This window comes from Microbacterium sp. NPDC019599 (genome assembly GCF_040632175.1).
In the GTDB taxonomy this organism is placed as follows: domain Bacteria; phylum Actinomycetota; class Actinomycetes; order Actinomycetales; family Microbacteriaceae; genus Microbacterium.
This window is the reverse complement of the sequence record NZ_JBEYBL010000001.1, coordinates 397473-454027: the sequence shown is the minus strand read 5'-3', so window position 1 is coordinate 454027 and position 56555 is coordinate 397473. Positions and strand designations below refer to the sequence as shown.

Below are 56555 nucleotides of genomic sequence, written 5' to 3'. Positions count from 1 at the left end.
ATCTTCGTCGTAGCCGGGCTCGAGGGCGTCGAACAGCGCCACGGGACTCACCGCGCGCGACGGAGCGAGCTCCTCGGCTCCGGGAAGCGGCTCACGCTGGCCGCGACGGCGCCGCAGCGCCTCGAGGAGGTCGGCCGTCTCGGGCGTCGTCACGACGGGCTCGTCGGCCCGCTTGATCGCGGCCTGCTGGACCGCGGGGGCGACGGGCGCCGGCACCTCGGGCGATTCGAGGTCGGCTCCGGGATCGGGCAGGCGTCGCGGCCCGAACGCGCCGCTGTCGAAGCGGGAGTCGTCCTTGACCGGGGTCGTCTCCAGCGCGCGCAGGCGCGGGATGAGTCCCTCGGGCAGCGATCCCTGACGGGACAGCTGGATCGCGTCCGGATTCAGAGGCGAAAGGGTCGCGCGGCGCGGCTCGAAGCCCCACCTCGCGTCATGGTCGATCTCGCTCGCGGTGAACTCGAGCTTGACGATCCAGCCCGTCGGCTCCTTCCAGCTCGTCCAGCGCTCGCCTGTCGCACCCGCCTCGGCGAGCTTCACGCGGACCGCGGCGCCGAAGGTGGGGTGGCGATCGCCGTCGAGATCCGATCCCAGGAGGACCGGCACGGCGAGGGCCTGGCCGACGATGTGCTCGCGCTCGGCGAGGACGGGACCCTCGTACTTCGCGACGTCCTCGACACGGGCGCCGAGCAGCACCGCGACCTCTTCGGTCGACAGGCCGGCGCGGATGTGCGACTGGACTTCACGCGGGCTCGGCCGTGTGGCGGTGCGCTCGTCCCCCTCGCGTTCGCGGCGGGCCCGCCGCGCCTCCGCGCGCAGCACGTCGTCGATCGCCAGCGAGAAGCGCTCGCCCGATTCGGTCGCCAGAACGAGCCTGTCGTCCTCGGTTCCGATCACCTTGAGCTGTTCCATGCGAACCGCCCTCTCCGATCCAGCCGTGTCCGGCCATGGTCGCACAGCCGCCTGGCCGAGCCTGGGAATAACGCGGGCGCGCCGCGAGTTTCACGGATGCACACGATGAGAAGTCGCTCATCCGCATTTGCGATTCCTCCCGACGTCGTGCAAACTATGGCCGCCCATTAGGGCCCCGACATCGAGATTTCCGGAAGTAGAGACGTTCAGGCATGGCAACGGATTACGACGCCCCCCGCAAGACCGAGGACGACAGCGAGTCGATCGAGGCCCTCAAGGAGCGGGTGCCCGACAAGATGTCGGGATCGGTTGATGTCGAGGATGCCGACAACCCGTCGGGCTTCGAGCTGCCCGGCGCCGACCTGTCCGACCTCGAGCTCGACGTCGTCGTGCTCCCCGCTCAGGAGGACGAGTTCACGTGCGTGAACTGCTTCCTCGTGAAGCACCGCTCGCAGCTCGACCACGAGCGCGCCGACGGCCCGATCTGCACGGAGTGCGCCGCGTAAGTCCTATTCGGATGCTGCGCGCGCCGCAGCCTGAGAACGCCGGATCGCCGCAGCAAGGCGGTCCGGCGTTCTCGATGAGACGACCCACGCCGGCGCCGGGTCGTCGGAATCCGTGACCGGCACCACGAGCAGCCCGTCGATCCCGCCGCGGATGACGTGCCATGCACGCGGATCCAGTTCGGGTCCGCGTGCCGTGCGGGCCTGGTCGCCCGTGAGAGCCACAGGCTCGCCGAGCAGGCCGACGGGGATGCGGGCGCGACCGGCGTGCAGCATCCCGTCTCGCACCGCGACGACGGGTGAGCCCGCGATGAGCAGCGCCACGAAGAGGACGCCCAGGAGCGCCCCTGCCACGAGCGCGACCGTCGTGTCGATGGGGGCGAACACGAGTGCCGCCATTGGTGCGACCACGGCGGCGCTCACGAGCACCCACAGGGACGGACTGAGTCGTTCGCGGTACGCCGTCGTGGCCTGTGCACGCGCGCTCTCGCCTGCTGTCTTCTGCATTACCCTCGATGAGTGACCGAAACCGTGGACGTCCTCATTATCGCGCCCGAGGTTCCGACTTACGCTCACCCCGGTGACGCCGGGGCCGACCTGACCTCCGCCGAGGCCCTCCGCCTCGAGCCGGGTCAGCGCGCGCTGGTCGGGACGGGCGTGCGCATCGCCCTGCCCGACGGCCACGCGGCGTTCGTCGTCCCGCGCAGCGGCCTGGCGACCAAGCACGGCATCACGATCGTGAACTCGCCCGGAACGGTCGATGCCGGCTACCGCGGCGAGATCAAGGTCACTCTCCTCAACACCGACACCCAGCACGCGTACGACATCGCCGTCGGCGACCGGATCGCGCAGCTCATCGTGATGCCCGTCCAGCAGGCGCGCTTCATCCCCGTCGACCAGCTTCCCGAGAGCGTCCGCGGCGAGGGCGGCTTCGGGTCGACAGGGTTCGGGGGTGTGGCGTAGCCGCCGACGCGCGCGAGCGAGTCCTCGCGGGGATCTGCCCGCGATCGAGAACAACACAGACAGATGGAGTCCTGGCATGACAGACGCCACTTCCGCAGACGGCCCCGAGGTCGAGGCCGACGTCCCCGCCAAGACGGCACCCGCCGACCGCGCCGTGACCGGGCCGTTCGACGAGTCGGAGGCGAACCCCGTCCGTCCCTACATCGACCTCGGCGGCATCAAGATCCTCCCGCGTGAGGGTCTGAACCTGCGGCTCGAGGTCGAGGAGCAGACCAAGCGCATCGTCGCCGTCGGCCTCGACTACGCCGGCTCGACGCTCCAGGTCCAGCCCTTCGCCGCGCCGCGGTCGACGGGCCTGTGGGAGGAGACGCGCGAGCAGATCCGCCAGCAGATCCGCCAGCAGGGTGGACGCGTCGAGGAGCGCGAAGGGCCGCTCGGTCCCGAGCTCCTCGCCGAGGTGCCCGTCATCGCGGGCGCCGACGGCACGGCCGGCAAGCGCCTCGCGCGCTTCGTCGGCGTCGACGGTCCGCGCTGGTTCCTCCGCGGAGTCATCGGGGGAGCGGCCACGACGGACGTCGACGCCGCGGCGAAGGTCGAGGACCTCTTCCGCTCGATCGTGGTCGTCCGCGGCGGCTCCCCGATGCCCCCGCGCGACCTGATCCCGCTCAAGATGCCCGCGACGCCGGGCACGGCATGACCGACGACCGGCTTCAGCCGCCTCCTGCCGACGAGAACGCCGAGCCTGTCGATCCCGCAGAGCCGACTGCATCCGAGCTCTTCGGCGCCGCCCTCGGCAGTGCGGCGCGACGCGCGGGGCTCGACCCCGCCGCCGAAGCGAGCACGGGCCACGTCGTATGGCGCGCGATGGGCGGCTGGCGCGGAGTCCTGGAGTCGGTGCTGCCCGGACTCGTCTTCATCCTCACGTGGACGCTCACGGTCGACCCCGTGACGGGGCAGGCCAACCTGCCGCTGAGCCTCGGGCTCTCGGTCGGGCTCGCCGCGATCTTCACGATCGTCCGGCTCGTCCAGCGGGGTCCCGCGGGCGCTGCGATCGGCGGGCTCATCGCCACCGGGGCCGCCGCCGCTCTCGCGCTGTTCACGGGACGCGGCCAGGACAACTTCCTGTGGGGGTTCCTCACCAACGCCGTCTACGGCAGCGCGTTCCTCATCTCCGCCCTCGTCGGCTGGTCGCTCATCGGCCTCGCGGTGGGCTTCCTCATGAGCGAGGGCACCGCGTGGCGGCAGGACAAGCGCAAGCGGAGGGCGTTCTTCTGGCTCGCCATCGCCTGGGCGTCGCTGTTCGCCCTGCGCCTGATCGTCCAGCTCCCGCTGTACTTCTCGGGGGATGTCGCGGCCCTCGGCACTGTCAAGCTCATCATGGGGCTGCCGCTGTTCGCGCCGATGATCGCCGTCACGTGGCTCGCCGTGCGAGCGCTCTATCCTGCAAAGGCCAAGTGATACATTTATCTTGATATCAAGATAAATTGGCCCCGCTGCGGCTTAGGCGATCCTCACTAGCCGAGGCTCCGCGCGAGGGGAAAGATGGGGAGGGCCGGGTTCCCGGCCCGCTCCCGCCGCCGACGAAGGAGACAGACGTGTCCACGGTTGACAGCTTCGGTGCCAAAGGCACCCTGACGGTCGGCAGCACCGACTACGAGATCTTCCGCATCGACACGGTGCCCGGCTACGACAAGCTGCCGTTCAGCCTCAAGGTGCTGCTGGAGAACCTGCTTCGCACCGAGGACGGCGCGAACGTCACCAAGGAGCAGATCCAGGCCCTCGGATCGTGGGATGCCGCAGCCGAGCCCGACACCGAGATCCAGTTCACGCCCGCCCGCGTCGTGATGCAGGACTTCACCGGCGTCCCCTGCATCGTCGACCTCGCCACGATGCGCGAGGCCGTCACGGCGCTCGGCGGCGACCCGAACCGCATCAACCCGCTCTCGCCCGCCGAGATGGTGATCGACCACTCCGTCATCGCGGACCTCTTCGGCACCGAGAACGCCCTCGAGCGCAACGTCGAGATCGAGTACGAGCGCAACGGCGAGCGCTACCAGTTCCTGCGCTGGGGTCAGACGGCGTTCAACGACTTCAAGGTGGTCCCGCCCGGGACGGGCATCGTCCACCAGGTCAACATCGAGCACCTCGCGAAGGTCATCTACGACCGCGAGGTCGGCGGCGTCCTGCGCGCCTACCCCGACACCTGCGTCGGCACCGACTCGCACACGACCATGGTCAACGGCCTCGGCGTGCTCGGCTGGGGCGTCGGCGGCATCGAGGCGGAGGCCGCGATGCTCGGCCAGCCGGTCTCGATGCTCATCCCGCGCGTCGTGGGCTTCAAGCTCACGGGGGAGATCCCCGCGGGTGTGACCGCGACCGATGTCGTGCTGACGATCACCGACATGCTCCGCAAGCACGGCGTCGTCGGCAAGTTCGTCGAGTTCTACGGCGCGGGCGTCGCGTCCGTCCCGCTCGCCAACCGCGCCACGATCGGCAACATGAGCCCCGAGTTCGGCTCGACGGCCGCGATGTTCCCGATCGACGACGTGACGCTCGAGTACCTCCGCCTGACGGGCCGCGACGAGCAGGCAGTCGCCCTCGTCGAGGCGTACGCCAAGGAGCAGTCGCTCTGGCACGACGCCGACAACGAGCCCAACTTCAGCGAGTACATGGAGCTCGACCTCTCGACGGTCGTCCCCTCGATCGCCGGCCCGAAGCGCCCGCAGGACCGCATCCTGCTCTCGCAGGCCAAGCAGCAGTTCAACGCCGACCTGACCAACTACGCCGACGCCGACCACGACCTCGTCGATCTCACGGTCGCGGAGTCGTTCCCGGCTTCGGACCCGCCCGGATTCACGCCCGAGGACGAGCACAGCCACCACGAGCACCACCACCACTCGCACGCGCCGCAGACGGTCTCCAAGCCGACCGCGGTCACGACGTCGGCCGGCGACTCCTTCACACTCAACCACGGCTCGGTGGCGCTGGCGGCGATCACGTCGTGCACCAACACGTCCAACCCGTCGGTCATGATCGCGGCGGGCCTGCTCGCCCGCAAGGCGCTCGACAAGGGCCTCAAGAGCAAGCCCTGGGTCAAGACGACGCTCGGCCCCGGCTCGAAGGTCGTCACCGACTACTACGAGAAGTCGGGTCTCGACAAGGCGCTCGAGGGCCTCGGGTTCTACACAGTCGGCTACGGCTGCACGATCTGCATCGGCAACTCGGGTCCCCTCATCGAGGAGGTCTCGGCGGCGATCAACGAGAACGACCTCGCCGTCACGGCGGTCCTCTCCGGCAACCGCAACTTCGAGGGTCGGATCAGCCCGGACGTGAAGATGAACTACCTCGCGTCCCCGCCGCTCGTCGTCGCCTACGCCCTCGCCGGCTCGATGAACTTCGACTTCGAGACCGATCCGCTCGGCAAGGACTCGTCGGGCGCTGACGTCTTCCTCAAGGACATCTGGCCCGCGCCCGAGGAGGTTCAGGAGATCATCGACTCCTCGATCTCGCGCGAGCAGTTCATCAAGCAGTACGCCACCGTGTTCGACGGCGACGAGCGCTGGACGAGTCTGCCCACGCCGACCGGCCCCGTCTTCGAGTGGGACGCCGCCTCGACGTACGTCCGCAAGGCCCCGTACTTCGACGGCATGACGATGGAGCTCACCCCCGTGGGTGACATCGCGGGCGCCCGCGTGCTCGCGACGCTCGGCGACTCGGTCACGACCGACCACATCAGCCCCGCCGGCAACATCAAGGCCCGCACGCCCGCCGCACAGTACCTGACGGAGCACGGTGTCGCACAGAAGGACTTCAACTCCTACGGCTCGCGCCGCGGCAACCACGAGGTCATGATCCGCGGCACGTTCGCGAACATCCGCCTCAAGAACCTGCTCGTCAGCGCCGTCAACGACGGTGCCGTGGTCGAGGGCGGCTACACGCGCGACTTCACCCTCGAGGGCGGACCGCAGTCGTACATCTACGACGCGAGCCAGAACTACCAGGCCGAGGGCACGCCGCTGGTCATCTTCGGCGGCAAGGAGTACGGCTCGGGCTCCTCGCGCGACTGGGCGGCCAAGGGCACGAGCCTCCTGGGCGTCAAGGCGGTCATCACCGAGAGCTTCGAGCGCATCCACCGCTCGAACCTGATCGGCATGGGCGTCGTCCCGCTGCAGTTCCCGGCCGGTGAGAGCTGGGAGTCCCTGGGCCTGGACGGCACCGAGATCGTCTCGATCTCGGGTCTCGAGCAGCTCAACGAGGGCGTCACCCCCAAGACCGTCCACGTGAGCGCGGCACCGAGCGAATTCTCGCCCGCGGGCAAGCAGACGGTCGAGTTCGACGCGGTCGTGCGGATCGACACGCCCGGAGAGGCCGACTACTACCGCAACGGCGGCATCCTCCAGTACGTCCTCCGCTCCCTCGTCTGAGCCCGCCCAAGGCCGTATTCGGGCCCTCGCACCTCCGGGTGCGGGGGCCCGACGGGTGTCGGGAGGATGCTGTGAGGGGGCCGCCCTCGCCGGGCGTCCAGGCGCCCCGGGCTAGACTTGATCGAGGCATCCGCACCGGGCGGGAGCCCTGCCACGGATGTTTCGAGGGAGGCGGATGGTGATTCTTCCGTCCATCGGCGGACCCCGAGACCTCGACGCACTGAGCGTCGCGCAGCTCGAGCAGCTCGCCGCGGAGGTCCGCGAATTCCTCATCGAGAACGTCTCGCGCACCGGCGGTCACCTCGGCCCGAACCTCGGCGTCGTCGAGCTCACGATCGCGATCCACCGCATCTTCGACTCGCCCGACGACCCGATCATCTTCGACACGGGGCACCAGTCCTATGTCCACAAGCTCCTCACGGGCCGCAAGGACTTCACCGGACTGCGCGCCCGCGGAGGCATGGCGGGCTACCCGCAGCGCTCCGAGAGCCCTCACGACGTCGTCGAGTCGTCCCACGCCTCCAGCTCGCTCAGCTGGGCCGACGGCGTCTCGCGCGCTCTGACCCGCACGGGCCGTCGCGACCGCCACGTCGTGGCCGTCGTCGGCGACGGCGCCCTGACCGGCGGCATGACGTGGGAGGCGCTCAACAACATCTCCGACGACAACGACCGCAACCTCGTCATCGTCGTCAACGACAACGGCCGCTCCTACGCCCCCACGATCGGCGGCATGGCGCGCTACCTCAACCGGGTCCGCACGGCCGAGACGTACGAGACCCTGCGCGGTGGCTCCGAGTCGCTCTTCGGCAAGTTCGGCGCCGCGGGACGCGCGATGTACCGCGGCCTGCGCGGCGGGACGCACGGCTTCCTCAGCCGCTTCACGAACAACGCGGCGCTGTACTCGAACCTCGACATCAAGTACCTCGGCCCGGTGGACGGCCACGACCTGCAGTCGCTCCTGGAGACGCTCACGCTCGCCAAGGAGTACGGCGCCCCGGTCATCGTCCACGCCATCACAGAGAAGGGCCGCGGCTACGAGCCCGCGCTCCTGGATGAGGCCGACCAGTTCCACGCCGTCGGGCGCATCGACCCCGTGACGGGCGAAGCCGTCGGCGGCGGGGGAGGGACGGCCTGGACGGACGTCTTCGCCGAGGAGCTGCCCCGCATCGGCGAGGAGCGCGAGGACATCATCGCGATGACGGCGGCGATGCTGCGCCCGACGGGGCTCCTGCCGTTCTCGCAGCGCTTCCCCGATCGCGTCTACGACGTCGGCATCGCGGAGCAGCACGCCGTCGCTTCGGCGGCCGGGCTCGCCTTCGGCGGCTTGCATCCGGTCGTCGCGATCTACGCGACCTTCATGAACCGCGCATTCGACCAGGTGCTGATGGATGTCGCGCTCCACCGCGCGGGCGTCACGTTCGTCCTCGATCGCGCCGGCATCACGGGTCCCGACGGTCCGAGCCACCACGGCATCTGGGACCTCGCGATGCTCCAGCTCGTCCCGCACATCCGCATAGCGGTGCCGCGCGACGCCGAGCGCCTGCGCGAGGAGCTGCGTGAGGCCGTCGCCGTCGACGACGCGCCGACCGTCGTGCGCTTCCCCAAGGGCGCCGTGAGCCCCGAACTCCCCGCCGTGCAGCGCCTCCAAGACGGCGTCGACGTCCTCGTCGAGAGCGACGCGCAGGACGTCCTGCTGGTCGGCATCGGCCCCATGGCGCACATCGCCGTCGACGTCGCCGAGCGCCTGCGCGCCCAGGGGATCGGCGCGACGGTCGTCGACCCGCGCTGGGCGATCCCGGTGCAGCCGTCGATCGTGAAGCTGGCGGCATCCCATCGCCTCGTCATCACGATCGAGGACGGCATCCGCGTCGGCGGCATCGGCACGCGCGTGCGTCAGGTGCTGCGCGAGGCCGGGATCGACACCGCCGTGGACGAGCTGGGCGTGCCCGACGAGTTCATCGACCACGCGAGCCGCGAGCAGATCCTCGAGGATGCCGGCCTCACGGCGGCCAAGATCGCCCAGGACGTCGTGGCCCAGGTGCTCGGCACGCGCATCCCCGTCGCGCGGCCCGCGACGACCGAGATCCCCGTCGTCGGCGAATGGGTGCGCACGCGCGACTCCTGAGACGGCGTTTCGTGTCCGTCCCGAGATCAGGACGATGCGCCTGGATCAGGACCGTCTCCGGTGGAGCATCCTGATCTCGTGCCTTTGGCCTGATCCCGTGAGAGCGCGAAGGCGGCCCCTCCGCAGAAGGGCCGCCCTCGGGGATGGATGCCTCAGCCTCCGATGCCCTTGATCACGGGGTGGTGGAACGTGTCGCCGAAGACGCGCTCCGAGGCTCCCTCGCGGTCGAGGTAGGGCGAGGCCCCGCCGTCGATGAAGGGCCAGCCCGCGCCCAGGATGAGGCACAGGTCGATGTCCTCGACCTCGGGCACGACCCCCTCGTCGAGCATGAGCTTGATCTCCTGCGCGAGTCCGTCCTGCACACGGCGCAGGATCTCGGCCTCGGTCGCCGGCGAGGAGCCGACGGCGCCCTTCAGGGCGCCCGCGGCGGCCTTGGACCAGCCCGTCACGCGACCCGACTTGTCCTTCTCGACGACCTCCGGCAGCTCCGCGAGCCTGTGGAAGTTCTCGTTCGCGTAGAACCGGTCGGGGAAGGCGTGGGCCATCGTGTCCTGCACGTGGGCAGCGACCTTCCAGCCGACGAGGTCGATGAGCTGGAAGGGCGTCATCGGCAGCCCGAGCGGCGCGAACGCCTTCTCGACCGTGAGGAGCGGCGTGCCTTCGTAGACGGCGCGCGCCGCCTCGCCCATGACCTTGGCGAGGAGACGGTTGACGACGAAGCCCGGCGCGTCGGCGGTCAGGACCGCGTTCTTGCCGAGTCCCTTCGCGACGACGAACGCCGTCGAGAGCGCGGCATCCGCCGTCTTGGGGGTCTTCACGATCTCGATGAGCGGCATGACGGCGACAGGGTTGAAGAAGTGGAAGCCGACGAGACGCTCGGGATGCTGGAGCTTCGCGCCGATCTCCTCGACCGACAGCGACGAGGTGTTGGTCGCGAGGATCGCGTCCTCGGCGATGATCTGCTCGATCTCGCCGAACACCTGCTGCTTGACGCCGACCTCCTCGAAGACCGCCTCGATGACGAAGTCGCAGTCGGCGTAGAGGCTCTTGTCGGTCGTGCCGGTCACGAGCGCACGCAGCTTGTTGGCGGTGTCGCCGTCGAGCCGGCCCTTCTGCTCGAGCTTGCCGATCTCGTCGTGGATGTAGGCGATGCCCTTGTCCACGCGCGTCTGGTCGAGGTCCGTGATGAGCACGGGCACCTGCAGCTTGCGCACGAACAGCAGCGCGAACTGGCTGGCCATGAGTCCCGCGCCGATGATCCCCACCTTGGTGACCTTCTTCGCGAGCTCCTTGTCGGGAGCGCCGACCGGGCGCTTGGCGCGCTTCTGCACGAGATCGAAGGCGTACATGGATGCTGCGAACTGGTCGCCTGTGACGAGCTCGGCGAGTGCCTCGTCCTCGCGGGCGAAGCCCTCGGCCTTCGTGCCGCCCTTCGCCTTGTCGAGGAGCTCGAGCGCCGCGTAGGGGGACTTCGGGACGGTGCCGATCCTGGATTCGAGCATGCCCCGGGCGACCTTGATCGCGATGGGCCACTTCGTGAGGCGCTCGATCTTGCCCGGCTCGTTCTTGCGGACGACCTTCGTCGATCCGGTCAGCACGGCGTCGGCCCACGTCAGCGAGTCCTCGAGGTAGTTCGCCGCGGGGAAGATCGCATCGAAGATGCCGTAGTCGAACGCCTGCTGGGGCTTGAGCATGCGGTTCTGCTTGAGCGGATTGGAGACGACGACCTCGAGCGCGTTCTCGATCCCGATGAGGTTCGGCAGCAGGTACGCTCCGCCCCAGCCCGGGATGATGCCGAGGAACACCTCGGGGAGCGCGACGGCCGCGGCCGAGGCATCCACCGTCCGGTACGTCGAGTTGAGCGCGATCTCGAGTCCTCCGCCGAGCGCGAGCCCGTTGACGAAGGCGAACGACGGCACGCCGAGCTCGGACAGCTTGCCGAACACGTGGTGGCCGAGCTGCGCGATGAGCCGGGCGTTGTCCTTCGACCCGACGCGCGAGATGTCGCTGAGGTCCGCGCCGGCGGCGAGGATGTACTGCTTGCCCGTGATGCCGACGGCCTGGATCTCGCCGGAGGCGGCCCGCGCCCTGAGGGTCTCGAGCGTCGCGCCGAGCTCCTTCAGGGTCGTGGGCCCGAGGGTGTTCGGGCGGTTGTGGTCGCGCCCGTTGTCGAGCGTCACGAGGGCCAGCAGCTTGCCGGAGGGGAGGCGGATGTCGCGCACGCGCGAGCGCGTGACGATCTCGCCGTCGGCAAGGGCGTTCAGGGGCGAGAAGTCGATGTCTTCGTAGTTCGTCATTCGTGCTTACTTCCGCTTCTTGCCGTCGAAGTGGGGGTTCTCCCAGATGACCGATCCGCCCTGCCCGAGGCCGACGCACATCGCGGTGAGGCCGTAGCGGACGTCGGGACGCTCGGCGAACTGAGCGGCGAGCTGGATCATGAGCCGGACGCCGGAGGCGGCGAGCGGGTGGCCGAGCGCGATCGCGCCGCCCCACTGGTTGACGCGCGGGTCGTCGTCGGCGATGCCGAAGTGGTCCAGGAGCGAGATGACCTGGATCGCGAACGCCTCGTTGAGCTCGAACAGCCCGATGTCGTCGATGGTCAGCCCGGCCTTCTTGAGGGCCTTCTCGGTCGAGGGGATGGGGCCGATGCCCATGATCTCGGGCTGCACGCCGGCGAAGGCGAACGAGACGAGCTTCATCTTCGGGGCGAGGCCGAGCTCCTTGACCGCGCCGCCGCCGGCCAGGAGCGACATCGTCGCGCCGTCGGTGAGCGGGGACGAGGTGCCGGCCGTGACGCGGCCGTGCGGGCGGAAAGGCGTCTTGAGGCTCGCGAGGTCCTCCATCGTCGTCTGCGGGCGGCGACCCTCGTCCTCGGTCGCAAGGCCCCACGAGCCGTCGGCGTCCTTGATCGCGACGGGCACGAGGTCGGGCTGCAGCTTGCCGTCGTCGTAGGCGGCCTGCGCCTTGTGCTGGCTCAGCATGCCGAAGCGGTCGGAGCGCTCCTTCGTGAGGTGCGGGAAGCGGTCGAAGATCCGCTCGGCCGTCACGCCCATGTTGAGGGCACCCGGGTCGACCATGCGCTCCGCGACGAACCGCGGGTTGGGGTCGGCGTTGCCGCCGATGGGGTGGTGGCCCATGTGCTCGACGCCGCCGGCGAGGGCGACGTCGTACATGCCGACGCCGATCGAGCCGGCCATCGTCGTGACGCTCGTCATCGCGCCCGCGCACATGCGGTCGATCGCGAAGCCGGGGACCGTCTGCGGCAGCCCCGCGAGGATCGCGACGGAGCGGCCGAGGGTCAGCCCCTGGTCGCCCGTCTGCGACGTCGCGGCGATCGCGACGTCGTCCACGCGGTCCTTCGGAACGCTCGGGTTGCGCTCCATCAGCCCGATGGTCGCCTTGACGGCGAGGTCATCGGCACGGGTGTTCCAGTACATGCCCTTTTCGCCGGCGCGCCCGAACGGGGTGCGCATGCCATCGACGAAGAAGACGTCCGAAATCTCGGCCACTCTGCCTCCAGAAAGTTGGGATTGCGGCCAGCCTAGGAGGGGCCTCTGAGGCCCCGGAATCGGGTGGCGGAAACCTACGAATCGCTCTCGGGGGGCTCGGAAGGGCCTTGCACGGAAGCGACAAAGGCATCGGCGATCACCTGTGCGGTTTGCGCAATCTGCCAGGGTCGGGCGCCGAGCTCCTCGAGGGCGTGACCGATGGATGCCGCATCCGCCGGCTCCGGCGCATTCCAGGCGACGCGCCGCAGCAACTCGGGGGTGAGCAGGTTCTCGACCGGCATCTGCAGCTCGGTCGCGCGCGCCTCGACCGCGGGGCGGGCAGCCTTCAGTCGTGCGTCGGCGGCGGGGTTGCGGTCCGCCCATGCGCGCGGCGGGGGCAGGGAGTCGCCGCCGGTGGCGCGATCGTTCGGCAGGTTCGTCGTGGCGCGGCCCTCCTCGATCGCCGCCCACCAGCGGTCGAGCTGCGAGCGGCTCGCGCGGCCGGTGAAGTCCTTGACGCGCGCGAGGTCCTGCTTGGACTGCGGATCCGCGACGACGGCGGCCACGAGCGAGCGGTCGGGGACGAGGCGGCCGGGCGCGACATCCTCTTCGCGTGCATAGTCCTCGCGCGCCGACCACAGCGCGCGCGCCACGGCGAGCGAGCGTCGCCCGCGCACCGTGTGCAGTCCGCTGAGGCGTCGCCACGGCTCTTCGCGGGCCGGCTTCGGCGGCCGGTCCAGGACGGCCTGGAACTCCTGCGAGGCGAACTCGGCCTTGCCCTGCGCCACGAGGTCGGCTGCCAGGGCGTCGCGGACGTCGACGAGGTGCTCGACATCCAGTGCCGCGTACTCGAGCCACGCTTGCGGCAGCGGACGGATCGACCAGTCCGAGGCCGAGTGCGCCTTCGCGAGGGCGATGCCGAGCGTCTCCTCGACAACAGCCCCGAGACCCACCCGATCGCGACCCAGGAGTCGCGAGGCGAGCTCCGTGTCGAAGATCGTGGCGGGCACGAGGTCCAGCTCGCGCAGCGACGGGAGGTCCTGGCTCGCGGCGTGGAGCACCCATTCCGCATCGCCGATCGCCGCCTGCAGCGCCGTGAAGTCGCCGACCGCGGGAGGGTCGAAGAGGAAGAGGCCGGCATCGCGGCGGAAGACCTGCACGAGATAGGCGCGCTGCGAGTACCGGAAGCCGGAGGCGCGCTCGACGTCGACGGCGACGGGCCCCGACCCTGCGGCGAGGCGGGACGCGGCATCCGTCAGTCCGTCGATGTCGGAGATGACGGTGTATTCAGCCACGCGGTGTCCTTCGAGTGCCGATGACGGTGATGCCCTCGGACCCGGGCGGGAGCCCGGCGAGCATGCACACCAGCTCGGCCCATGCTTCCACATGCGGAGCGAGAGGGCCCGTCGGGGACCATGAGGCGCGGAGTTCGATCTGTGCTCCGTCGCCCTCCGCGGCGAGCGAGCCGAACCCCTTCGAGAGCGTCTTGGTCGCGGTCCCGGAGGCCGCACGGTGATCCGCGCCGTGCGCAGCGAGCGCGTCGACGAGCCACGACCATGCGACGTCCGCCAGCAGCGGATCGACGCCGATGTCGGGCTCGAGCGGCGCCTGGGCGAAGCAGACGATGCGCCACGGCCCCTCCCATGCGGCGGGCTCGTCGGGGTCATGCAGCAGGATCAGGCGGCCCGTGCCGAGCGCGGAGTCCTGCCCCTCCTCCTCGGGGCGGACATCGCCGGCGAGGGCGAGCGCCTCCGGCGCGAGGCCCTGCGGGGCCGGGATCTCGCGCACCGAGAAGTCCCCTCGAAAGGCCGTCCCGCGCACGTCCTCGACCGCGCGCGCGAAGGCGGGCGAGGGCGCCGGGGGACGATGCTCTGCCACGCGGACAGACTAGAGTGAGGGCTCGATGCTCACTCCCAGGCGCGCCGCGTCGCGCGGCGCAACCCCCGCTCTCCTCGCCGGCATCCGCGCGGCGCTCGTGACGCTCAGCGTCGCGCTGACCGGCGTGCTCGCGGTCATGGGGTTCGTGTCGGTGCGCTTCGCGCGACGCATCGTGACACCGGCATCCCGCGTCGCCGACACGAGGATCCTCGGCCTGGACACGGCGGCCCAGACGATCACGCTGGCCAACACGCCCGACACGCGTCTGCCCGGCCGGTATGGCCTCTTCACGACGGGGACCGCCTCCTACGTGAAGCTCGGCTCCGTCCTCGCGGAGGACGGCGACAGCGTCAAGCGCAAGCTGCTGACCCACATCGGCCCGTCCTCGAGCATCTCGTCCGACGCCGCGTTCAGCGGGTGGTACTACTCAGGGCCCGAGGAGCTGCACCTGCCGTACTCGCCCGAGCTGATCGGCTCGGCCGTCGGCCCGTGCCCCGCGTGGCTGTTCCCGGCGGGGGAGTCCACCGACACGTGGGTCATCCAGATCCACGGGCGAGGCACGAACCGGCGCGAGTGCCTCCGCGCCGTGCCGCTCTTCCACGCGGCGGGGATCACGTCGCTCGTCGTCTCGTACCGCAACGACGGCGAGGCGCCCCGCAGCCGCACCGGCACATACGCCCTCGGGGCCACGGAGTGGCGCGACGTCGACGCCGCCGTGGGCTTCGCGCGGCGCCGCGGAGCGAAGCGCGTCGTGCTCATGGGCTGGTCGATGGGCGGTGCGATCGCACTGCAGGTCGCCCTCAACTCAGCCCACCGCGACCTCATCGCGGGCCTGGTCCTCGAGTCGCCCGTCATCGACTGGCGCACGGTCCTGGACTACCAGACGAAGCTCCTCAAGCTGCCCCACGCCGTGACGGACCTCGCGATCGGGGCGCTGTCCTCCGACTGGGCGACGCCGGTGACCCGGACGGGGGGAGCGATCCCGTTCGACCGCCTCGACGTCGTGTCGCGCGCGGGGGAGCTGCGGCATCCCATCCTCATCCTGCACAGCGACGACGACGGCTTCGTGCCGTCCGACGCGTCGCACGACCTCGTCGTGCGACGCCCCGACCTCGTGGAGATGCAGGTCTTCGAGGTCGCGCGGCACACCAAGCTCTGGAACTACGACCAGGAGCGCTGGAACGACAGCATCCGGTCATGGCTCGAGCGCCACGACCTCATCCCCGCAGCCGCAGCCGCAGATAACTGAACCCGGCGTCATCGACGATCATCCCGGCGACGCGGGCATCGGCGCGCTCGGAGAGGCGGACGAACGGGTGCAACGAGGGCTCCAGCACCGGAGAGACCGTGACGCACGCCTCGTCGACCAGGCCGGACTCGACGAACTGCGTCGCGAGCGCGGGCCCGCCTTCGCACACGATGCGGGGCAGCCCGAGCTCGCGCAGCGTCGACACGATCGCGAGGGGCTCGAGCCGGTCGCCGTCCGAGGCGATCGGCACGATCTCAGCGGGAGCGTCGCCGACCCGGTCGCGCACGGCGTCCGCCGCACTGCTCGGGCACAGGATCAAGGCCGGCGGCCGCTCGGCGCGGCCGGCCGCGCTGAGCTTGCCGTCGCCGAGGTCACCTGAGGACGTGACGATCGCCAGGCGTGCCGTCTTCGGCAGGAGGTAGCCCTCGGCACGGACGGTCTCGGCGCCCACGACGACGACGTCCGCCTGCCGCCGGATCGCGCCGAGCACGTAGCGATCGGTCCGCGACGTGATGGTGTCGCTCGTCCCGTCGGCTCCCGCCGTCGCGCCCGTGATCGTCGTGATCATGTTGAGCCGAACGAAGGAGTCGGCCTCCACGGCATAGCGGGCCGACATCCACTCGTCGGTTTCGGCTGCTCCGATCGCCGCCGAGGAGAGCGTGCGGGGGATGACCTCGGTCACTACCGCGGCGTCGGCCGCGGCATCCGGGGTCCCCGTCATCAGGCTGCCTGCGCTGCGCGCACCTGGCGCTTCGCGCGCAGGAGCATGCCCGTCATGCCCGCGATCCGCAGCGGCGAGACGGCGCGGGTGAGGCCGATCGACTGCGGGAAGTCGTCCGGGATGCCGAGCACCTCGTCGACCGTGAGCCCCGTGACGCCCTGCACGAGGATGCTCGCGAACCCGCGGGTCGTCGGCGCCTCCGGGGGAGCCGTCGCGTGCATCGCGACGCGGCCGGCATCGTCCACGTCGAGGATGATGTAGACCGGCGACTGGCACTCCACGACGCGCTCGCACAGCTCGGGATGCCCGTCGTACTTCGCCGGCACGGCGGGCAGCTCGTTGGAGTATTCGAGCAGCAGCTGGAGCCGGTCCGGCTCGGGCAGCTCGAGGAACTCGTCGCGGATCTCGGCGAGAGCGGCGGGAAGGACGGATGCTGTCATCCCTTCCATCCTCCCATGGGCGAGTCAGGGAGATCTGCGGAGCGCGAGATCCTGCGTGATGGGCGGCGCTGGGCCGTGCACGAGCCTCGACTAGCGGCCGGCGGGCACAGCTCCCGGCTCGGCGCCCGTCACGATCGGCACCCGCACGGCGCTTCCCCACTCCGTCCACGAGCCGTCGTAGTTGCGGACGTCCTGGAACCCCAGCAGGTGCTGCAGGACGAACCACGTGTGGCTGGAGCGCTCGCCGATCCGGCAGTACGCGATGATGGCATCGCCGTCCTGCAGTCCGACCTCGCCGCGGTAGATCGCCTCCAGGTCGGCACGCGGCTTGAAGCCGCCGTCCTCCGCGACGGCGCGCGCCCACGGGACGCTCTTGGCCGAAGGGATGTGCCCTGCGCGCAGCGCGCCCTCTTCGGGGTAGGCGGGAGCCGATGTGCGCGAGCCGTTGTACTCCTCAGGGGAGCGGACGTCGATGAGCGGGTTGCCCAGGTGCGTCAGCACGTCCTCCTTGTACGCGCGCAGCGTCGAGTCGTCGCGCTCCACGACGGGGTACCGGGTCGGTGCGGGGGAGGGGACGTCTGTGGTGATGGGGCGGCCGTCCGCGATCCAGCCGTCGCGGCCGCGGTCGAGGAGTCGGACGTCCTCGTGTCCGAAGAGCGAGAAGACCCACAGCGCGTACGCGGCCCACCAGTTGTTCTTGTCGCCGTAGATGACGACCGTGTCGTCGCGCGAGATGCCCTTGCGGCTCAGCAGGTCGGCGAAGCCTGCCCCGTCGACGTAGTCGCGCACGACGGGGTCGTTGAGCTCCGTGTGCCAGTCGACCTTGACGGCGCCCGGGATGTGGCCCGTCTCGTAGAGGAGGACGTCCTCGTCGGACTCGACGACGACGAGGCCGGGCCTGCCGAGCCGCTCCTGAAGCCAGTCGGCCGTCACAAGGCGACCGGGCTGGGCGTACTCGGCGAACTTGGGGGACGAGGTGTCGATTTCGACGGTCATGGCCTGCTCCTCGGGTCGGGCGCTGGGTGGGCGACGGCGTAGGGTTGAACCCGCGTCTTCGACCCTAGATTCCCCCGGTTGCGGGCGCATCGCCCCTGTAAGACATCGACATAGGACGACATGACCTCGACGGCAGCCGGAATCGTCCATCTGACTGAGCGACAGCCTCAGGTCTCGGGTGCCGACATGGTCGCGGCGCTCGTCCCGCCGCCGCAGTTCGACGACGCGACCTTCGAGTCGTATCGCGCCGACCCCGCGTATCCGTCGCAGCAGGAGGCGAAGGACACGCTCATGGCGTTCGCGGGCGTCGGTCAGCCGGCCGCTCGGGGCGGCCTCTTCCGACGTGCGAAGAAGGGGCCCGAGCTCAAGCCCGGCGTGTATCTGGACGGCGGGTTCGGCGTGGGCAAGACGCACCTGCTCGCCTCGATCTATCACGCTGTGCCGGCGCGGAGGAAGTACTTCGGCTCGTTCATCGAGTACACGGCGCTCGTCGGCGCACTCGGCTACCAGAACACCGTCGAGCTCTTCCGCGGCGCGGACCTGCTCTGCATCGACGAGTTCGAGCTCGACGATCCGGGCGACACGATGGTCATGACGCGACTGCTGGGCGAGCTCGTCTCCGGCGGCACGCGGATGGCCGCGACATCCAACACCCCTCCCAACGCATTGGGCGAGGGCCGCTTCGCAGCCCAGGACTTCCTCCGCGAGATCCACGCCATGTCGGCGAACTTCCAGACGCTGCGCATCGACGGCACCGACTACCGCCATCGCGCCGTCGACGGCCACGCGGCGGTGCTCCCCGACTCGGAGTACGAGCGCGCCCTCGCTGCCGACGCGGCCAAGTCCGTGGTGTCGGATGACGCGTTCCCCGCGCTCATCGAGCATCTCGCGCGCGTCCACCCGAGCCGCTACATCCGCCTCATCGAGGGCCTGTCCGCCATCGGCTTGCGCGACGTCGGCGAGCTCGACGACCAGTCCGCTGCGCTCCGATTCGTCGCGTTCATCGACCGCGCCTACGACGCGCAGATCCCGATCCGGGCGACCGGCGTGTCGCTCGATCTCGTCTTCGGCGACGAGATGCTCGCCGGCGGCTACCGGAAGAAGTACCTGCGAGCGATCTCCCGCCTCGTGGCGCTCACGCACGACTGATCCAGGGTCGACTCGCGGTGCGGTGAAACGTGATGTTCACACAGCATCCGGATCCGTAACAGCTCGGAAACACGCTCCCGAAATCGCGGAAACGGTGTCTCGTCAGAATGGGCGAACCCGACGCGATACCTGCGTCCCTGCAGAGAGGTTTCCCCTGAGATGGATCAAGGCAACACCGCATTCATCCTCCTAGCAGCCGCGCTCGTCCTCCTCATGACGCCGGGTCTGGCGTTCTTCTACGGCGGACTGGTGAAGGCCAAGAGCGTGATCAGCATGATGATGCTGAGCTTCGGCGCCATGGGTCTGATCGGCGTGCTGTGGGTGCTCTATGGCTACGCCATCGCGTTCCCGGCCACTTCCGAAGGTCAGATCCAGTCGCCGTGGACGATCGACCTCGGCGAACTCGGTCTGAGCAACCTGCTCGAGGCCCCTGAGGGCGCCGCCTACCCGCCGCTCGCCTTCGTCGCGTTCCAGGCGACGTTCGCGATCATCACCGTCGCGCTCGTCTCGGGCGCCATCGCCGACCGCGCGAAGTTCGGCTCATGGATGATCTTCGCCACCGTGTGGGCGACGATCGTGTACTTCCCGGTCGCCAGCTGGGTGTTCAACTTCGGCCTCGCCGAGGACGGCTCCTTCGCCTACGGCGGCTGGATCACCTACGGCCTCCAGGAGTGGCTGGGCGCCGGCGCGATCGACTTCGCCGGTGGCACCGCGGTCCACATCAACGCCGGTGCTGCGGCGCTCGCCCTCGCGCTCGTCCTCGGCAAGCGCGTCGGCTTCCAGAAGGGCATCGCCGTCCCGCACAACCCGCCGTTCGTCCTCCTGGGCGCGGGCCTGCTGTGGTTCGGCTGGTTCGGCTTCAACGCCGGCTCGGAGCTCGCCGCCGACAACACGGCCGCGCTCGCCTTCGTCAACACGATCGCCGCGCCGGCTGCCGCGCTCCTCGCCTGGCTCGTCGTCGAGAAGTTCAAGGACGGCAAGCCCACGTCCGTCGGCGCGGCGTCCGGTGCCGTCGCGGGCCTCGTCGCGATCACGCCCGCGTGCGCCTCGCTGACCCCCGGCTGGGCCATCCTCCTCGGCTTCATCGCGGGCGCGGTCTGCGCCCTCGCGATCGAGCTGAAGTTCAAGTGGGGCTTCGACGACTCGCTGGACGTCGTGGGCATCCACCTCGTCGGCGGTCTCATCGGGACGCTCTACATCGGCTTCTTCGCAACCGACGTGGGCCTGTTCACGGGCGGCGACGGGACGCAGCTGCTCGTCCAGGCGATCGCGGCCTTCACGGTCCTGATCTACTCGTTCGTGCTCGCCTATGCGATCGGCTGGATCATCCAGAAGACGCTCGGCTTCCGCGTCAAGAACGAGGACGAGATCGCCGGAATCGACACCGTGGTGCACGGCGAAGAGGGCTACGTCCTCACCGACGCCCGCGGCTGACGAACAAGACAGGAGAGGGGCGTCGCGCATTGCGCGGCGCCCCTCTCGCGTGTCCGGTTAGGGTTTCCGTCATGACACCTCGTCGTGGCATCCTCAGCGCGCTCAAGAGTCTCCTGACGCCGTCGCGCCGCCGTCCGCCGGCCGCCGAGTCGAGCGAGGCCGGGAGGGCGGGGTTCACGGCCACGGCGGCTGTCGAGCCGCCGCGCGCGAGCGGGCTGCGCATCGGCTACGCGCCCGACCCCGACGGCGACCCGGACGCGGGGGAGATCGTCTGGACCTGGGTGCCGTACGCCGAGAACGACGGACGGGGCAAGGACCGGCCGGTGCTCGTGATCGGCCGCCTGGACGACTCGCGCGTATACGCCGTGCGGCTCACGAGCAAGGCGCACGACGGGGATCGTGACTTCCTGTCGATCGGATCAGGCCCGTGGGACTCGCAGGGGCGCCCGTCGTGGGTCGACATCGAGCAGCTCTACAGCGTGCACGCCGACGGCATGCGGCGCGAGGCTGCGGCCCTGGATCTGGAGCGCTTCGTGCTCGTCGCCGACGCGCTGCACAAGCGCTACGGCTGGGCCGTCGGGAACAGGTGAGACTCACGTCTCGTGGTGGGCGATACCAGACTCGAACTGATGACCTCTTCCGTGTGAAGGAAGCGCGCTACCAACTGCGCCAATCGCCCGTGGCCCGTTGGGGCCGAGTCACGATCCTACCGGATGCCGCGGGCACGCACGAATCGCGACGCGGGACACGCGCGGGCGTCGCTCGGTTTTGCACCAGCGCAGGGATCGGATAGAGTCTTTCAAGTGCCCGGGATGCGAATCCCGGAAACGAAATGCGGATGTAGCGCAGTTGGTAGCGCATCACCTTGCCAAGGTGAGGGTCGCGAGTTCGAGTCTCGTCATCCGCTCGAGTGCAGGGACTGCCCCTCGGGGAGTCACGGCACGTGGGGTCAAACCACACGCGGTGGCGTGGCCGAGCGGCTAGGCACCGGCCTGCAAAGCCGTTTACACGGGTTCGAATCCCGTCGCCACCTCCACTCTCCTAACTGAAGAGCCTTCACAGGCGCGATTGGCGCAGCGGTAGCGCGCTTCCCTGACACGGAAGAGGTCACTGGTTCGATCCCAGTATCGCGCACCACCTGAAACCCCCGGCCTGCCCGGGGGTTTTCGCTTTCCCGACCGCGCTGTGCAGGTCAGCGGATCTGCTCGGTGGGGTAGACCGGCCGGATGCGCTCGGCGAAGAACCGGCCGGCGCTCTCCGCGTCCAGCAGCCCGCGGTGCGCAGAGCGGGGGACGGCGAAGTAGCGGTAGACGTCACCCGAGGCGAACTCGATCTCCAGCACCGCGGTCGCGTCGTCGTAGCCCACCGACGCGATGACCGTCGAATCGATCCGAGTCCGCTTCACCATCCCGACGCTACGGCAGGCGGATGCCGTCGCCGCCGTGCACCGCCGATAGCCTTGCCTTCGTGCTCGCCGACGACATCCGCGCCGCCCTCGTCGCCGCCGCCGATCCGGCCCGCGCCCCGGGCCAGCAGGCGTACATGAAGTCGGCGATGCCGTTCCGCGGAGTCGCCGTGCCGGAGGTGCGGCGGATCACACGTGCCGCGGCGAAGGGGACGACGGATGCCGCGACTCTGCGTGCGGCGGCGGCACAGCTGTGGGACGAGGCATCCCATCGGGAAGAGCGCTACGCAGCGATGCAGCTGCTGGGCCTGCGCCCGCTGCGGGGCGACCCCGCCGTCGTGCCGCTCGTGGAGCACATGGTGCGGACGGGTCGCTGGTGGGACATCACGGACGAACTCGCGCATCGCATCGCGGAGGCTCTCGATGCGCGTCCGGACGAGACGGCGGCACTCGTGCGGTTCTGGAGCGGCGACGCGGACTTCTGGATGCGCCGGCTGGCGATCCTGGCACAGCTCGGCCGCCGCGACCGCGTGGATCGCATGCTGCTGACCGACGTCATCGAGCCGAACGCGGGCGACCGGGAGTTCTTCATCCGGAAGGCGATCGGCTGGGCGCTGCGCGAGTACGCCCGCGTCGAACCGGACTGGGTGCGCGCGTTCGTCGCGAGCCACGAGCTCAGTCCGCTCACGGTGCGCGAGGCGCTCAAGCATCTCTGAGACCGCGCTGATCCCGATCGACCCCGGTCAGGCCGAGAGCTCCTCCAGGATGCCGGGGAAGACGTCGACATGCGCCTTGCGCCCGACGAAGACATCCGCATGCGAGTAGCCCGGGATGATCTTCAGCGCGTGACGCCCGGGCTGATGCCGCTCGAGAAACTCGTAGGTCGCACGCTGGCTCGCCGGCAGGAACGCCTTGTTGAGCTCGCCCGTCATGAGGACGAATCGTGCGTCCGACGCCGGGGCCTGGCCGCCCCACCTGCGCGGCAGGTCGGTGCGCGGCTTCACACTGACGTACTGCCTGGCCCGATCGCTCGCCGCCATCTGCGCGTACCAGCTGAGGGGGATGCGCCCGAACTCGCCGCCGAGCCAGCGGTGGGTCGCGGCATCCAGGTTCTCGTGCCGCCACAGCGCCGGGTGCCCCGCTCCGAGGGCGAAGCTGGCCATGTTGCAGCTGGGGTTGTGGCACTCCGCGTGCGTGACCCGCACGGCAGTGCGAGTGACCCAGTGGATGCCGCGCTCCGGTCCGTCTCCCCACGCGATGTCGACGTAGGGCTCGCCGCGCCCGAGCATGGGGCGCAGAACGTGCAGCTTGAGCTTGGCGAAGCCGGGGACGACGGGGTGCAGCGCGACGCCGTTCGCCACGACGGTCTCGACCTCGGGGACGAGGCCGGCCACGACCGCCATGCTGAGCGCCGCCGCGCCCTGGCAGTGGGCCACGACCTTGATGCTCGGCGCGCCGGTCTCGGCGACGACCTTGGTGACGAGGGCCGGGATGTCGAACCGCACGACGTCGTCGAGCGTCCAGGGCATCGGGGGCAGATCGATGGAGCCGCGCCAGTTGCCGAGCCACACGTCCCACCCGTCGTCGATGAGGACGTCGACGAGCGAGCGGATGGCGGGCGGACGGAACGACTCGGCCCGCATCCCGACGCCGTGCAGGAGCAGGACGGGGCCCTTGGCCGGCTCAGCGGGCCCCCGCACCCGGATCGCGGTGAGGCCGACGCCGTCCTCGGTCGTCAGGAAGTGCGGCTCGTCCCGATGGGAGCGTCGGCCGGTGAGCGCAGGTGCGGTCACTTCGGAGCCTCTTCCCCGGACGGTGGGGCGGCGGTGCCCGCCGCCGCGGGGCGCTCCGGAGCGGGCTTGAGGTAGGCATCCTTCACCGACTTCGTGAAGAAGACCCCGAAGCGGGCGATCGAGGCGAGCGGTCCTTCGCCGGACCCCTTGAACGTCGTGAGCTGACGGGCGAAGTCCGCCGCGAGGATGCGCAGGATGCCGGCGCCGATGACCTCGCCCGGGGCGTCGTCCGCACCGTTCTCACCCGGCGGGATGTGGCCCTTCATGATCGTGATGTAGAGGGTCGAGGTGTCGCTCCACACATCGAAGCCCGGGTCGTCTCGGACCACCTTGTAGCCGTACATCGTCAGGGGAGCGCCTGAGCGGTCGTGGAACCAGAGCCGGTAGCGCATCTCCATCGTGTCGGCCTGCTCGGCTTCGACGAAGAGGTTGGCCCACCCCCGCACGACGGGCAGCTGGCCGCCGAGCAGGTCGCAGTCGACGTATCCCTCGGCGGTGGCCGTGTGGTCGTCTCCCGCGACGAAGCGCTCGACGTCGGGGGCGGTGATCGTGAGCTTGAACATGAAGCGCTGAGTGAGCTGCCTGCCCAGGTCCCACCCGGCCTTGGGGTCGGTCTCGTCGAGGGCGACGTAGCCCTTCATCTTCTCGGTGAACTCCATGCCACGACCGGCGACGGGCTCGTCCACGGCTACCTCCGGCGACGGCGCGGGGACCGCCCGCGCGGCGGTGCGGCGCTTGCGCCGCGGCTTCTCGAGGGCGCGCTCCACGGCGCGGTCCGCCATGGCGGCGATCGTGAGCGACGGATTGGGGCCCACGGGCCCCGGGACGGCCGCGCCGTCCACGACGTAGAGATCGGGATGCCCGAACGACTCGTTCCACGAGTCCACGACGCCCTCGTGCACGTGGCGGCCCATCGGGGACCCGCCCAGCGGGTGCACCGTGACGACGCGCTTGGTCCACCACAGCGGATTGTCGCGGTAGGTGCCGCCGAGGGATTCCGTGATGCCGCGCATCGTCTCGCGCATCGACTCGAAGTAGGCCGCGCTCGTGGCGGCCGTCCACTCGACGTCGACCTCGCCGTCCTTGAGGGTGATGCGCCCGTCGGGGGTGTCTCGGCCCATTCCGAGCAGGGGCAGCGAGCTCGAGGCGAGCCGGCCCTGGCCGACGAGTTTGGCGACCTCGGCCGAGATCGTGGACTCGTTGCGGTTGCCGAGGCGGTACGCGATCATCTGCTTCACGACGGCCGCGGCCCGCTGGATCGACGACGTCACCTGGGCGGTCTCGATGAGCCAGTTCGTGAACTCGGGGAAGCCTGCCTCCTGGACGTAGTAGCCGCGTCCCGCGCCCTCCTCGTCCATCCCGTCGGGCTTGCGGATCGCCGTTGTGATGACCGGACCGTACGCGGGGTCGATGATCCGCGTCTGGCCCTGCTCCGACGTCGTCTTGGCGTTGAAGCAGAACGTGAGCAGGTCGCCGTTGCCGCTGAAGCGGCTGCCGAGAGCCTGACCGAGCGCGGGAAGGCCGACGCGGTTGCGCAGGAGCAGCGCCGTCGTCCCGAAGGTGCCGGCGCCGAGGTAGAGCTGATCGCACGTGATCGTCACGGGCTCGCGGCGGCGCTTGCCGTCGGGCTCGGCCTCGGTGCCGTACTGGAGGTAGCGGACCTCGTACCCGCCGCCGTCGAGGGGCGTGACGCCGACGACCTCCGCGAGCGTGCGGATGTCGGCCCCGTGGAATGCGGCGGCGGAGAGGTAGTTGTGGTCGAGGGTGTTCTTGGAGCCCTCGTTGCAGCCGATGTCGCATTCGCCGCACAGCCGGCACGTCAGACGCGTCGCGCCGTGGATGTTGCCGTAGGCGGGCTCCTCGATGAGCTGCTTCGGCTGAGCCGCTGCGCCGGGGCGCGGTGCGAAGGACACCGCGAGTGGTGGTGCGAGCACCTGCAGGCCGAGCGCCTCGGCGGACTCGCGCAGCGCCTTCGACTTCGGCAGATCGGGGTACGGGTTCGGCGTGGGCGTCATCATCGCCTCGACCGAGTCGTAATGCCGGTCGAGGTCCTCGCGGCCGATGGGCCAGTGCTCGTACCCGCCGCCCGGAAGAGGGGAGTCGTGGACGAACCAGCGCTCGTCCTTGCGGAGCAGGACGTTGGCGTAGATGAGCGAGCCGCCGCCGAGGCCGGACGAGACGATCGCCTCGATCTTGCGGAACGAGCGGATGTCGAAGAGGCCGAAGAGCTCGTCCTTCGGCTCCCAGAACGCATGGCTCATCTCGTAGGGATTGCGGGCGAAGCTTCCCGGCGGATAGGAGCGACCGCGCTCCAGCACCACGACCGAGCGCCCCGCCTCGGCGAGGCGGTATGCCGACACGGACGCCCCGAATCCTGAACCCACGACGACGGCGTCGACGTGCTCGGGAGCCGAACTCATCGCGCACCTCCTCGCCCGGCCCGTGCCGCCGTCGCAGCGGTGGGGGAGAGGTGCTGCCGCACAAGGCGGGTGGGATACATCGGCGCTCCCTCTTTCAGGGGTTCGAAGGCGTAGCTCCACGCTGGCGCGATACCCGCCGGTGACCAGCTGCCCCTCGACCGGCCCCCCAGGTCCGCACCTGTCCTCACGCTAGTGAGCCGCGGCACGCCAACGCAACGCATAACCGGCGGCGCATGCGCCGTGCGACGACATCGCATCGGGGCCTCACCGCGGCCGTGCGAGACTCTCGCCGGAATGATGGCACGCGCGCCCTCGGCTTCACTATGATTCGGGCAGATCCACTGGGATGAGGGCAGATCCGCTGGGGGAACGCCGTCCTGCGTGAACGGAGTCGGCAGATGAGCAGACCATCGGTTTTCGAGCGCGCGCTCATCGGCGCCTATACGCGGGTCAACCGCCGGACGCCGTGGCACAAGCTGCCGTTCCTGTTCGGCCTGTTCAACCTCATCGCGCTGCGCGATCAGCTCCGGGCGGAGAACCTCACCGACACCCGGACACCCGGCGACGGGGGCAGGACCCCGGGAGTGACGCTGGCGACCGCCGGGGACGCGGAGCGGCGATTCCGGACTGCCGACGGCTCATACAACGACCTGAGCGATCCCGATATGGGCAAGGCGAGCACCCGCTTCGCGCGGAACGTGCCGCTCGCCAAGGCGTTCCCGGCCGAGCTGCCCGACCTCATGGAGCCGAACCCTCGCGAGGTCAGCCAGCGCCTCATGCGCCGCGAGGGCTTCACCCCCGCCACGAGCCTCAACCTCCTCGCCGCGTCCTGGATCCAGTTCCAGACCCACGACTGGTTCGCCCACGGCCGCGAGGCCGATGCGCACATCGAGATCCCGCTGCCGGACGGGGACGGCTGGTTCGAGAACCCCATGCGGATTCCGCAGACCAAGCGGGACTCGACGCGCGTCGACGGCGACAAGGACCTGCCGCCGACCTACATCAACAGCCAGTCGCACTGGTGGGACGCCTCCGCGATCTACGGCAGCAACGCGGCCAAGCGCGAATCGGTCCGCAGCCACATCGACGGCAAGCTCGTGCTCAAGGACGGCCTTCTGCCGCTCGACCCGGCCTCCGGCGTCGCCCTCACCGGCTTCAACGAGAACTGGTGGGTCGGACTCGGGATGCTCCACACGCTGTTCACCCTCGAGCACAACGCCATCTGCGACCGGCTGAAGCAGGACTACCCGCATCTGACCGACGACGAGCTGTTCGGCACGGCCCAGCTCATCAACTCGGCGCTCATCGCCAAGATCCACACGGTGGAGTGGACGCCCGCGATCATCGCCCATCCCGTCCTCAAGGTCGCCATGCGGGCGAACTGGTGGGGACTTGCGGGCGAGAAGCTGCACCGTCGGTTCGGACGCCTCAGCAAGAGCGACGTCATCAGCGGCATCCCGGGATCCGCACACGACCACCACGGCGCGCCGTACCAGCTGACCGAGGAGTTCTCGGCGGTGTACCGGCTGCACCCGCTCCTGCCCGAGCAGCTGGACGTGCGCTCGCTCGAGGACAACACACTCCTGGACACGATGGACTTCAAGGAGATCATCCTCCTGAACGCCCAGCGCGTCCTGGAGGGACCGCAGGGCGTCGACGACCTCTGGTACTCGTTCGGGACGCAGCATCCCGGCGCCATCCAGCTGCACAACTTCCCGCGCTGGATGCAGGATCTCACGCTCCCGGACGGCATGCGCCTCGACCTCGCGGCGCTGGACATCACACGCGACCGCGAGCGGGGCGTGCCGCGCTACAACGAGTTCCGCCGGCAGCTGCACCTCAAGCCCGCCGCGACTTTCGAGGAGCTCACCGACAACCCCGAGTGGGCGAAGGAGCTGCGCGAGATCTACGGCGACGTGGAGAAGGTGGACCTGCAGGTCGGGATGCACGCCGAGACCCCGCCCGCCGGCTTCGGCTTCAGCGACACGGCCTTCCGCGTGTTCATCCTGATGGCCAGCCGGCGCCTGAAGAGCGACCGCTTCATCACGGAGTGCTACACGGAGGAGTACTACACGAAGACGGGTCTGCAGTGGATCGCCGACAGCACGATGATCACGGTCCTGCTGCGCCACTTCCCTCAGCTCGGCAAGTCCCTGGAGGGCGTCCCGAACGCCTTCGTCCCGTGGAACGTCGTCGCCGGCGACGGCGGGAGCACCACCAGCACCGCGTCCGCCGCGGCATCCGCCGCCGGACAGCACGAGTGACGCGCAGACGCGTCGGACAAGGAACGTCATGACGACGACGCAAGAGGACCGCGAGGCGCGGTTCGATCTGATCCGCACCTACTGGGATGTGCTCATGGCCGCCGACATGGTGGCCTTCCGCAAGCTTCTCGCGCCCGGGGCGGTCATCCACTACCCGGGGCAGAACCACATGTCGGGGGACTACAAGACGACCGATGACATCGTGGGGCTGTACACGCAGCTGACGCAGTTCATCAAGGACGGCGTGTTCGTCGGCGAGGTCCTCGACATCACGGCCGGCGAGATCTTCACGACCGTCATCCTCAAGTACGAGATCCGGATGCCGATCAAGACGCTGCAGGGGCGCGCGACGGGCATCTTCATCCTCGACGAGAACCACCTGATCAAGGAGTACTGGCTCCACGAGTGGAACCAGCAGATGATCAACTGGGTCTTCCGCTCGTCGCGCTGGTTCGGGTGGACGATGAAGCTGTTCCCCAAGAAGAACAAGACGAAGAAGTGATGATGGCCAAGCCCACCCGGAAGCAGAAGCCCCTCCCACCCGGCCGGTTCGGGCTCCCGTGGCTCGGCGAGACCTTCTCGATCATCCGCAACAACCACGGGTTCTACAAGGACCGGCTCGCGAAGTACGGGCCCATCTTCAAGACGCGACTGTTCGGCAACAGCTTCGTCGTGTTCTCGGGGCACGAGGCCTTCCACACGTTCGCCACGGATACGCGGATCGTGCGCGGCGACGCCGACCCGATCTCGGCCGAGCAGATCTTCATGAACTCCCTCGCACTCATCGACGGCGTCGAGCACCACTCCCGCAAGGCGGTCATGCTGCGGGCGGTCGGATTCCGGTCCGCGATCGCGTCCTACCTCCCGACCATGCAGTCCCTGCTCGAGCGCACGATCGACCCCTGGCTGGAGAGCGGCTCGACGGCGAACATGCGCGCCGACCTGCAGCGCTTCGCGGCGCGGCTCACCGGCGCCCTGTACACGGGCGATCTGAGCGAGGAGCACGCGGCCGAGATGGACCGCCACCTCGCGAACATGCGCGACGCCTTCATGACGCTTCCCATCCCGATTCCCGGCACGACGTACGGCAAGGCGATCGCCGGGCGCAAGCGCATGGACGAGATCGTCGGTGAGGCGCTGGAGAAGCACCTGAAGGGCGGCTACGACGACATCGTGTCGCGGATGATCGCGGCGGCACAGGAATCCGATGTGCCCGTCGACAAACTGCGAGGCGACATCCGCCACCTCATCTTCGCGGGGCAGGGCGGCTACTTCGTGCCGCTCACGCTCGCGACGATGGTCTTGGGACAGCATCCCGAGATCATGGAGCGCGCCCGCGCCGAGGTGCTCGAGATCTCGCCCGATGGTCAGATCACGATGGACCAGATCGAGCGCATGGAGTACCTCGAGCAGATCTCGAAGGAGGTCCGCCGCTATTTCGCGATGAACTCGGCGACGTTCTTCGGGCGCGTGCAGGAGGACATGGAGGTCGGCGGGTATCGCATCCCCAAGGGGTGGGGCGCGATGGGGGGCATCCACATCAACATGCGCAACCCCGAGGTGTTCCCCGATCCCGACCGCTTCGATCCTGACCGCTTCCAGCCGATGCGGGAGGCGGCGCTCGCGCCGGGAAGCTACGTGCCGCACGGCGACGGGCAGAGTACGCACCACCGGTGCCCGGGCGAGAACATCGTGACGGTCGCCGTGAAGGTGTACCTCACGATCCTCCTGCGCAAGGCGGAGTGGTCGATCCCGGAACAGGACCTCACCCTGACCAACGAGCTGTTCCCCCTGCCCGCGAGCGGGCTGCGCGTGGACTTCCGACAGCATGTCCCCGTCGCAGGCTGAGACGCCGCAGAAGGCGCCGACGAGCGAGCGCGGCATCGCCAAGCTCATGCGACTGACCAAGCTGATGGTCTTCGGCGACCGGCAGCCGTACGCCCGCACGCCGGCCGACGTGGGACTCGCGTTCGAGGACGTGTCCTTCCCCGCGACCGACGGCGTCGAGATGCGGGGGTGGTTCGTGCCTGCGGCGGCGAATCCGGCTCCCGCGGTCGTGTTCGTGCACGGCTGGATCTGGAGCCGCGCAGGCAACGCCGCCGGCCGGGTGCCGTTCGTGGACCGCGATGTCGACTTCCTGCCGGCGACGCGGGCGCTGCACGACGCCGGGTTCCACGTGCTGCTGTTCGAGCTCGCCAACCACGGCGAGAGCGGCAAGCGGCCGCCGCTGACGATGGGACGCTGGGAGGCGCGCGACTTCAACGGCGCCATGGAGTACCTGCGTGCGAGGGAGGACGTCGACTCCGAGCGGATCGGCGCCCTGGGCACGTCGGCCGGGGCCAACACCGTGATGTACGCGATTCCGGACGGGCCTCCCGTGAAGGCGTTCCTCGCGGTCCAGCCGACGCGACTGCCTGTGTTCAACCGTCACTTCGCGCGGGACGTGCTCGGGCCGCTCGGCCCCGCCGCCGCCGCGAGCACCGACATGCTCTACTTCTTCCTGCGCGCGCCCCTGCCGAGCCGGCACGATCCGGCCACGGTCGCCCCGATGCTCGGAGACACGGTCGTGCAGTACGTGCAGGGCACGGGCGACCCGTGGGGCGAGATGGGGATCGTGGAGGACTTCTCCGCGCTCACTCCGCACTCGCTCGGGGTCATCAAATACCCCTCCGCGGGGCGCTACGAGGGCTATCAGTACGTCAGCAAGGAGGTCGACGACGTGGCGGCCTTCTTCACGGCGCACCTGTAGATCGAAGGGAAGGGCCGGGATGCAGCATCCCGGCCCCTTCTCATGCTCAGGGGTGCCAGAGCCCGTCGTGCGCCTTCTGCCGCGTGTACTGGCGCGGGTCGAAGAAGCGGTCGTAGTACTCGAGCTCGAGGTGCGAGAACTGCAGCCACATGCCGGGGGTGTAGAACGCGTCGACGTGCGCGGGGAAGCGGCCGTAGGTGTCCCAGATGTAGTTGCAGATGTCCTTCGTGTACGCGATCTCGTCGGGCCCGAACTTCGTGCCCTTCTCGAAGAAGGCGCGCGCGTCGTCCTTGTTGCGGTACGGGCTCGACCACACCGCCTCGTTGCCGTATGCGGGGCCCGACGCGCTGTACTTCGACTCCACGACGCGGTCGACGGCTTCGTCCATCGACGACACGTACGGGGGCGTGAGACCCTCGAGGATGCCGTCGATGCCGACCGGGTTCGCCTGCGACGCGGGCACGGGAGGCCACTTGCGGTGCTTCTTGGGCTCTTCCAGCCGGAACCCGAGGCCGTGCCAGCCCTTCGACTCGTCCTGCTGCCAGATGTAGGGCGGGAAGACTGCGCCGTGGATCCAGCCGCCGAGGCCCATCGCCTGGCCGAGCAGCATCAGGTTCTGGAAGTAGAAGAACGCCTCGTAGTCGGTGCGCAGCGCGTGGCCGAAGCCGAGCGGGGCCTGGCTGTCCTTGTTGACGTAGCCGCTGCGCACGCGGGAGAGCCCGCCGATGGGGTGGTACGGGATCTTCGGGCTGATGCCGAGGCCGCCGCCGATCTTGGCGAACCACTCGACGAAGCCCTTGGGGTGGAAGCTGCGCCAGTCGTCGAGGAACAGCGGCCGCATGCCGCCGGGCTCGGTCAGCAGGATGATGATCGCGTTGATGTACTGCCATGTGCAGTCCACGACCGGGAAGAAGAGCGTCGTACCCGGGGTGTTCGACGCCTGATTGTTCCAGCCCAGGTAGTACGGCCACTCGCGCGGGAAGTCGAGTCGCTTGTCCGAGATGCGGATGGTGCACTCCGCCGCGGCGGCGATCCAATCGGCCTCGGTCCAGTCGCCCCACTTGGGAGGCAGGTCCTTCAGCAGTTCGAGTGCCCGCGCTCCCTTCGGCGGCTTCAACAGGAAGATCCCGTCGTCGTTGATCATGAAGAAGTACGTAGCCTGCGCGTTGTCGGCGCTGCTGCCCGTGCGGGCGAGGATGTTGAGGAACGGGGTGCCCAGCTCGGGAAGGCCGTTCTTCTCGACGAGAGGGCCGTCGTGCGTCGTGATGCCCGTGATCCCCGTCACGCACGTGATGAGGATGGCCTCCTCGAGCTTGCTGAGCGGCGCGGGCGCGTTGTGGCTCTCGTGGCTGAGGGGGCCGGCGTCGACCGAGAATCCGCGCGGGATGCGGCGAGTGCGCCGGTCTGTCAGCGCCGACAGGAACGGGTAGCTCGCCAGGTCCGCCAGGGCCGGGTTCACGCCGGCGGAGGAGGCGCTCTGCGGCACGGAGTCGTCGATCGTGGTCATGCGTGCACTCCTGATCAGTTGTGTCGGTCGAGCTGGGCGGTGATGGTCGGATACACGTCGCGCGCGGCATCCTGCCCGATGAAGCAGTCCATGTGCGCGTAGCCCGCGATGATGTGGCGCGTGTACAGATCCGGTCCGTTGCGCTCGACCAGGAAGTCGTACGTGAGCTCGCTGCCCTCGGGGACGAAGAGGCGATTGTGCTCGCCATGGATGAAGGCGATCGGGACCTTCAGCCCCTCCACGTCGTCGAGGTAGTCGTGGTCGCCGTCCCAGCTCACGGCGTGATCGGCCCGCAGGATCTTCGTGATGTGCGTGAGCGTGCGGATGTTCGCGACGCCGAATGCTTCCTCGAGATGGTCGTGCGTGGCGTCGTTGAGCTTGTCGTGGTCGTAGACCTCGCCGTACATGAACATGACGCGGCGGCAGAACGGGCGGTCGCACGGCTCTTCGCCGGCCGGATAGATCGCGAGCGCCTTGTCGTAGAGCCGCTCGACCCACGAAGGATCGTCGTCGAACTCGGTCGTCAGCGTGTCGACGCCGAGGGCGTCGAGGATGTTCCCCGCGTAGATGCCGGCGCGCAGCTCGTTGAGCGTGCCGCCGCGCGGATGCAGCGTCACCTGGGAGGCGACCGCCGATCGGACGTTCTGAAGTCCGAGGCCCAGCGCCATGAGCATCGTGAGGGACCCGACGCAATGCGCCATGATCTGCACGGAGTCCGCGCCCGAGACCTCGCGCACCTTCTCCACCGCAGCGGGGTAGTCGTAGCGGGCGATGTCGTCGAGCGTGAACGGCGTCGAGGCCGACGGCAGCAGCGGGCTCGCCCGGTAGTCGAGCACCCACACGTCGTAGCCGTGCTCGTACAGGTACTCCGGGTAGTTCGTGTCGGTCGTGTCGATCGTGTAGGCGATCGACGAGGTCCCGAATCCCGGAGTCAGGATGACCGGGCCCTTCGTGCCGCCCTCGAACCGCGTCAGCTGCAGCCCGACGCCGTCCTCGGTCGTGAACCGGTAGACGGTCGGCTCGCCGCATCGCAGCGGCCGTCGCACCCGGTCCTCTGCGCTCGTCGCCTCGACCGTCGTGTCGCCATCGCCCATCTCGACCCCCGCCTGGATGCCGTGTGCCCTGCGTCGTCGAGGTCCGAGCCCCCTGATGCCCCGCCCGCGCGACGATTCAGCATATTGGGAACGATGGTCCCGCGTCACTGAAATCCGCACGACACGGCGGCGGTAGGATTGCGGGATGGGATTGGGCCGCTTGACGCACGCGACGGTCGTCGCGGTGACGGGCACGCGAACGCTTCAGGCCTGAGCGGGCGGGGCGCCGCGTGCGCCCGAAGCTGAGCAGCCTTCGAACCGAACCACTTCTTGGAGACCTCCCTTGACTGATGTCGCCCTCCCGTCGGACGTGTCTTTTCCCGCCGACGGCTTCGCCCTGTTCCCCGATCGATCCGTGATCGCCCTCCGCGTCAATGGAGAGCTCAAGGACCTCGCCACGGTCGTGACCGAGACGGATGCCGTCGAGCCGGTGACCATCGACAGCCCCGACGGTCTCGGCATCCTGCGCCACTCGACGGCGCACGTGCTCGCGCAGGCCGTCCAGCGCATCCGCCCGCAGGCCGACCTCGGCATCGGCCCGCCCATCACCGACGGCTTCTACTACGACTTCGGCGTCGACGAGCCCTTCACCCCGGAGGACCTCAAGGCGATCAAGAAGGAGATGGAGCGGATCGTCCGTGACAACCAGCGGTTCGTCCGGCGGGTCGTCAGCGACGACGAGGCGCGCGCGGAGCTCGCCGACGAGCCCTTCAAGCTCGAGCTCATCGGTCTGAAGGGCGGCGGCGCCGACAAGACGGAGGGCGCCTCCGTCGAGGTCGGCGCCGGCGAGCTCACGATCTACGACAACGTGGGTCGCGACGGGGAGGTCGTCTGGAAGGACCTCTGCCGCGGCCCGCACGTCCCCGGCACGCGCCTCGTCGGCAACGGCTGGGACCTCACCCGCATCGCCGGCGCCTACTGGCGGGGGAGCGAGAAGAACCCGCAGCTGCAACGTATCTACGGCACCGCGTGGCCCTCGAAGGACGAGCTGCGCGCGTACCAGGCGCGCCTGGAGGAGGCTGCCAAGCGCGACCACCGCAAGCTCGGCAAGGAGCTCGACCTCTTCTCCTTCCCGGACGAGATCGGCTCGGGGCTGTCGGTCTGGCACCCCAAGGGCGGTGTCGTCCGCGGCGAGATGGAGCAGCACGCGCGTCGGCGTCACATCGCGGGCGGCTACACCTACGTCTACACGCCGCACATCTCGAAGCAGGACCTCTTCCTGCAGTCGAACCACCTCGTGACGTACAAGGAGGGCATGTTCCCGCCCATCCACCTCGACGAGGAGCGCGACGAGCACGGCGAGATCACGAAGCACGGCCAGGACTACTACCTGAAGCCGATGAACTGCCCGATGCACATCCTCATCTACAAGGAGCGTGCGCGCAGCTACCGCGACCTGCCGATGCGCCTCGCCGAGAACGGGACGGTCTACCGCAACGAGCTCTCCGGCGCGCTGCACGGGCTCACCCGCGTGCGCGGCTTCACGCAGGACGACTCGCACCTGTTCGTCACGCCCGAGCAGCTGGAGGAGGAGGCGACGCGCGTCCTCGAGTTCGTCATCTCGATGCTCCGCGACTTCGGCCTCGACGACTTCGAGCTCGAGCTGTCGATGAAGGACGACGAGAAGGGCAAGTGGATCGGCTCGGAGGAGTTCTGGGAGTACTCGACGAACGCCCTGCGCAACGTCGCGGTCGCCAGTGGGCTCAAGCTCACGGAGGTGCCCGGCGAGGCGGCCTTCTACGGCCCCAAGATCGACCTCAAGACGCGTGACGCGATCGGGCGCACGTGGCAGCTGTCCACCGTCCAGGTCGACCCCAACCTGCCGGAGCGCTTCGAGCTCGAGTACACCGATCGCGACGGCCAGAAGAAGCGGCCGATCATGATCCACCGCGCCCTGTTCGGATCGATCGAGCGGTTCTTCGCGATCCTGCTCGAGCACTACGCGGGCGCGTTCCCGGTGTGGCTCTCGCCCGTCCAGGTGGTCGGCATCCCCGTCGCCGAGCAGTACGCCGAGTACCTGACCGACGTCGTCGCGCGCCTGCAGGCCGAGGGCGTGCGCGCCGAGGTCGACCGCAGCGACGAGCGCATGCAGAAGAAGATCCGCAACCACACGACCCACAAGGTGCCGCTCCTGCTCATCGCGGGCGAGCAGGACCGCTCGGCGGGCACGGTGTCGTTCCGGTTCCGCGACGGCACGCAGCGCAACGGCATCCCGATCGACGAGGCCGTCGCGCTCGTGCAGCGCGCGATCAGCACCCACGCCCTCGTAAACACGGCGGAGGACCTCGTTTGACCGACGCGGGCGTCCCCTCGGAGGGCGACGGCGACTCGCGGCTCATCGCCGCGAGCGTCCTCGCCGGCGTGCCCGACGAGTTCCAGCGGCTGTGGACCCCGCACCGGATGGCGTACATCCAGGCGGGGCCCGAGCCGCTTCGCGAGACGTGCCCGTTCTGCGCCGCGCCCGGGATGTCCGACAGCGACGCGCTCATCGTGCACCGGGGCGTGACGTCCTACGTCCTGCTGAACCTGTTCCCGTACAACTCGGGGCATCTGCTCGTGTGCCCGTACCGCCACATCGGGATGTACGACGAGGCCACCGACGAGGAGGTCGCCGAGATCGGGGCGCTCACGCAGCGGGCCATGCGCGTGCTGACCCGTGTCTCGCACTGCGACGGGTTCAACATCGGGATGAACCAGGGTCGGGTCGCCGGTGCCGGCGTCGACGCGCACCTTCACCAGCACGTCGTCCCGCGCTGGGCGACCGACGCGAACTTCTTCCCGATCATCGCGAAGACGAAGGCGCTCCCGCAGCTGCTCGGCGAGGTCCGGCAGACGGTCGCCGAGGCCTGGAACGACTGACGGCGCGGTCTCAGCGGACCTGACGCACCTCGAACTGCATCCGCGGGTGCGCGTAGGACTCCTGCGACTCCACGAGCTGCAGCTCGCGCTCGCCCGAGGCGTGCGTGCGCTCGAGCAGGTCGAAGACGCTCGACGTCGTGCGGGCCAGGGCGTCCGCAGCATCCCCCGTCCCGCGGAAGTGGGCCGTGAACAGGGCGGCCGTCACGTCGCCCGACCCGTTGGCCTTCATCGGGATGCGGGGCGTCTGCACGATCCAGGCGCCGTCGTCCGTGACGGCGAGCATCTCGATCGTCCCCTCCGCAGCGTCGGGTCGCTCGACGCTCGTGACGAGCACGGTCCGCGGGCCCATGTCGCGCGCGCGGTCGGCGGAGGCGAGCGTCGAGTCGAGGTCGGCCGGCTCCGTGCCGGTGAGGAACCCCAGCTCGAACTGGTTCGGCGTGATAATGTCGGCGTGCGGCACGACGCGCTCGCGGAGGAGGACGGGGATCGCCGGAGCCACGAAGCATCCCGACTTCGCGTTGCCCATGACGGGGTCGCAGGAGTAGACGGCAGCCGGGTTCGCGGCCTTGACCCGTGCGACGGCGTCGAGGATCACGTCGCCGATGCCCTCGCTGCCCTGGTAGCCGGAGAGGACGACGTCGATCTGGGGGAGCACCCCGCGCTCCTCGATGCCCGTGATGACGTCGGCGACGTCCGCCGGCGCGATGAGCGGCCCACGCCACGCGCCGTAGCCCGTGTGATTGGAGAAGTTCACGGTGTACACGGGCAGCACTTCGACCCCGATCCGCTGGAGCGGGAACACCGCGGCGGAGTTGCCGACGTGACCGTACGCGACGGCGGACTGGATCGAGAGGATCTTCACCGCTCGATCATCGCATTTCGCGCATGACTTCCCCCGCCGCGACGGCGGCGGCGATGTCGGACACGAGGCGGTCCGCGTCGTCGTCGTCGAGGTCGTGCACAGTCAGGCGCAGGTGCCACGCGGCGTCGTGATCGGCGAGCACGAAGTCGTCGCCGGGACGCGCGAGCCAGCCGCGCCGCATGAGCCGCTCCGTCACGGCGCGCGCCGAGACGGGCAGCCGCACCCAGAGGTTGAGCCCGTCTCCCGCGACGGCGGGAAGGCCGCTCTCGGTGAGCCGTCGCGCGAAGGCGGCGTTGCGATCGGCGTAGTGCGCGCCCGCGGCCTCGATCTCCGCGAGGGCGTCCTCGTCGGTCATGAGGGCGTGCGTGAGCCGTTGCAGCAGATGGCTCACCCAGGTCGTGCCGGGGGTCAGCCGCATCGCGAGCCGCTCCGCCGTGCGGGGGTCGGATGCTGTCACCGCGAGGCACATGTCGGGCCCCAGGAACTTCGACACCGAGCGCACGAGTGCCCAGCGGCGCTGGCCCGGGCCGATGAGCGAGTGGTGCGGGCGGTGCGAGAGCATCGCGAAGTGGTCGTCCTCGATGACGAGGACGTACGGGTGGTCGGCCAGGACGGCGCGAAGCTGCGCCGCGCGCTGCGCGCTGAGGCTCGCGCCGGTCGGGTTCTGCGCGCGCGGCGTGCAGACCACCGCGCGCACGCCGTCGGCGAGGGCGGCGCGCAGGCCGTCCACCGTCATCCCCTCGTCGTCGACCGGGATCGCGACGGGCCGGTACCCGCCGAGACGCACCGTGTGAATGCTCGCGAGGAAGCACGGGTCTTCCAGGCCCACGGCGTCATCGCGCGTCAGGGCCTGCCCGAGGAGCCGCTCGATCGCGTCGGATGCCCCGCTCGTGATCGTGAGGCGGAGGGGGAGCGAGGGATCCACCGCATCGCGCATCCACGCACCGGCCCACGCCTCGAGATCGCGGTCGATGACAGGCTCGCCGTAGAGCACGGGCCTGCCCACGACCCGCGCGAGCGCGGGGGAGGGGTCCGGGATGAGGTCCGGGTCCGGATTGCCGGTGCCGACGTCGCGCAGGATGCTGTCCGTCGCGTAACCCTCCTGCGCGACCGGAGTGCCGCCGGCGACGCGGGTGCCGCCGCGCCCGGCCGACACGACGACCCCCGCGCGGGCGAGCTGCCGATAGGCGGCCATGACCGTGTTGCGGTTGACGTGGAGGCGGTCGGCGAGCGCGCGCACGGGCGGCAGCGCGTCGCCCGGCGAGAGCGTCCCGCGATCGAGGAGGCGCCGCACGCTCTCGGCGATCTCGACCGCGGTCCCGCCTGCGATGTCGTCGTCCATGGGCCTCCCTCGGTCTGCGGGCCTCGTGCTGTGCCGTGATATCTTTTGGCCTAGGCCAATCCAGAGGAGTCTATCCATGTCTGCCCCCACCACCGGTTCCTCCCGCGTCAAGCGCGGCCTCGCCGAGATGCTGAAGGGCGGCGTCATCATGGACGTCGTCACGCCCGACCAGGCGAAGATCGCCGAGGATGCCGGCGCCGTCGCCGTCATGGCTCTGGAGCGCGTCCCCGCCGACATCCGTGCGCAGGGCGGCGTCTCGCGCATGAGCGACCCCGACATGATCGACGGCATCATCGCCGCCGTCTCGATCCCGGTCATGGCGAAGGCGCGCATCGGCCACTTCGTCGAGGCGCAGGTGCTCCAGGAGCTCGGCGTCGACTACATCGATGAGTCCGAGGTCCTCTCGCCCGCCGACTACGTCAACCACATCGACAAGTGGGGCTTCACGGTTCCCTTCGTCTGCGGCGCCACCAACCTCGGCGAGGCTCTGCGCCGCATCAACGAGGGCGCCGCGATGATCCGCTCCAAGGGCGAGGCCGGCACGGGCGACGTCTCCGAGGCGACGAAGCACATCCGCAAGATCACCGGCGAGATCAACCACCTGAAGTCCCTCACGAAGGACGAGCTCTACGTCGCGGCGAAGGACCTGCAGGCGCCCTACGAGCTCGTCGCGGAGGTCGCCGCGACCGGCAAGCTGCCCGTCGTGCTCTTCGTCGCGGGCGGCGTCGCGACGCCTGCCGACGCCGCGATGATGATGCAGATGGGCGCGGACGGCGTCTTCGTCGGCTCGGGCATCTTCAAGTCGGGCAACCCCGCCGAGCGCGCCGCCGCGATCGTCAAGGCGACGACGTTCTACGACGACCCCAAGGTCATCGCGGACGTGTCCCGCGGCCTCGGCGAGGCCATGGTCGGCATCAACGTCTCCGACCTCCCGGCTCCCCACCGCCTCGCCGAGCGTGGCTGGTGACGCCCTGAGCCGCTCGGCCCGCACGCCGCACGTCGGCATCCTCGCCCTGCAGGGCGATGTGCGCGAGCACGCGCACATGCTCCGCGGGCTCGGTGCGGAGGTCTCGCTCGTGCGACGCCCCACCGAGCTCGCGGCCGTCGACGGCCTCGTCATCCCCGGCGGCGAATCGAGCGTCATCGACAAGCTGTCGCGGGCGTTCGGGATGCAGCATCCCGTTCGCGACGCCATCGAGGCGGGCATGCCCGTCTACGGCACGTGCGCCGGGATGATCATGCTGGCCGATCGCCTCACGAACCCCATCGAGGGCCAGGAGACCTTCGGCGGGCTCGACGTCGAGGTGGCGCGCAACGCGTTCGGCAGCCAGGTGGACTCGTTCGAGACGGCGCTCGAGGTCGCCGGCTTCGAGGGCGGTCCCGTCCACGCGACGTTCATCCGCGCGCCCCTCGTGATCGAGGTGGGCGATCGCGCGACCGCGATCGCGACGCTCCCCGACGGCGGCGTCGTCGCGGTCGAGCAGGGGCCCCTCCTGGCGACGGCGTTCCACCCCGAGGTGTCCGGCGAGACGCGGTTCCACGAGCGGTTCCTCGACCTCGTGCGCGCCGCCGCGTGATGATCCTCGTCGCGTCGGGTTAGATTCTCAGGGTGTCGATCAACGAGTGGTGGCGCGACCTGCCTGAGGAGCGCTATTGGATGATCGCCCCCTCGAAGGGCATCGTCGGCGAGGCGCTCTCCGCGCCCAAGACGGCCGACGATCGCCGCTTCGAGTGGTCGCACGAGCTCGTCGGCTACACGGAGCCGGGCGACACGATCTTCGTGTGGGATCGGACCCTCCCCACGCCCGGGATCGGTGCGTGGGGACGGGTGCTGGGACCGCTCGGCGAGGAGCAGCGCGTGCGCAACGGCAGCTCGCTGCCGCACTGGCGGATGCCGGTGAGCGACACGCTGCGCCTCGCGACGCCCATCACGATCACGGCGCTGCGCCGCATCGGCTCGGACATCGTGTCCGTGCGGGACGACGTCGAGTCGCTGACGGACGGTCCCGTGTACTTCCCCTTCATCGGCTCGCCCGACACGCTCGTGCCCGCGCCGGGGTACCTCACGAAGATCCCGCGCGACCTCGTGGCGCTGCTGTCCTCGCGCTTCGGCTTCGAATTCGCGCTCTGACATGACCGCGTGGGTCGCGCTGCTGCGAGGCGTCAATGTCGGCGGCATCACGATCCGCAGCGCCGAGCTGGCCGGCCTGTTCCGCGAGCTCGGCTTCGACGAGGTCCGCACGGTGCTCGCGAGCGGAAACGTCGCCTTCGAAGCGGATGCCGCGATCGGCCGCCGCGACGAGCTGAAGATGCGGATCGAGAAGGCGCTCCGCGACCGCTTCGGCTACGACGCGTGGATCCTCCTCGTCACGGCCGACGAGCTCGCGGCGGCGATCGGGGGCTTCCCGTTCGACGCCGAGGACGATGCGCGCCAGCCGTGGGTGATCTTCTGCGTCGACGGCGCGACGCGCGACGAGCTCGCAGAGGCCGCGGCATCCCTGGATTCCTCGGTCGATCCCGTCCAGGCCGGCGCGGGCGTCGTGTACTGGAACCCCGTGAAGGGGACGACGACCGACACGCCCTTCGCGAAGCTGCTCGCGAAGAAGGCCTTCAAGCCCCGCACGACGAACCGGAACCTGCGGACGCTGCACAAGATCGCCGGCTGAGGCCTCCGGTCGCGAGCCTAGGATCGGGGGCATGGCGCGCGATCCGAACATCCCCGATGCCTTCGACGTCTACACGCTCGTCGTGCTGCGGCGGCCGGCCGATGCGCCGGAGTTCACCGAGGCGGAGCTGGACGCCCTCCAGGCGGAGCATCTCGCATATCGCGCCGACCTGCGCAGGCAGGGCGTCCTCGTCGTCAACGGCCCGTTCGACGCGCAGTCCGACGACACGTACCGCGGGATGTCGATCTTCGCGTGCGACCCGGCTCGCGCCGCCGAGCTGTCGGATGCCGATCCCTCGGTCATCGCGGGCCGGCTCGCCTACGACGTCATGGAGTGGTGGGTGGCAGCGGATTCGCTCGCCTTTCCGCGCGTCGAGGGACCGGTCGGCGACCGCCGCTCGATGCCGGACGACTGAGCCCCATCACCCCGCGTCGCGCGGTGTGAGCCGGATGACGGGGATCTCACGGTCCGTGATCCGCTCGTAGCGCGCGAAGCCCGGGGCGGCCGCCGTGACGCGCTTCCAGGCCGCCTCCCGCTCGGCACCGTGGAGCTGCTCTGGGACGACGGGGATCTGCCGGCCCGCGTAGTCGATGCGCACGCGGTCGGGGTGGGCGGCGATGTTGTAGTACCAGGCGGGATTGCGCGGGGCGCCGGCTGCCGAGGCGACGATGAGCTTCGTGCCGTCGGGCTCGGGGAAGCACCGGACCGGATTCATCCGCACTTCTCCCGTGCGCTTGCCGATCGTCACGAGAACGACCTGCTTGTCGCCGCGCACGCCCTTGCGGCGGATGCGATCGACCATCCAGCGATTGCCGCGCTGCTCGAGGCGGCTGCGGCCGGGCTGCCGTGCGCCGCGCGTTCCATTCGGCGTGTCGAATGCCATGGCACCGCCTCCTCGTCGGGCGATCCTCGGTCCATGATCGCGCACCTCTAGACTGGAATCCATGTCCGGGCACTCCAAATGGGCCACCACCAAGCACAAGAAGGCCGTCATCGACGCGCGCCGTGCCAAGTCGTGGGCGAAGCTCATCAAGAACATCGAAGTAGCCGCCAAGCTCGGCGGACCTGACCTTCAGGGCAACCCGACCCTGTTCGACGCCGTCCTCAAGGCGAAGAAGACGTCGGTCCCGAAGGACAACATCGACCGTGCGATCAAGCGCGGCGCCGGCATCGGCGGCGAGTCGGTCGAGTACGCGTCGATCATGTACGAGGGCTACGGTCCCAACGGCGTCGCGCTCATGATCGAGTGCCTCACCGACAACAAGAACCGCGCCGCCGCGGAGGTCCGCACGGCGCTCAGCCGCAACGGCGGCACGCTGGCCGACCCGGGCAGCGTCGCCTACAACTTCACGCGCAAGGGCGTCATCGTCGTCTCGGACGAGGGCACGAGCGAGGACGACGTCATGCTCGCCGTCCTCGAGGCGGGCGCCGAAGAGGTCGAGCCGCACGCCCAGGGCTTCGAAGTCATCACCGAGGCGTCCGACCTCGTGACGGTCCGCTCGGCCCTGCAGGACGCCGGCATCGACTACGAGTCGGCCGACGTCGAGTTCGTGCCGAACCTCAAGGTCGAGATCGACGCCGACACTGCGCGCAAGGTCTTCCGCCTCATCGACGCTCTCGAGGACAGCGACGACGTCCAGAACGTCTACAGCAACTTCGACCTGACCGCCGACGTGCAGGCCGAGCTCGAAGACGACGAGTAGACCGGCGGGATCGCATCGGGCGCCGGGGCGGCGGACACATCCGCAGCCCCGGCGTTCGCGCGTTCCACGGACGGATGCCGTCCGTCGGGCGCGCCTCTGCCCGACGTCGTCGGCCGCCGCCTAGCGTGGGGGAGTGGCTCGCGCACAGGCATCCGTCCGCGTTCTGGGCGTCGACCCCGGACTGACGCGGTGCGGCGTCGGCGTCGTCGACGTAGCGCGCGACCGCTCCGCGACGCTCGTGCACGTCGGGGTGGTGCGCTCCGACCCCGAGCTGCCGATCGAGCGACGCCTCGCCGCGATCGCGGCGGGGCTGCGGCTCGTGCTCGACGAGCACCGGCCCGACGTCGTGGCGGTCGAGCGCGTCTTCGCGCAGCAGAACCGCGGCACCGTCATGGGCACGGCGCAGGCGAGCGGAGTCGCGCTGCTCCTCGCGGCCGAGCGGGGGCTCCCCGCCGAGACCCACACGCCGAGCGAGGTCAAGGCCGCCATCACGGGCTACGGCTCGGCCGACAAGCGGCAGGTGCAGGCGATGGTCGCGCGCATCCTCCGCCTCGACGACCTGCCCAAGCCCGCGGATGCGGCCGACGCGCTGGCCCTCGCCCTGTGCCATGCGTGGCGCACGGGTGCCGCGGCGTCCCCGGTGCGCGCCGGCGTCATGACGCCGGCGCAGCGGGCGTGGCGGGATGCCGAGCGCCTGACACGGCGGTGAGCGGCGGCCGCGTCGCGCGTGTGTCGGTCGAACAAAACTGCGAAACGCTCTTCTAGGCTCGGAGCATGATCTCCTCCGTTCGCGGACGCGTCGTGCATTCCGAGGCCGACTCCGTCGTCGTCGAAGTCGGCGGCGTGGGCCTGGCCGTCGCCGTGCCGCCCCAGCTGGCCCGCACCGCGCACCTCGGGAACGAGCTCCACCTCCACACGACGCTCATCGTCCGCGAGGACGCGCTGTCGCTCTTCGGGTTCGAGACCCACGACGAACTCTCGGCATTCACGCTGCTGCTGGGCGTGACAGGGGTCGGCCCCAAGTCGGCGCTCGGAGTCCTCTCGACCCTGACCGTCGACCAGATCGCCGAGGCCGTCGCGGCCGACGACGATGCGCCGTTCCGCCGCGTCTCCGGCATCGGCCCCAAGACCGCGAAGCTCATCGTCGTCCAGCTGGCCGGCAAGCTCGCGCCCTCGCGCCCTGTCGCGAGCCGGGGGACGGATGCTGTCACCGCCGTGCCGGCTCAGGTGACGCAGGCCCTCATCGGGCTGGGCTGGTCGGAGCGCACGGCCGCGGAGGCCGTGGCATCCGTCGCCGACGAGGCGTCCGAGACCGACCGCGCCTCCGTGCAGGCGCTGCTCCGGCTGACGCTCGCCGTCCTCGGCCCCGCTCGCAAGGAGCCCGCCGGTGGATGACGTGAGAGACGCGGCCGAGCCGGCGGACGAGGTCGAGCTCGCGATCGAGGGAGCCCTCCGCCCCGCGTCGCTCGGCGAGTTCATCGGCCAGCACAAGGTGCGCGGACAGCTGCAGCTGCTGCTGCACGCCGCGCGCCTCCAGCAGCGGCCGCCCGACCACATCCTGTTGTCGGGCCCCCCGGGCCTGGGCAAGACGACTCTCGCGATGATCGTCGCGCACGAGAGCAATCGGCCCCTCCGGCTCTCGAGCGGCCCGGCGATCCAGCACGCAGGCGACCTTGCGGCGCTGCTGTCGAGCCTGACGCCGGGCGAGGTGCTCTTCATCGACGAGATCCACCGCATGGCGCGCTCGGCCGAGGAGATGCTCTACCTCGCGATGGAGGACTTCCGCATCGACATCATGGTCGGCAAGGGCGCCGGGGCCACCAGCATCCCCCTCGATCTGTCGCCCTTCACGCTCGTCGGCGCCACGACGCGGTCCGGCCTCCTGCCGAACCCGCTCCGGGACCGCTTCGGGTTCACGGCCCACCTGGAGTACTACGACCCCGAGGAGCTGGAGCGCGTCGTCGAGCGCTCGGCGCTCATGCTCGGCGTCGCGCTGCCGCCCGAGGCGCGCGCGGAGATCGCCCGCCGATCGCGCGGCACGCCGCGCATCGCCAACCGCCTCCTGCGCCGCGTACGGGACTACCTCATCGTGCACGGCGACGGAGGGAGCGCGGATGTCGCGATCGTCGGCGCGGCCCTCGATCTGTACGACGTCGACTCCATCGGCCTGGATCGACTGGACCGTGCCGTGCTCGACGCCGTCGTGCGCCGATTCCAGGGTGGACCGGTCGGACTCAGCACGCTCGCGGTCACCGTCGGCGAGGAGGCGGAGACGATCGAATCGGTCGTCGAGCCGTACCTCGTGCGGATCGGCTTCCTCGGCAGGACTCCCCGCGGGCGTGTCGCGACACCCGCCGCATACGCTCACCTGGGCGCGCCTCACCCCGACGGGGCGCTGAGATTCGATGACCTATAATCGCTGGAGGCTTTCGCCCACTCTCCTTCTCAAAGGCAGCGCCGCCGAGGCGCGCGCCTGACCCGAAAGGTCTCCCCACCTCCATGGACTTCGCGACGTTCTTCGCCAACTACGGCCTGATCATCCTCCTGGGCGCCCTCCTGATCTTCATGTTCTGGAGCTCCCGCCGGCGGATGCAGAAGCAGAAGGCGGAGCAGGAGGCCAAGGCGCGTCAGACCGTGCCCGGCGCCGAGGTCCTCCTCCAGGGCGGCCTGTACGGCACGATCGTGTCCTACGACCCGGACAACCTCGACCAGCCGGCCGTCGTCGAGATCGCGCCCGGGGTCGACATCAAGGTCCACAGCCAGGCGATCCTGCGCATCGTCGAGCCCGGCGCCGGCGCCGTGACCGAGGACGAGTTCGCCGAGGCCGAGATCGAGGCCGCCGACGCCGAGTACTCCGAGGGCGACGCAGCGACCCCCAAGCCGGTCGAAGGCTCCACCGAGCCGGATGCCGACAACGGCACGGACGCCAAGCCCAAGGCCTGATCCCTCGCCCTTTCCGGGCATTTCAGAAAGCTGACCCTCGTGGCGACATCCACTCCCGTCCGGCATGCCTGGCGTGCGCTGATCGGCCTCCTGGCCATCACCGCCGTCCTGTTCGGCATCAACGCGCTCGGCGTCTATGTGTTCAAGGAGAGCTCGTGGACGCCCGAGCTCGCGCTCGACCTCCAGGGCGGCACGCAGATCATCCTGGAGGCGCAGACCGAGGACGGCGCCGACCCCTCCCAGGAGCAGATGAACCAGGCGGTCACGATCATCCGCCAGCGCGTCGACGCCTCGGGCGTCGGCGAGGCGGAGGTCACGACCGAGGGCGGCAAGAACATCGTCGTCCAGATCCCCGGTGAGGCCGACGAGGAGACCCGTCAGCGCATCGAGGCATCCGCTCAGCTCCAGCTGCGTCCCGTCCTGTATGCGGGCGCTCCGGCGAACACGTTCGTGGGTGAGGACGGCGCCGAGACGCCCTACCCGACCCCGGACCCCACGCTGCAGGCGACGCCCACGACGGCGCCGACCGACGCGAGCGACCTCGCGTGGGTCACGCCCGCGCTGCAGGCCGAGTTCCTCGCCTACGACTGCGCCGATGAGGAGAACGACCCCGCGAGCGAGCCGGCCGATGAGCCGCTCGTCACGTGCAGCGTCGACGGGGCGGTCAAGTACATCCTCGGACCCGTCGAGCTCGACGGCTCCTCGATCTCGGACGCGACGTTCGGCCTGCAGCAGCAGAACGGCGTCTGGGCGGTCAACCTCGTGTTCGACGCCGAAGGCACCGAGACGTTCGGCGACATCAGCCAGCGCCTCTACGGCGCGCAGTCCCCGCTCGACCAGTTCGCGTTCGTGCTCGACGGCTATGTCCTGTCGGCTCCCGCCATGCAGGGCGTCATCCTCGACGGCAAGCCGTCGATCACGGGCGACTTCACGCAGGAGACCGCGAAGGTCCTCGCCGACCAGCTCAAGTACGGTGCCCTGCCGCTCAGCTTCGAGGTCGTCAGCGCCGACACCATCTCGGCGACCCTCGGCTCGCAGCAGCTGCAGATCGGCCTCATCGCGGGCCTCATCGGTCTCGCGCTCGTCGCCATCTACTCGCTCATCGTCTACCGCGCTCTGGGCTTCGTGATCATCGCGTCGCTCATCGTGATGGGCATCCTGACCTACATCACGATCTGCATCCTGGCGTGGCGAATGGGCTTCCGCCTGTCGCTCGCCGGTGTCGCGGGTCTCATCGTCTCGATCGGCTTCACCGCCGATTCGTTCATCGTGTACTTCGAGCGCATCCGCGACGAGCTGCGCGACGGCAAGTCCATCACGGGCGCCGTCGAGGACGGCTGGAGCCGCGCGAAGCGCACGATCTACATCTCGAAGTCGATCAACATCCTCGCGGCCGTCGTGCTCTACATCCTCGCCGACGCGACGGTGAAGGGCTTCGCGTTCACGCTCGGCCTCACGACCGTGATCGACGTCCTGATCTTCATCCTCTTCACACACCCCGTGATGCAGCTCCTGGCCCGTACGAAGTTCTTCGGGTCGGGACATCCCCTCTCCGGCATGGATCCCGAGGCGCTCGGCGCGGTCTATCGCGGCCGCGCGCAGTTCCGCGCTCCCGTCGCGTCGGGCGGCAAGACCCAGGCGGACCGCCGCGCGTCGCGCTCGCGCAGCGAGGCGGAGCGTCGCCAGACGATCGCCGAGCGCAAGCAGGCTGAGCTCGCGGCATCCGAGGGTGCCAAGACGACGACGGCAGTGAAAGACAAACCGGCCACGACGGGCAAGAAGGGAGACGACTGATGCGCTCCATGAGTCAGCTCGGCAACGACCTCTACACGGGCAAGACCTCCTTCCCGTTCGTCGGCCGGCGCAACCTGTGGTTCATCATCGCGGCGGTCCTCGTGATCGGGTCGGTGCTGGTGCCCTTCTTCCGCCCCGTCCAGTTCTCGATCGAGTTCACCGGCGGCTCGCAGTTCACCGTGTCGGGCGTCTCCAGCCCCGATCAGGACGTCGCGACCGAGGCGGTCCACTCCGTGGTTCCGGATGCCGCGACCAAGGTCACGACGATCGGCCAGGACACCATCCGCGTCCAGACCGACCAGATGACGGCGAACGAGACGCGTCAGGTCTCGGGCGCCCTGGCGGAGGCCTACGAGGTGCCGCAGAGCGAGGTCACGTCCTCGTTCATCGGACCGAGCTGGGGAGCGGACGTCACCAGGACCTCCCTGTGGGGTCTCGTGATCTTCCTCGTCCTGACGTTCGTGATCCTGGCGCTGTACTTCCGAACATGGAAGATGTCCGCGGCCGCGATCATCGGCCTCATCGACGTCCTGATCATCACGGTCGGCGTGTACGCGCTCTTCGGCTTCGAGATCTCGCCCGCCGCGATCATCGGCTTCCTGACGATCCTGTCGTACGCCCTGTACGACACGACTGTCGTGTTCGACAAGATCAGGGAGAACACGAGCGAAGACGGGGAAGTGTCGGGCCGTACGTTCGGCGAGTCGGTCAACCTCGCGGTCAACCAGACGCTCGTGCGATCGATCAACACGACGGTCGTCGCGGTGCTGCCGACGGGTGCGATCCTCTTCATCGGCGCATTCGCGCTCGGTGCGGAGACGCTGACCGACATCTCGCTGTCGATCTTCGTCGGCACGATCGTGGCGGCCTACTCGACGATCTTCGTCGCGGCGCCCCTGTACTCGCTGCTGCGTGAGAACGAGCCGGGCATCAAGGCGCGCGACGAGCGCGTCCTCGTCGTGCGGGAGCGTGCCGGCGCCCCGGCCTGAGCGGCCGCGGATCCCGCGGGCGTAGGATTGACGGATCCAGGCGAGGGGAGTCGACCGGCATGACCGAGACCGTCCCCGCGTCTGCCGCCTCCACTTCGCAATCCTCGTCGCTCCGCCGCCTCGTCCCGCGGATCTTCTCGCGGTCGGCACGCCGTGACGATGTGGAGCAGCTGCTCCGGACGGTGCGCACGCACCATCCGAAGGGCGATCTCACCATCGTCGAGCGGGCCTACACGGTGGCCGAGCGCGCGCACTCCGGGCAGACCCGTCAGAGCGGCGAGCCGTACATCACGCACCCGCTCGCCGTCGCGCAGATCCTCGCCGACCTGGGGCTCGGCCCCCGGGCGATCGCCGCGGCGCTGCTGCACGACACCGTCGAGGACACCGACTACTCGCTCGACCAGCTGACGGCCGACTTCGGCGACGAGGTCGCGATGCTCGTCGACGGCGTCACGAAGCTCGACAAGGTCAAGTACGGCGAGAGCGCCCAGGCCGAGACGGTCCGCAAGATGATCGTGGCGATGAGCCGCGACATCCGGGTCCTCCTCATCAAGCTCGCCGACCGTCTGCACAACGCGCGCACGTGGGGCTTCGTGCCGCCTGAGAAGGCGCAGAAGAAGGCGACCGAGACCCTCGAGATCTATGCGCCGCTCGCGCACCGCCTCGGCATCCAGACGATCAAGTCCGAACTCGAGGACCTGTCGTTCGCCGTGCTGCACCCCAAGCTGTACGCCGAGATCGAGAGCCTCGTGCGTCAGCGCACGCCGCAGCGCGAGCAGTACGTGCAGAACGTCATCGACGCCGTCGACGCTGACCTGCGGGAGCTGCGCATCCGCGGCCGTGTCATGGGCCGCCCCAAGCAGCTGTACTCCGTGTACCAGAAGATGGTCGTGCGTGGTCGCGAGTTCGACGACATCTACGACCTCATCGGCATCCGGGTCCTCGTCGGCAGCGTACGCGACTGCTATGCCGTCCTCGGCTCCATCCACGCGCGGTGGACTCCGCTTCCCGGCCGCTTCAAGGACTACATCGCGACGCCCAAGTTCAACCTCTACCAGTCGCTGCACACGACGGTCATCGGTCCCGGGGGGCGGACCGTCGAGATCCAGATCCGCACGCACGAGATGCACCAGCAGGCGGAGTACGGCGTCGCGGCGCACTGGAAGTACAAGGAGCAGATGGCGGGCGGCAAGCCCGACGCGAAGTCCGTCGACGCCGACATGGCCTGGCTCGCGCACATCTCGGACTGGCAGGCCGAAACGGCCGACCCCGGCGAGTTCCTCGACTCGCTGCGCTTCGAGATCGGTGCGAAGGAGGTCTACGTCTTCACGCCCAAGGGCCGCGTCATCGGACTCCCGTCCGGCGCGACCCCCGTCGACTTCGCCTACGCCGTCCACACCGAGGTCGGTCACCGCACGATGGGCGCCAAGGTCAACGGACGCCTCGTGCCGCTGGAGTCCGAGCTCAAGAGCGGCGACGTCGTCGAGGTCTTCACCTCGAAGAACCCGGATGCCGGTCCCAGCCAGGACTGGCTGGGCTTCGTCAAGAGCACCAGGGCGCGCAGCAAGATCCGCGGCTGGTTCACGAAGGAGCGCCGCGAGGAGGCCGTCGAGCAGGGCAAGGAGGCCATCGCGCGCGCGATGCGCCGGCAGAACCTGCCGCTCCAGCGCCTCATGAGCCAGGACTCGTTCGCCGAGGTCGCCCAGCAGCTGCGGTACGAGGACGTCTCGGCGCTGTACGCGGCGGTCGGCGAAGGCCACGTCTCGACGCAGTCCGTCATCGAGAAGGTCACGGCGCTGGTCGCGGCGAGCGACACCTCGACGGGCCCCATCGACCTGCCGCAGGTCGGGCGCTCCCGTGCGCCGCGCGGCGGCGACTCGGGCATCCTCGTGCGCGGCGCCCCCGACATCCTCGTCAAGCTCGCCAAGTGCTGCACGCCCGTGCCGGGCGACGAGATCGTCGGCTTCGTGACGCGCGGCAGCGGCGTCTCGGTGCACCGCGGCGACTGCACCAACGTGAAGTCGCTCATGGCCGATCCGGAGCGCCTCATCGACGTCGAGTGGGCGCCCACGACCAAGAGCGTCTTCCTCGTGCAGATCCAGGTCGAGGCGCTCGACCGGTCCGGACTCCTCAGCGACATCACCCGCGTCCTGAGCGAGCACCACGTCAACATCCTGTCGGCGTCCGTGCAGACCACGAACGACCGTCTCGCGCTGAGCCGCTACGTCTTCGAGATGGGCGACACCGTGCACCTCGACCGCGTGCTCAACGCCGTGCGGCGCATCGACGCCGTCTACGACGTCTACCGCGTGACGTCGTCCTGACCCTCGCGGGCCGCCAGGCCCAGCAGGAACGAGACGGCGGCGCGCTTGTGCGGCACGGGCGGGCGGCCGTCGAACCAGCCGACGGCCTCGAGCGCGAGTCCCGGCAGCTCGTCCGCGAGACGGCGCGCGGCCTGGGCGTACTCGTCGTATGGGACGCGGGCGAGATCGGCCAGCGTTCTGCGGGGCGTCGTGACGAGCACGCCGCCGACCCGCCACAGGTCTTCTGACGGGATGCTGGGATCCCGGTAGACGACGCGCCTGCCGATGACGTGATGCAGCCTCTGCGGGACCGCCCGCTGCACCGTGTGCCGTGCCGGCGGCTCATCGAGGCCTCCGTGGATCCACGCCGCGCTCAGATGGGTCGCGGCGAGGCTGTCACCGAGAAGCGTCCGCAGCGAGCCCGCCCGGAGCCCCCGCGTCTCGACGGCGTCGGCGGGGAGGTAGGCCTCGCCGAGCTCGACGACGTCGCCGTCCAGGCGCGCAGCCGACAGCTCCGCGGACGAGAGCCGTTCACCGGGGAAGTAGAGGAAGGGCGAGGTCATCACGGCAGTGTGCCGCACCGACCGCGCGCCCGACGGCCGAATCGGGCCGGGTGTGGAGAACCGACCCCGCGAACTAGCCGCCGAGGGCGCGCAGCCAGCCCTTGCGGGCCTCGAGAGCCTCGGTCGCCTTCGCGATGGCGCTCTTGTCGCCCTTCTTCTGCGCGGCGGCCAGTTCGTCCTCGAGCTTCTCGATCGCCTCGGTCAGCTGGCGCGTCATGTCGTTCGCACGAGCCTTCTGCGCAGGATCGTTGCGCTTCCAGTCTGCGTCCTCGCGCGTGCGAAGAGCCTGCTCGATCTTGCGCAGGTCGTCGTCGAGCCCGCGCTCGGCTTCGCGCGGGAAGATGCGGCCGATCTCGTCCCAGCGGCGCTGGATGCCCGTCAGCAGGGCGCGTGCCTTCGCGATGTCCGACTCGTCCGAGACGGCTTTGGCTTCGTCGAGCAGCGCGCGCTTGGCGGTGATCTTCTCGCGCGAGGCCTCGGCGTCCGCCGTCTCGCGCTCGGCGCGCGCGCCGTAGAGCGCGTCGCCGGCCGCCTTGAAGCGAGCCCACAGGGCGTCGTCGGCCTTCTTGCCGGCGCGTCCGGCGGTCTTCCACTGGTCCAGCAGCGCGCGGTAGGCCGTGATGCCCTCCTCGCCCTTGGGCGCGAGGGCCTCCGCCTTCTCGACGAGGGCGGCCTTGCGGTCGCGGACCGCCTTGTGCGCCTCGTCCAGCTCGGCGTAGAACTCGCGGCGGTGCCGGTCGACTGAGGCACGAGCATCCCGGAATCGCTTCCAGAGCTGCTGCGAGGTCGACTTCGGCAGGCGCGGCCCGTTCTGCTGCTGCGACTGCCACTCGTCGAACAGCGCGCTGAGCTCGGTGGAGGTCTGCTTCCACTGCACGGTCTTGGGGTCGCGGGCGGCGAGCGCCTCGGCGCGCTCGACGAGCTCGGTGCGGGTCTTGATCGCCTCGTCGACGGCTTCGCGCTGGGCGGCGGCCTCGGTCTCGGAGGCCGCCGCGAGCGTCTCGGTGAGCGCCGCGACGCGGGCCTCGAGCGAGGCGAGGTCGCCGACGGCGGCAGCGCCGGAGAGCTTCTCGGTCACGGCCTTCGCGGCCGACCGCAGGTCGGCGGGCGAGGCGCCGCCGCGGCGGTGCCGGACCTCGAGCAGCGTCACTTCGCTCGCGAGATCGGCGTACTTGCGCTCGTAGTACGCGAGCGCCTCCTCGGGCGGACCGTCGGGGAACTGGCCGACGACGCGCCAGGCGTCGCCTTCGCGGACCGAGACGGTTCCGTCGTCATCGACGCGGCCCCAGGGCTCGACGTCGGGAGCGGGCTGCGGAGTGGGGTCTGCTTCGGCAGTCACGATTGCACCTCAATGCGGCTCTCGCCGCGCTGCGGGGGATGGACGGGCACAAGCCTAGTACGCGCGGGCCGCCCGGCTCGGGCGGGCCGGGGCGTCAGGAGGTGGGCGTGGGGGTCGGCGTCCGGGTATCCGTCGGCGACGGCGTGTCGGTCGGCGAGGGAGTCGTCGTGGGCGTGGGCGACATCGACGGAGCAGGCGCTGGGGCGCCGGGACCGACCGTGAAGTACAGCGCCTGCGCGCCGAGGACTCCGAGGATCAGGACGCCGCCGACGATGCCCGCGAGGAGGTTGTCGCGACGCCTGCGTCGCGCCTGGCCCTCGTGCAGCTGCTGCCGGGCCTGGTACACCCGAGCGCGCTCGCGCGACTCTCGTGCTCCGCGGTCTTTGCCACCCGTCGCCACGGGACCTCCCTCGCTCCCCGGGACGCCCCGGGCCGGGATGATCCTACGGGAATGCCGACCCGACGCCGCGCGACCGGCGTCGTCGGGCGTGACTAGCCTGGGACGGTGACCTCCTCCGCCGCGCTCTTCCAGGGGCAGACGCCGCTCGCAGTGCGCATGCGGCCGACGTCGCTCGAGGAGGTCGCGGGACAGTCGCACCTGCTGCGGCGTGGGTCGCCGCTGGTCGCGCTCGCGGATCCGGATGCCGCGACCACGGCGACCTCGGTCATCCTGTGGGGCCCGCCCGGGACGGGCAAGACGACGCTCGCGCAGGCGATCGCGCGCTCCTCGGGGCGGCGGTTCGTCGAGCTGTCGGCCGTGACGGCGGGCGTCCGGGACGTGCGCGAGGTCATGCAGGACGCCCTCACGCAGCGCGACCTGTACGGGCAGTCGACGATCCTCTTCCTCGACGAGATCCACCGCTTCACGAAGGCCCAGCAGGACGCGCTGCTCCCTGGGGTCGAGAACGGCTGGGTCGTCCTCATCGCCGCGACGACCGAGAACCCGTCGTTCTCGGTCATCTCGCCGCTCCTGTCGCGTTCGCTCCTGCTGACTCTCCGGCCGCTCACCGACGAGGATCTCGGGATGCTGGTGGATCGCGCGATCTCGGATCCCCGTGGTCTCGCGGGCGCGGCCGCGCTCGAGCCTGAGGCTCGCGACGCGCTCGTGCGGCTCGCGTCGGGGGATGCGCGCCGAGCGCTGACGGCACTGGAGGCCGCGGCATCCCTGGCCGCCGGCGCCGCCGACGAGGGCGACGGGATCGCGATCACGGCGGATCAGGTCGCGCAGGCCGTCGACCGGGCGCTGCTGCGCTACGACCGCGACGGCGACGAGCACTACGACGTCATCAGCGCCTTCATCAAGTCGATCCGCGGGTCGGACGTCGATGCGGCCATGCACTACCTCGCCCGCATGATCGAAGCGGGGGAGGACCCGCGGTTCATCGCGCGTCGCCTCATCATCTCGGCCGCGGAGGACATCGGACTCGCCGATCCGCAGGCCCTCCCGCTCGCCGTCGCGGCAGCCGACGCCGTGCAGCTCATCGGCATGCCCGAGGGTCGCATCCCGCTCGCGGAGGCGACGGCGTACCTGGCGACGACCGCCAAGTCGAACGCTGCGTACAACGCGATCAACCAGGCGGTCGCCGACGTGCGCGCCGGCGGGTTCGGCCGCGTCCCTCCGCACCTGCGCGACGCCCACTATCCGGGCGCCAAGCGCCTGGGCCACGGCAAGGGCTACCGCTACCCGCACGACAGCGAGATCGGGGTCGTGGCGCAGCAGTACCTGCCCGACGAGCTGCGCGACCGGCGCTACTACGAGCCGACCAACCACGGCCAGGAGCGGGACGTCCAGGCGCGCCTGGAGAAGATCCGCCGCATCCTCGACGGCGGCTCGTGATCCCGTCGTCGGGGGAGAAGGCCCAGGTTCCTGAGTAGGCGGCGCAGCCGCCGTATCGAAGGGCTGATAGACTTGATCGGCTCGAAACCGGGTTTTCGGGCATCCCCTCTCTTCTTGACCGACCTTCTGCTGTGCCCCGGCGTGCACTGCGGACAGGGCGAGGAGGGGGCGATACGTCCGCGAGCCGTGAAAGACACGGCCGCGTCATCGGAAGGAACACTTCGTGGCAACGAAGTCCCAGGACCGCCGCAAGGTCCGCCTGTCGCGCGCGCTCGGCGTCGCGCTGACCCCCAAGGCAGCCAAGTACCTCGAGAAGCGCCCCTACGCGCCGGGTGAGCACGGCCGCACGAAGCGCAAGCAGGACAGCGACTTCGCCGTCCGCCTCCGCGAGAAGCAGCGTCTGCGCGAGCAGTACGGCATCCGCGAGAAGCAGATGCGCAACACGTTCAACGAGGCCCGCCGCAAGGACGGCCTGACGGGTGAGAACCTCGTCGAGCTGCTCGAGATGCGTCTGGACGCCCTCGTGCTGCGTGCCGGCTTCGCCCGCACCACGGCGCAGGCCCGCCAGCTCGTCGTGCACCGTCACATCCTCGTCGACGGCCAGCTCGTCGACCGCCCGTCGTTCCGCGTGAAGCCGGGCCAGCTCATCCATGTCAAGGCCAAGAGCGAAGGCACCGAGCCCTTCCAGGTCGCTGCCGCCGGCGGTCACGCCGAGGTCCTGCCGCCCGTTCCGGGCTACCTCGAGGTCGAGCTCGACAAGCTCCAGGCGCGTCTCGTGCGTCGCCCCAAGCGCGCCGAGGTCCCGGTCGTCTGTGACGTCCAGCTCGTCGTCGAGTACTACGCAGCCCGCTGATACAGCGCGTTTCGTCTCGCTTCGCTCGCTCAACGACCGAAGCTCAGGAGGGCGCCGGGGACACCCGGCGCCCTTCGTCGTTTGCGCATACGATGGATGGATGCCGCGACCGCGGCCGAGGGGTGGTGTCATGAAGAACGTCCTGTGGTTCCTGGTCGGCGTCATCGGCGGCCTCGTCGTCGCGCACTTCGTGAACAAGGACCCCCGCGGCCACGAGCTGCTCGCCGAGGTGGACGCGCGCATCAGCGAGTTCACCGACCGCATCGGCGACGCGTACCGCGAGCAGGAAGCCCGCTTCGCCGGCGTCATGGATGCCGCGAAGGAGGCGGCCGCCGACGTCGTCGATGCAGCCTCGGACGCCTTCGACGCCGTCAAGGACGCGGCATCCGATGCGCTCGACTCGGCCCAGGACGCGGCATCCGATGCCGTCGATGCCGCCAAGAGCGCGGCCCAGAAGCTCAACGACTGAACCCACACGCACCGCACCCCGCAGAGGCGGGGCGCATCCGCTCGCCCTCGAGGAACTCCCAAACGAATGAAGACCGCCGAGATCTCCAGGCGCTTTCTCGACTACTTCGAGAAGCAGGGGCACACGATCGTGCCGTCCGCATCGCTCGTCACGAACGACCCGGCGCTGCTGTTCACCGTCGCCGGCATGGTGCCGTTCATCCCGTACCTGAGCGGTGACGTCCCGGCTCCGTATCCGCGTGCCGCCGACAACCAGAAGTGCATCCGCACGAACGACATCGAGGAGGTCGGCAAAACCCCTCGGCACGGCACCTTCTTCCAGATGCTCGGCAACTGGTCCTTCGGCGACTACTTCAAGGAAGGCGCGATCCGCTTCGCGTGGGAGCTCCTGACGAGTTCCGAGGACGACGGCGGGCTCGGGTTCGACCCGAAGGACCTGTGGGTCACCGTCTACGAAGAGGACGACGAGGCCCACGGGCTGTGGCGCACCGTCGCGGGCGTCGCCGAGGACCGCATCCAGCGA

54 protein-coding genes and 4 tRNA genes (2 of these 58 cut by a window edge) are annotated in these 56555 nt (G+C 69.7%); 37 read left to right on the top strand and 21 right to left on the bottom strand.

What is annotated here, in order from left to right; translation table 11 throughout:
* Positions 1–909, bottom strand: partial view of a septation protein SepH gene (gene sepH, locus ABZ477_RS02115; protein ID WP_360127113.1) — the 5' portion only. It extends 132 nt beyond the left edge of the window; 909 of the gene's 1041 nt are visible here — the first part of the coding sequence; its start codon is at positions 907–909; its stop codon lies beyond the left edge, outside the window.
* Positions 910–1121: 212 nt separating this feature from the next.
* Between sepH and ABZ477_RS02110 the strand changes: the two genes are divergently transcribed.
* Positions 1122–1415 (top strand): DUF4193 domain-containing protein, encoded by a 294-nt coding sequence (locus ABZ477_RS02110; protein ID WP_360127110.1) that lies wholly within the window; start codon positions 1122–1124, stop codon positions 1413–1415.
* Positions 1416–1418: 3 nt separating this feature from the next.
* Here the strand turns inward: ABZ477_RS02110 and ABZ477_RS02105 are convergent, their stop codons facing one another.
* The gene (locus ABZ477_RS02105) at positions 1419–1919 is read right to left on the bottom strand and encodes a DUF3093 domain-containing protein (RefSeq protein WP_360127107.1); all 501 of its coding nucleotides are present in this window, start codon (positions 1917–1919) and stop codon (positions 1419–1421) included.
* 12 nt (positions 1920–1931) lie between these two features.
* On the opposite strand from ABZ477_RS02105, the gene dut reads away from it, so the two are divergent.
* From dut to dxs, 5 genes are all read left to right on the top strand, one after another.
* Positions 1932–2375: a dUTP diphosphatase gene (gene dut, locus ABZ477_RS02100; RefSeq protein ID WP_360127104.1), complete on the top strand. Its 444-nt coding sequence runs from the start codon at positions 1932–1934 to the stop codon at positions 2373–2375.
* Between the two features lie 76 nt (positions 2376–2451).
* On the top strand, positions 2452–3072 hold the full coding sequence (locus tag ABZ477_RS02095) for a DUF3710 domain-containing protein (RefSeq protein WP_360127101.1): 621 nt from the start codon (positions 2452–2454) through the stop codon (positions 3070–3072).
* Positions 3069–3833, top strand: coding sequence for a DUF3159 domain-containing protein (locus ABZ477_RS02090; RefSeq protein ID WP_360127098.1), 765 nt, complete (start codon positions 3069–3071; stop codon positions 3831–3833). Before ABZ477_RS02095 ends, ABZ477_RS02090 begins: the two co-directional genes overlap by 4 nt.
* Before the next feature lie 137 nt (positions 3834–3970).
* Positions 3971–6799, top strand: a complete 2829-nt coding sequence (locus ABZ477_RS02085; RefSeq protein ID WP_360127095.1) for an aconitate hydratase — start codon at positions 3971–3973, stop codon at positions 6797–6799.
* A gap of 175 nt (positions 6800–6974) precedes the next feature.
* On the top strand, positions 6975–8924 hold the full coding sequence (gene dxs / locus ABZ477_RS02080; RefSeq protein ID WP_360127092.1) for a 1-deoxy-D-xylulose-5-phosphate synthase: 1950 nt from the start codon (positions 6975–6977) through the stop codon (positions 8922–8924).
* 152 nt (positions 8925–9076) lie between these two features.
* Here the strand turns inward: dxs and ABZ477_RS02075 are convergent, their stop codons facing one another.
* From ABZ477_RS02075 to ABZ477_RS02060, 4 genes are all read right to left on the bottom strand, one after another.
* Complete coding sequence (locus ABZ477_RS02075; protein WP_360127089.1) at positions 9077–11221, bottom strand: 3-hydroxyacyl-CoA dehydrogenase NAD-binding domain-containing protein; 2145 nt, start codon at positions 11219–11221, stop codon at positions 9077–9079.
* Positions 11222–11227: 6 nt separating this feature from the next.
* On the bottom strand, positions 11228–12433 hold the full coding sequence (locus ABZ477_RS02070; RefSeq protein ID WP_360127086.1) for a thiolase family protein: 1206 nt from the start codon (positions 12431–12433) through the stop codon (positions 11228–11230).
* 74 nt (positions 12434–12507) lie between these two features.
* Positions 12508–13707, bottom strand: a complete 1200-nt coding sequence (locus tag ABZ477_RS02065) for an HRDC domain-containing protein (protein WP_360127083.1) — start codon at positions 13705–13707, stop codon at positions 12508–12510.
* Positions 13700–14290, bottom strand: a complete 591-nt coding sequence (locus tag ABZ477_RS02060) for a DUF3000 domain-containing protein (RefSeq protein WP_360127080.1) — start codon at positions 14288–14290, stop codon at positions 13700–13702. The genes ABZ477_RS02065 and ABZ477_RS02060 overlap by 8 nt, the downstream gene beginning before the upstream one ends.
* A gap of 25 nt (positions 14291–14315) precedes the next feature.
* Here ABZ477_RS02060 and ABZ477_RS02055 point away from each other — a divergent pair, with 25 nt between their 5' ends.
* Positions 14316–15539 (top strand): alpha/beta fold hydrolase, encoded by a 1224-nt coding sequence (locus tag ABZ477_RS02055; RefSeq protein WP_360127077.1) that lies wholly within the window; start codon positions 14316–14318, stop codon positions 15537–15539.
* Here ABZ477_RS02055 and ABZ477_RS02050 read toward each other — a convergent pair.
* From ABZ477_RS02050 to ABZ477_RS02040, 3 genes are all read right to left on the bottom strand, one after another.
* Positions 15508–16260, bottom strand: coding sequence for a dihydrofolate reductase family protein (locus ABZ477_RS02050; RefSeq protein WP_360127074.1), 753 nt, complete (start codon positions 16258–16260; stop codon positions 15508–15510). The genes ABZ477_RS02055 and ABZ477_RS02050 overlap by 32 nt on opposite strands.
* Positions 16260–16700: a SufE family protein gene (locus ABZ477_RS02045; RefSeq protein WP_360127071.1), complete on the bottom strand. Its 441-nt coding sequence runs from the start codon at positions 16698–16700 to the stop codon at positions 16260–16262. The genes ABZ477_RS02050 and ABZ477_RS02045 overlap by 1 nt, the downstream gene beginning before the upstream one ends.
* A 90-nt stretch (positions 16701–16790) precedes the next feature.
* A complete protein-coding gene (locus tag ABZ477_RS02040; RefSeq protein ID WP_360127068.1) occupies positions 16791–17696 on the bottom strand; it encodes a sulfurtransferase in 906 nt (301 codons plus the stop codon).
* 120 nt (positions 17697–17816) lie between these two features.
* Between ABZ477_RS02040 and zapE the strand changes: the two genes are divergently transcribed.
* The 3 genes from zapE (at position 17817) to ABZ477_RS02025 (ending at position 20869) form a co-directional block, all read left to right on the top strand.
* Positions 17817–18845, top strand: a complete 1029-nt coding sequence (zapE, locus tag ABZ477_RS02035; protein ID WP_360127065.1) for a cell division protein ZapE — start codon at positions 17817–17819, stop codon at positions 18843–18845.
* 159 nt (positions 18846–19004) lie between these two features.
* Complete coding sequence (locus ABZ477_RS02030) at positions 19005–20279, top strand: ammonium transporter (RefSeq protein WP_360127062.1); 1275 nt, start codon at positions 19005–19007, stop codon at positions 20277–20279.
* A 71-nt stretch (positions 20280–20350) separates the two neighbouring features.
* Entirely contained in the window at positions 20351–20869 is a 519-nt protein-coding gene (locus ABZ477_RS02025; RefSeq protein ID WP_360127059.1) for a type II toxin-antitoxin system PemK/MazF family toxin, read from the top strand.
* A gap of 13 nt (positions 20870–20882) precedes the next feature.
* Here ABZ477_RS02025 and ABZ477_RS02020 read toward each other — a convergent pair.
* Positions 20883–20958, bottom strand: a tRNA-Val gene (locus ABZ477_RS02020).
* A gap of 155 nt (positions 20959–21113) precedes the next feature.
* Here ABZ477_RS02020 and ABZ477_RS02015 point away from each other — a divergent pair.
* The 3 genes from ABZ477_RS02015 (at position 21114) to ABZ477_RS02005 (ending at position 21416) form a co-directional block, all read left to right on the top strand.
* Positions 21114–21186: transfer RNA gene (locus ABZ477_RS02015), tRNA-Gly, on the top strand.
* Between the two features lie 55 nt (positions 21187–21241).
* Positions 21242–21315: transfer RNA gene (locus ABZ477_RS02010), tRNA-Cys, on the top strand.
* Between the two features lie 26 nt (positions 21316–21341).
* Positions 21342–21416 (top strand) — tRNA-Val (locus ABZ477_RS02005).
* A 55-nt stretch (positions 21417–21471) separates the two neighbouring features.
* On the opposite strand, the gene ABZ477_RS02000 is transcribed toward ABZ477_RS02005, so the two are convergent.
* Positions 21472–21687 carry a KTSC domain-containing protein gene (locus ABZ477_RS02000; protein ID WP_360127056.1) on the bottom strand — a complete coding sequence of 72 codons (216 nt, stop codon included), beginning with the start codon at positions 21685–21687 and terminating at the stop codon, positions 21472–21474.
* 59 nt (positions 21688–21746) lie between these two features.
* Here ABZ477_RS02000 and ABZ477_RS01995 point away from each other — a divergent pair, with 59 nt between their 5' ends.
* Positions 21747–22400: a DNA alkylation repair protein gene (locus ABZ477_RS01995; protein ID WP_360127053.1), complete on the top strand. Its 654-nt coding sequence runs from the start codon at positions 21747–21749 to the stop codon at positions 22398–22400.
* 27 nt (positions 22401–22427) lie between these two features.
* On the opposite strand, the gene ABZ477_RS01990 is transcribed toward ABZ477_RS01995, so the two are convergent.
* Entirely contained in the window at positions 22428–23477 is a 1050-nt protein-coding gene (locus ABZ477_RS01990; RefSeq protein ID WP_360127050.1) for an alpha/beta fold hydrolase, read from the bottom strand.
* The gene (locus ABZ477_RS01985) at positions 23474–25897 is read right to left on the bottom strand and encodes a GMC family oxidoreductase (protein ID WP_360127047.1); all 2424 of its coding nucleotides are present in this window, start codon (positions 25895–25897) and stop codon (positions 23474–23476) included. Before ABZ477_RS01985 ends, ABZ477_RS01990 begins: the two co-directional genes overlap by 4 nt.
* A 398-nt stretch (positions 25898–26295) precedes the next feature.
* On the opposite strand from ABZ477_RS01985, the gene ABZ477_RS01980 reads away from it, so the two are divergent.
* The 4 genes from ABZ477_RS01980 to ABZ477_RS01965 are packed head-to-tail and all read left to right on the top strand — an operon-like array spanning position 26296 to position 30910.
* Positions 26296–28161, top strand: coding sequence for a peroxidase family protein (locus tag ABZ477_RS01980; protein ID WP_360127044.1), 1866 nt, complete (start codon positions 26296–26298; stop codon positions 28159–28161).
* A 28-nt stretch (positions 28162–28189) separates the two neighbouring features.
* Positions 28190–28663 carry a nuclear transport factor 2 family protein gene (locus ABZ477_RS01975; protein ID WP_360127042.1) on the top strand — a complete coding sequence of 158 codons (474 nt, stop codon included), beginning with the start codon at positions 28190–28192 and terminating at the stop codon, positions 28661–28663.
* 2 nt (positions 28664–28665) lie between these two features.
* Positions 28666–30009 carry a cytochrome P450 gene (locus ABZ477_RS01970; protein WP_360127039.1) on the top strand — a complete coding sequence of 448 codons (1344 nt, stop codon included), beginning with the start codon at positions 28666–28668 and terminating at the stop codon, positions 30007–30009.
* Positions 29990–30910 (top strand): alpha/beta fold hydrolase, encoded by a 921-nt coding sequence (locus ABZ477_RS01965; RefSeq protein ID WP_360127036.1) that lies wholly within the window; start codon positions 29990–29992, stop codon positions 30908–30910. Before ABZ477_RS01970 ends, ABZ477_RS01965 begins: the two co-directional genes overlap by 20 nt.
* Before the next feature lie 46 nt (positions 30911–30956).
* Here ABZ477_RS01965 and ABZ477_RS01960 read toward each other — a convergent pair whose 3' ends face one another.
* A complete protein-coding gene (locus tag ABZ477_RS01960; protein WP_360127034.1) occupies positions 30957–32417 on the bottom strand; it encodes a hypothetical protein in 1461 nt (486 codons plus the stop codon).
* A gap of 14 nt (positions 32418–32431) precedes the next feature.
* Positions 32432–33511 (bottom strand): alpha/beta fold hydrolase, encoded by a 1080-nt coding sequence (locus ABZ477_RS01955; RefSeq protein ID WP_360127031.1) that lies wholly within the window; start codon positions 33509–33511, stop codon positions 32432–32434.
* A 283-nt stretch (positions 33512–33794) separates the two neighbouring features.
* Here ABZ477_RS01955 and thrS point away from each other — a divergent pair, with 283 nt between their 5' ends.
* Positions 33795–35804, top strand: coding sequence for a threonine--tRNA ligase (gene thrS / locus ABZ477_RS01950; protein ID WP_360127028.1), 2010 nt, complete (start codon positions 33795–33797; stop codon positions 35802–35804).
* On the top strand, positions 35801–36370 hold the full coding sequence (locus ABZ477_RS01945) for an HIT domain-containing protein (protein WP_360127025.1): 570 nt from the start codon (positions 35801–35803) through the stop codon (positions 36368–36370). The genes thrS and ABZ477_RS01945 overlap by 4 nt, the downstream gene beginning before the upstream one ends.
* Before the next feature lie 10 nt (positions 36371–36380).
* Here the strand turns inward: ABZ477_RS01945 and pdxY are convergent, their stop codons facing one another.
* Positions 36381–37232: a pyridoxal kinase PdxY gene (pdxY, locus tag ABZ477_RS01940; RefSeq protein WP_360127022.1), complete on the bottom strand. Its 852-nt coding sequence runs from the start codon at positions 37230–37232 to the stop codon at positions 36381–36383.
* Positions 37233–37239: 7 nt separating this feature from the next.
* On the bottom strand, positions 37240–38574 hold the full coding sequence (locus ABZ477_RS01935; protein ID WP_360127019.1) for an aminotransferase class I/II-fold pyridoxal phosphate-dependent enzyme: 1335 nt from the start codon (positions 38572–38574) through the stop codon (positions 37240–37242).
* Between the two features lie 76 nt (positions 38575–38650).
* On the opposite strand from ABZ477_RS01935, the gene pdxS reads away from it, so the two are divergent.
* The 5 genes from pdxS to ABZ477_RS01910 are packed head-to-tail and all read left to right on the top strand — an operon-like array spanning position 38651 to position 41655.
* A complete protein-coding gene (gene pdxS / locus ABZ477_RS01930) occupies positions 38651–39541 on the top strand; it encodes a pyridoxal 5'-phosphate synthase lyase subunit PdxS (RefSeq protein WP_360127016.1) in 891 nt (296 codons plus the stop codon).
* Positions 39531–40151, top strand: coding sequence for a pyridoxal 5'-phosphate synthase glutaminase subunit PdxT (gene pdxT / locus ABZ477_RS01925; RefSeq protein ID WP_360127013.1), 621 nt, complete (start codon positions 39531–39533; stop codon positions 40149–40151). The genes pdxS and pdxT overlap by 11 nt, the downstream gene beginning before the upstream one ends.
* Before the next feature lie 32 nt (positions 40152–40183).
* A complete protein-coding gene (locus tag ABZ477_RS01920; RefSeq protein ID WP_360127010.1) occupies positions 40184–40705 on the top strand; it encodes a hypothetical protein in 522 nt (173 codons plus the stop codon).
* Between the two features lies 1 nt (position 40706).
* Entirely contained in the window at positions 40707–41240 is a 534-nt protein-coding gene (locus tag ABZ477_RS01915) for a DUF1697 domain-containing protein (protein ID WP_360127007.1), read from the top strand.
* Positions 41241–41271: 31 nt separating this feature from the next.
* Positions 41272–41655 carry a YciI family protein gene (locus ABZ477_RS01910; protein ID WP_360127004.1) on the top strand — a complete coding sequence of 128 codons (384 nt, stop codon included), beginning with the start codon at positions 41272–41274 and terminating at the stop codon, positions 41653–41655.
* A 6-nt stretch (positions 41656–41661) separates the two neighbouring features.
* On the opposite strand, the gene ABZ477_RS01905 is transcribed toward ABZ477_RS01910, so the two are convergent.
* Positions 41662–42123, bottom strand: coding sequence for a nitroreductase/quinone reductase family protein (locus ABZ477_RS01905; RefSeq protein WP_360127001.1), 462 nt, complete (start codon positions 42121–42123; stop codon positions 41662–41664).
* Positions 42124–42184: 61 nt separating this feature from the next.
* Here ABZ477_RS01905 and ABZ477_RS01900 point away from each other — a divergent pair, with 61 nt between their 5' ends.
* The 8 genes from ABZ477_RS01900 (at position 42185) to ABZ477_RS01865 (ending at position 50993) form a co-directional block, all read left to right on the top strand.
* On the top strand, positions 42185–42943 hold the full coding sequence (locus ABZ477_RS01900) for a YebC/PmpR family DNA-binding transcriptional regulator (protein WP_360126998.1): 759 nt from the start codon (positions 42185–42187) through the stop codon (positions 42941–42943).
* 133 nt (positions 42944–43076) lie between these two features.
* Complete coding sequence (gene ruvC / locus ABZ477_RS01895) at positions 43077–43652, top strand: crossover junction endodeoxyribonuclease RuvC (RefSeq protein ID WP_360126995.1); 576 nt, start codon at positions 43077–43079, stop codon at positions 43650–43652.
* A gap of 65 nt (positions 43653–43717) precedes the next feature.
* A complete protein-coding gene (ruvA, locus tag ABZ477_RS01890; RefSeq protein ID WP_360126992.1) occupies positions 43718–44338 on the top strand; it encodes a Holliday junction branch migration protein RuvA in 621 nt (206 codons plus the stop codon).
* Positions 44331–45359 carry a Holliday junction branch migration DNA helicase RuvB gene (gene ruvB / locus ABZ477_RS01885; RefSeq protein ID WP_360126990.1) on the top strand — a complete coding sequence of 343 codons (1029 nt, stop codon included), beginning with the start codon at positions 44331–44333 and terminating at the stop codon, positions 45357–45359. Before ruvA ends, ruvB begins: the two co-directional genes overlap by 8 nt.
* Positions 45360–45442: 83 nt before the next feature.
* Positions 45443–45886, top strand: coding sequence for a preprotein translocase subunit YajC (locus ABZ477_RS01880; RefSeq protein WP_360126987.1), 444 nt, complete (start codon positions 45443–45445; stop codon positions 45884–45886).
* A 39-nt stretch (positions 45887–45925) separates the two neighbouring features.
* A complete protein-coding gene (gene secD / locus ABZ477_RS01875; protein ID WP_360126984.1) occupies positions 45926–47680 on the top strand; it encodes a protein translocase subunit SecD in 1755 nt (584 codons plus the stop codon).
* Complete coding sequence (gene secF, locus ABZ477_RS01870) at positions 47680–48669, top strand: protein translocase subunit SecF (RefSeq protein WP_360126981.1); 990 nt, start codon at positions 47680–47682, stop codon at positions 48667–48669. The genes secD and secF overlap by 1 nt, the downstream gene beginning before the upstream one ends.
* A gap of 59 nt (positions 48670–48728) precedes the next feature.
* Positions 48729–50993 (top strand): bifunctional (p)ppGpp synthetase/guanosine-3',5'-bis(diphosphate) 3'-pyrophosphohydrolase, encoded by a 2265-nt coding sequence (locus tag ABZ477_RS01865; RefSeq protein WP_360126978.1) that lies wholly within the window; start codon positions 48729–48731, stop codon positions 50991–50993.
* Here the strand turns inward: ABZ477_RS01865 and ABZ477_RS01860 are convergent.
* The 3 genes from ABZ477_RS01860 to ABZ477_RS01850 all read right to left on the bottom strand — a co-directional run bounded on the left by ABZ477_RS01860 (position 50972) and on the right by ABZ477_RS01850 (position 53274).
* On the bottom strand, positions 50972–51535 hold the full coding sequence (locus ABZ477_RS01860) for a type IV toxin-antitoxin system AbiEi family antitoxin (protein WP_360126975.1): 564 nt from the start codon (positions 51533–51535) through the stop codon (positions 50972–50974). The two genes, ABZ477_RS01865 and ABZ477_RS01860, sit on opposite strands and share 22 nt — an antisense overlap.
* Positions 51536–51608: 73 nt before the next feature.
* The gene (locus ABZ477_RS01855; RefSeq protein WP_360126972.1) at positions 51609–52874 is read right to left on the bottom strand and encodes a DUF349 domain-containing protein; all 1266 of its coding nucleotides are present in this window, start codon (positions 52872–52874) and stop codon (positions 51609–51611) included.
* 94 nt (positions 52875–52968) lie between these two features.
* Positions 52969–53274, bottom strand: coding sequence for a dioxygenase (locus ABZ477_RS01850; protein WP_360126969.1), 306 nt, complete (start codon positions 53272–53274; stop codon positions 52969–52971).
* Positions 53275–53379: 105 nt separating this feature from the next.
* Between ABZ477_RS01850 and ABZ477_RS01845 the strand changes: the two genes are divergently transcribed.
* From ABZ477_RS01845 to alaS, 4 genes are all read left to right on the top strand, one after another.
* Positions 53380–54711 carry a replication-associated recombination protein A gene (locus tag ABZ477_RS01845; protein ID WP_360126966.1) on the top strand — a complete coding sequence of 444 codons (1332 nt, stop codon included), beginning with the start codon at positions 53380–53382 and terminating at the stop codon, positions 54709–54711.
* Positions 54712–54934: 223 nt separating this feature from the next.
* Entirely contained in the window at positions 54935–55564 is a 630-nt protein-coding gene (gene rpsD / locus ABZ477_RS01840; protein ID WP_360126963.1) for a 30S ribosomal protein S4, read from the top strand.
* 130 nt (positions 55565–55694) lie between these two features.
* Positions 55695–56033 carry an ATPase gene (locus ABZ477_RS01835; protein ID WP_360126960.1) on the top strand — a complete coding sequence of 113 codons (339 nt, stop codon included), beginning with the start codon at positions 55695–55697 and terminating at the stop codon, positions 56031–56033.
* Positions 56034–56099: 66 nt separating this feature from the next.
* A protein-coding gene (alaS, locus tag ABZ477_RS01830) for an alanine--tRNA ligase (RefSeq protein ID WP_360126957.1) crosses the window boundary here: on the top strand, positions 56100–56555 show its 5' portion. The gene runs 2202 nt beyond the window's last position; 456 of the gene's 2658 nt are visible here — the first part of the coding sequence; its start codon is at positions 56100–56102; its stop codon lies off the right edge, out of view.

Excerpts from the sequence above, each read along its gene's own strand:
- ABZ477_RS02110 (WP_360127110.1), top strand. The coding sequence starts at position 1,122 with ATGGCAACGGATTACGACGCCCCCCGCAAGACCGAGGACGACAGCGAG.
- ABZ477_RS02105 (WP_360127107.1), bottom strand. The coding sequence starts at position 1,919 with ATGCAGAAGACAGCAGGCGAGAGCGCGCGTGCACAGGCCACGACGGCG.
- ABZ477_RS02095 (WP_360127101.1), top strand. The coding sequence starts at position 2,452 with ATGACAGACGCCACTTCCGCAGACGGCCCCGAGGTCGAGGCCGACGTC.
- ABZ477_RS02090 (WP_360127098.1), top strand. The coding sequence starts at position 3,069 with ATGACCGACGACCGGCTTCAGCCGCCTCCTGCCGACGAGAACGCCGAG.
- dxs (WP_360127092.1), top strand. The coding sequence starts at position 6,975 with ATGGTGATTCTTCCGTCCATCGGCGGACCCCGAGACCTCGACGCACTG.
- ABZ477_RS02075 (WP_360127089.1), bottom strand. The coding sequence starts at position 11,221 with ATGACGAACTACGAAGACATCGACTTCTCGCCCCTGAACGCCCTTGCC.
- ABZ477_RS02055 (WP_360127077.1), top strand. The coding sequence starts at position 14,316 with ATGCTCACTCCCAGGCGCGCCGCGTCGCGCGGCGCAACCCCCGCTCTC.
- ABZ477_RS02050 (WP_360127074.1), bottom strand. The coding sequence starts at position 16,260 with ATGACGGGGACCCCGGATGCCGCGGCCGACGCCGCGGTAGTGACCGAG.
- ABZ477_RS02045 (WP_360127071.1), bottom strand. The coding sequence starts at position 16,700 with ATGACAGCATCCGTCCTTCCCGCCGCTCTCGCCGAGATCCGCGACGAG.
- ABZ477_RS02040 (WP_360127068.1), bottom strand. The coding sequence starts at position 17,696 with ATGACCGTCGAAATCGACACCTCGTCCCCCAAGTTCGCCGAGTACGCC.
- zapE (WP_360127065.1), top strand. The coding sequence starts at position 17,817 with ATGACCTCGACGGCAGCCGGAATCGTCCATCTGACTGAGCGACAGCCT.
- ABZ477_RS02030 (WP_360127062.1), top strand. The coding sequence starts at position 19,005 with ATGGATCAAGGCAACACCGCATTCATCCTCCTAGCAGCCGCGCTCGTC.
- ABZ477_RS02025 (WP_360127059.1), top strand. The coding sequence starts at position 20,351 with ATGACACCTCGTCGTGGCATCCTCAGCGCGCTCAAGAGTCTCCTGACG.
- ABZ477_RS02000 (WP_360127056.1), bottom strand. The coding sequence starts at position 21,687 with ATGGTGAAGCGGACTCGGATCGATTCGACGGTCATCGCGTCGGTGGGC.
- ABZ477_RS01985 (WP_360127047.1), bottom strand. The coding sequence starts at position 25,897 with ATGAGTTCGGCTCCCGAGCACGTCGACGCCGTCGTCGTGGGTTCAGGA.
- ABZ477_RS01980 (WP_360127044.1), top strand. The coding sequence starts at position 26,296 with ATGAGCAGACCATCGGTTTTCGAGCGCGCGCTCATCGGCGCCTATACG.
- ABZ477_RS01975 (WP_360127042.1), top strand. The coding sequence starts at position 28,190 with ATGACGACGACGCAAGAGGACCGCGAGGCGCGGTTCGATCTGATCCGC.
- ABZ477_RS01970 (WP_360127039.1), top strand. The coding sequence starts at position 28,666 with ATGGCCAAGCCCACCCGGAAGCAGAAGCCCCTCCCACCCGGCCGGTTC.
- ABZ477_RS01965 (WP_360127036.1), top strand. The coding sequence starts at position 29,990 with ATGTCCCCGTCGCAGGCTGAGACGCCGCAGAAGGCGCCGACGAGCGAG.
- ABZ477_RS01960 (WP_360127034.1), bottom strand. The coding sequence starts at position 32,417 with ATGACCACGATCGACGACTCCGTGCCGCAGAGCGCCTCCTCCGCCGGC.
- ABZ477_RS01955 (WP_360127031.1), bottom strand. The coding sequence starts at position 33,511 with ATGGGCGATGGCGACACGACGGTCGAGGCGACGAGCGCAGAGGACCGG.
- ABZ477_RS01935 (WP_360127019.1), bottom strand. The coding sequence starts at position 38,574 with ATGGACGACGACATCGCAGGCGGGACCGCGGTCGAGATCGCCGAGAGC.
- pdxS (WP_360127016.1), top strand. The coding sequence starts at position 38,651 with ATGTCTGCCCCCACCACCGGTTCCTCCCGCGTCAAGCGCGGCCTCGCC.
- ABZ477_RS01915 (WP_360127007.1), top strand. The coding sequence starts at position 40,707 with ATGACCGCGTGGGTCGCGCTGCTGCGAGGCGTCAATGTCGGCGGCATC.
- ABZ477_RS01910 (WP_360127004.1), top strand. The coding sequence starts at position 41,272 with ATGGCGCGCGATCCGAACATCCCCGATGCCTTCGACGTCTACACGCTC.
- ABZ477_RS01905 (WP_360127001.1), bottom strand. The coding sequence starts at position 42,123 with ATGGCATTCGACACGCCGAATGGAACGCGCGGCGCACGGCAGCCCGGC.
- ABZ477_RS01900 (WP_360126998.1), top strand. The coding sequence starts at position 42,185 with ATGTCCGGGCACTCCAAATGGGCCACCACCAAGCACAAGAAGGCCGTC.
- ruvA (WP_360126992.1), top strand. The coding sequence starts at position 43,718 with ATGATCTCCTCCGTTCGCGGACGCGTCGTGCATTCCGAGGCCGACTCC.
- ABZ477_RS01880 (WP_360126987.1), top strand. The coding sequence starts at position 45,443 with ATGGACTTCGCGACGTTCTTCGCCAACTACGGCCTGATCATCCTCCTG.
- secF (WP_360126981.1), top strand. The coding sequence starts at position 47,680 with ATGCGCTCCATGAGTCAGCTCGGCAACGACCTCTACACGGGCAAGACC.
- ABZ477_RS01865 (WP_360126978.1), top strand. The coding sequence starts at position 48,729 with ATGACCGAGACCGTCCCCGCGTCTGCCGCCTCCACTTCGCAATCCTCG.
- ABZ477_RS01860 (WP_360126975.1), bottom strand. The coding sequence starts at position 51,535 with ATGACCTCGCCCTTCCTCTACTTCCCCGGTGAACGGCTCTCGTCCGCG.
- ABZ477_RS01835 (WP_360126960.1), top strand. The coding sequence starts at position 55,695 with ATGAAGAACGTCCTGTGGTTCCTGGTCGGCGTCATCGGCGGCCTCGTC.